Annotated in this window: 54 protein-coding genes and 1 pseudogene (2 of these 55 cut by a window edge); 31 read left to right on the top strand and 24 right to left on the bottom strand. The window is 67.3% G+C overall.

Annotation, left to right across the window (positions count from 1 at the left end):
- From rplU to proB, 4 genes are all read left to right on the top strand, one after another.
- Positions 1–190 carry the 3' portion of a 50S ribosomal protein L21 gene (gene rplU / locus ACFC4D_RS41690; protein ID WP_067568881.1) on the top strand. The gene continues 122 nt to the left of window position 1, outside the view, so the window shows 190 of its 312 coding nt (coding positions 123–312); its start codon lies beyond the left edge, outside the window; the stop codon is at positions 188–190.
- A gap of 40 nt (positions 191–230) precedes the next feature.
- Positions 231–497 (top strand): 50S ribosomal protein L27, encoded by a 267-nt coding sequence (gene rpmA / locus ACFC4D_RS41685; RefSeq protein WP_364629570.1) that lies wholly within the window; start codon positions 231–233, stop codon positions 495–497.
- Positions 498–654: 157 nt separating this feature from the next.
- Positions 655–2106 (top strand): GTPase ObgE, encoded by a 1452-nt coding sequence (gene obgE / locus ACFC4D_RS41680; protein WP_375955261.1) that lies wholly within the window; start codon positions 655–657, stop codon positions 2104–2106.
- Positions 2107–2236: 130 nt separating this feature from the next.
- Positions 2237–3337, top strand: coding sequence for a glutamate 5-kinase (gene proB, locus ACFC4D_RS41675; protein ID WP_376071896.1), 1101 nt, complete (start codon positions 2237–2239; stop codon positions 3335–3337).
- 4 nt (positions 3338–3341) lie between these two features.
- On the opposite strand, the gene ACFC4D_RS41670 is transcribed toward proB, so the two are convergent.
- Positions 3342–5483 carry a DUF6585 family protein gene (locus tag ACFC4D_RS41670; RefSeq protein ID WP_376071879.1) on the bottom strand — a complete coding sequence of 714 codons (2142 nt, stop codon included), beginning with the start codon at positions 5481–5483 and terminating at the stop codon, positions 3342–3344.
- Positions 5484–5861: 378 nt separating this feature from the next.
- Between ACFC4D_RS41670 and ACFC4D_RS41665 the strand changes: the two genes are divergently transcribed.
- Positions 5862–6386: a DUF4254 domain-containing protein gene (locus ACFC4D_RS41665; protein ID WP_376071877.1), complete on the top strand. Its 525-nt coding sequence runs from the start codon at positions 5862–5864 to the stop codon at positions 6384–6386.
- A gap of 196 nt (positions 6387–6582) precedes the next feature.
- Here the strand turns inward: ACFC4D_RS41665 and ACFC4D_RS41660 are convergent, their stop codons facing one another.
- From ACFC4D_RS41660 to ACFC4D_RS41640, 5 genes are read right to left on the bottom strand one after another with little or no spacing between them, the layout of a single operon-like run.
- Positions 6583–7680, bottom strand: a complete 1098-nt coding sequence (locus ACFC4D_RS41660) for a methyltransferase (RefSeq protein ID WP_376071874.1) — start codon at positions 7678–7680, stop codon at positions 6583–6585.
- A gap of 40 nt (positions 7681–7720) precedes the next feature.
- On the bottom strand, positions 7721–8137 hold the full coding sequence (locus tag ACFC4D_RS41655; RefSeq protein ID WP_375955255.1) for a MarR family winged helix-turn-helix transcriptional regulator: 417 nt from the start codon (positions 8135–8137) through the stop codon (positions 7721–7723).
- Positions 8138–8143: 6 nt separating this feature from the next.
- Positions 8144–8572 (bottom strand): hypothetical protein, encoded by a 429-nt coding sequence (locus ACFC4D_RS41650; RefSeq protein WP_376071871.1) that lies wholly within the window; start codon positions 8570–8572, stop codon positions 8144–8146.
- Entirely contained in the window at positions 8494–9609 is a 1116-nt protein-coding gene (locus ACFC4D_RS41645) for an MFS transporter (RefSeq protein ID WP_376071868.1), read from the bottom strand. The genes ACFC4D_RS41650 and ACFC4D_RS41645 overlap by 79 nt, the downstream gene beginning before the upstream one ends.
- Positions 9610–9653: 44 nt before the next feature.
- Positions 9654–10496: an NAD(P)H-binding protein gene (locus ACFC4D_RS41640; protein WP_376071865.1), complete on the bottom strand. Its 843-nt coding sequence runs from the start codon at positions 10494–10496 to the stop codon at positions 9654–9656.
- A 111-nt stretch (positions 10497–10607) separates the two neighbouring features.
- On the opposite strand from ACFC4D_RS41640, the gene ACFC4D_RS41635 reads away from it, so the two are divergent.
- A complete protein-coding gene (locus ACFC4D_RS41635) occupies positions 10608–11096 on the top strand; it encodes a MarR family winged helix-turn-helix transcriptional regulator (protein ID WP_364629591.1) in 489 nt (162 codons plus the stop codon).
- Between the two features lie 24 nt (positions 11097–11120).
- Here ACFC4D_RS41635 and ACFC4D_RS41630 read toward each other — a convergent pair whose 3' ends face one another.
- Complete coding sequence (locus ACFC4D_RS41630) at positions 11121–13238, bottom strand: RecQ family ATP-dependent DNA helicase (RefSeq protein ID WP_376071862.1); 2118 nt, start codon at positions 13236–13238, stop codon at positions 11121–11123.
- A gap of 197 nt (positions 13239–13435) precedes the next feature.
- Positions 13436–14038 (bottom strand): TetR/AcrR family transcriptional regulator, encoded by a 603-nt coding sequence (locus tag ACFC4D_RS41625; RefSeq protein ID WP_376071859.1) that lies wholly within the window; start codon positions 14036–14038, stop codon positions 13436–13438.
- A 71-nt stretch (positions 14039–14109) separates the two neighbouring features.
- Here ACFC4D_RS41625 and ACFC4D_RS41620 point away from each other — a divergent pair, with 71 nt between their 5' ends.
- Both ACFC4D_RS41620 and ACFC4D_RS41615 read left to right on the top strand, forming a co-directional pair.
- Positions 14110–14856 carry an MBL fold metallo-hydrolase gene (locus ACFC4D_RS41620; protein WP_376071856.1) on the top strand — a complete coding sequence of 249 codons (747 nt, stop codon included), beginning with the start codon at positions 14110–14112 and terminating at the stop codon, positions 14854–14856.
- A 101-nt stretch (positions 14857–14957) separates the two neighbouring features.
- Entirely contained in the window at positions 14958–15440 is a 483-nt protein-coding gene (locus tag ACFC4D_RS41615; protein ID WP_364629602.1) for a hypothetical protein, read from the top strand.
- 54 nt (positions 15441–15494) lie between these two features.
- Here the strand turns inward: ACFC4D_RS41615 and ACFC4D_RS41610 are convergent, their stop codons facing one another.
- Positions 15495–16715 carry an RtcB family protein gene (locus ACFC4D_RS41610; protein WP_376071853.1) on the bottom strand — a complete coding sequence of 407 codons (1221 nt, stop codon included), beginning with the start codon at positions 16713–16715 and terminating at the stop codon, positions 15495–15497.
- Positions 16716–16881: 166 nt separating this feature from the next.
- Entirely contained in the window at positions 16882–17436 is a 555-nt protein-coding gene (locus ACFC4D_RS41605) for a helix-turn-helix domain-containing protein (RefSeq protein WP_376071850.1), read from the bottom strand.
- 103 nt (positions 17437–17539) lie between these two features.
- Here ACFC4D_RS41605 and ACFC4D_RS41600 point away from each other — a divergent pair, with 103 nt between their 5' ends.
- The 3 genes from ACFC4D_RS41600 to ACFC4D_RS41590 all read left to right on the top strand — a co-directional run bounded on the left by ACFC4D_RS41600 (position 17540) and on the right by ACFC4D_RS41590 (position 18898).
- The gene (locus tag ACFC4D_RS41600) at positions 17540–17974 is read left to right on the top strand and encodes a nuclear transport factor 2 family protein (RefSeq protein ID WP_376071847.1); all 435 of its coding nucleotides are present in this window, start codon (positions 17540–17542) and stop codon (positions 17972–17974) included.
- Positions 17975–18065: 91 nt separating this feature from the next.
- On the top strand, positions 18066–18530 hold the full coding sequence (locus ACFC4D_RS41595) for a MarR family winged helix-turn-helix transcriptional regulator (protein ID WP_376071893.1): 465 nt from the start codon (positions 18066–18068) through the stop codon (positions 18528–18530).
- A complete protein-coding gene (locus ACFC4D_RS41590; RefSeq protein ID WP_364629613.1) occupies positions 18530–18898 on the top strand; it encodes a DUF5313 family protein in 369 nt (122 codons plus the stop codon). The genes ACFC4D_RS41595 and ACFC4D_RS41590 overlap by 1 nt, the downstream gene beginning before the upstream one ends.
- A gap of 46 nt (positions 18899–18944) precedes the next feature.
- Here ACFC4D_RS41590 and ACFC4D_RS41585 read toward each other — a convergent pair whose 3' ends face one another.
- From ACFC4D_RS41585 to ACFC4D_RS41565, 5 genes are all read right to left on the bottom strand, one after another.
- On the bottom strand, positions 18945–19358 hold the full coding sequence (locus tag ACFC4D_RS41585; protein WP_376071844.1) for a DUF4189 domain-containing protein: 414 nt from the start codon (positions 19356–19358) through the stop codon (positions 18945–18947).
- An 88-nt stretch (positions 19359–19446) separates the two neighbouring features.
- Positions 19447–19908: a pyridoxamine 5'-phosphate oxidase family protein gene (locus ACFC4D_RS41580; RefSeq protein WP_376071842.1), complete on the bottom strand. Its 462-nt coding sequence runs from the start codon at positions 19906–19908 to the stop codon at positions 19447–19449.
- Positions 19909–19970: 62 nt separating this feature from the next.
- A complete protein-coding gene (locus ACFC4D_RS41575) occupies positions 19971–20912 on the bottom strand; it encodes an alpha/beta hydrolase (RefSeq protein ID WP_376071840.1) in 942 nt (313 codons plus the stop codon).
- Between the two features lie 99 nt (positions 20913–21011).
- Complete coding sequence (locus ACFC4D_RS41570; RefSeq protein WP_376071837.1) at positions 21012–21764, bottom strand: SDR family NAD(P)-dependent oxidoreductase; 753 nt, start codon at positions 21762–21764, stop codon at positions 21012–21014.
- A gap of 29 nt (positions 21765–21793) precedes the next feature.
- Positions 21794–22915 (bottom strand): LLM class flavin-dependent oxidoreductase, encoded by a 1122-nt coding sequence (locus tag ACFC4D_RS41565; protein ID WP_376071834.1) that lies wholly within the window; start codon positions 22913–22915, stop codon positions 21794–21796.
- A 162-nt stretch (positions 22916–23077) separates the two neighbouring features.
- Here ACFC4D_RS41565 and ACFC4D_RS41560 point away from each other — a divergent pair, with 162 nt between their 5' ends.
- The 7 genes from ACFC4D_RS41560 to ACFC4D_RS41530 all read left to right on the top strand — a co-directional run bounded on the left by ACFC4D_RS41560 (position 23078) and on the right by ACFC4D_RS41530 (position 29001).
- Positions 23078–23833 (top strand): glucose 1-dehydrogenase, encoded by a 756-nt coding sequence (locus tag ACFC4D_RS41560; protein WP_376071831.1) that lies wholly within the window; start codon positions 23078–23080, stop codon positions 23831–23833.
- A 13-nt stretch (positions 23834–23846) separates the two neighbouring features.
- A complete protein-coding gene (gene kstD / locus ACFC4D_RS41555; protein ID WP_376071829.1) occupies positions 23847–25514 on the top strand; it encodes a 3-oxosteroid 1-dehydrogenase in 1668 nt (555 codons plus the stop codon).
- Between the two features lies 1 nt (position 25515).
- Entirely contained in the window at positions 25516–26247 is a 732-nt protein-coding gene (locus ACFC4D_RS41550) for a glucose 1-dehydrogenase (protein WP_376071826.1), read from the top strand.
- An 11-nt stretch (positions 26248–26258) separates the two neighbouring features.
- Positions 26259–27074, top strand: coding sequence for an SDR family NAD(P)-dependent oxidoreductase (locus ACFC4D_RS41545; RefSeq protein ID WP_376071823.1), 816 nt, complete (start codon positions 26259–26261; stop codon positions 27072–27074).
- Between the two features lie 111 nt (positions 27075–27185).
- Complete coding sequence (locus ACFC4D_RS41540) at positions 27186–28088, top strand: LLM class F420-dependent oxidoreductase (RefSeq protein ID WP_376071820.1); 903 nt, start codon at positions 27186–27188, stop codon at positions 28086–28088.
- Positions 28085–28411, top strand: coding sequence for a hypothetical protein (locus ACFC4D_RS41535; protein ID WP_376071817.1), 327 nt, complete (start codon positions 28085–28087; stop codon positions 28409–28411). Before ACFC4D_RS41540 ends, ACFC4D_RS41535 begins: the two co-directional genes overlap by 4 nt.
- Entirely contained in the window at positions 28408–29001 is a 594-nt protein-coding gene (locus tag ACFC4D_RS41530) for a Dabb family protein (protein ID WP_376071814.1), read from the top strand. Before ACFC4D_RS41535 ends, ACFC4D_RS41530 begins: the two co-directional genes overlap by 4 nt.
- Before the next feature lie 30 nt (positions 29002–29031).
- On the opposite strand, the gene ACFC4D_RS41525 is transcribed toward ACFC4D_RS41530, so the two are convergent.
- A complete protein-coding gene (locus ACFC4D_RS41525; RefSeq protein WP_376071811.1) occupies positions 29032–30651 on the bottom strand; it encodes a FadD3 family acyl-CoA ligase in 1620 nt (539 codons plus the stop codon).
- Positions 30652–30905: 254 nt separating this feature from the next.
- On the opposite strand from ACFC4D_RS41525, the gene ACFC4D_RS41520 reads away from it, so the two are divergent.
- Positions 30906–33071 carry a pyruvate, phosphate dikinase gene (locus ACFC4D_RS41520; protein WP_376071808.1) on the top strand — a complete coding sequence of 722 codons (2166 nt, stop codon included), beginning with the start codon at positions 30906–30908 and terminating at the stop codon, positions 33069–33071.
- Positions 33061–33840 (top strand): tyrosine-protein phosphatase, encoded by a 780-nt coding sequence (locus tag ACFC4D_RS41515; RefSeq protein WP_376071805.1) that lies wholly within the window; start codon positions 33061–33063, stop codon positions 33838–33840. Before ACFC4D_RS41520 ends, ACFC4D_RS41515 begins: the two co-directional genes overlap by 11 nt.
- 6 nt (positions 33841–33846) lie before the next feature.
- Here ACFC4D_RS41515 and ACFC4D_RS41510 read toward each other — a convergent pair whose 3' ends face one another.
- A complete protein-coding gene (locus ACFC4D_RS41510) occupies positions 33847–34935 on the bottom strand; it encodes a winged helix DNA-binding domain-containing protein (protein WP_376071802.1) in 1089 nt (362 codons plus the stop codon).
- Between the two features lie 163 nt (positions 34936–35098).
- Here ACFC4D_RS41510 and ACFC4D_RS41505 point away from each other — a divergent pair, with 163 nt between their 5' ends.
- The 4 genes from ACFC4D_RS41505 to ACFC4D_RS41490 all read left to right on the top strand — a co-directional run bounded on the left by ACFC4D_RS41505 (position 35099) and on the right by ACFC4D_RS41490 (position 40087).
- Positions 35099–36241: a DUF6236 family protein gene (locus ACFC4D_RS41505; protein WP_376071799.1), complete on the top strand. Its 1143-nt coding sequence runs from the start codon at positions 35099–35101 to the stop codon at positions 36239–36241.
- An 18-nt stretch (positions 36242–36259) separates the two neighbouring features.
- Positions 36260–37126, top strand: a complete 867-nt coding sequence (locus ACFC4D_RS41500) for a glycosyl hydrolase family 32 (RefSeq protein WP_376071796.1) — start codon at positions 36260–36262, stop codon at positions 37124–37126.
- A 63-nt stretch (positions 37127–37189) separates the two neighbouring features.
- The gene (locus ACFC4D_RS41495) at positions 37190–38608 is read left to right on the top strand and encodes an L-fucose/L-arabinose isomerase family protein (protein ID WP_376071793.1); all 1419 of its coding nucleotides are present in this window, start codon (positions 37190–37192) and stop codon (positions 38606–38608) included.
- 3 nt (positions 38609–38611) lie between these two features.
- Positions 38612–40087, top strand: coding sequence for an FGGY-family carbohydrate kinase (locus tag ACFC4D_RS41490; RefSeq protein WP_376071790.1), 1476 nt, complete (start codon positions 38612–38614; stop codon positions 40085–40087).
- A 53-nt stretch (positions 40088–40140) separates the two neighbouring features.
- On the opposite strand, the gene ACFC4D_RS41485 is transcribed toward ACFC4D_RS41490, so the two are convergent.
- Positions 40141–41004 carry an alpha/beta fold hydrolase gene (locus tag ACFC4D_RS41485; protein ID WP_376071788.1) on the bottom strand — a complete coding sequence of 288 codons (864 nt, stop codon included), beginning with the start codon at positions 41002–41004 and terminating at the stop codon, positions 40141–40143.
- Positions 41005–41194: 190 nt separating this feature from the next.
- On the opposite strand from ACFC4D_RS41485, the gene ACFC4D_RS41480 reads away from it, so the two are divergent.
- Complete coding sequence (locus ACFC4D_RS41480) at positions 41195–41365, top strand: CopG family transcriptional regulator (protein WP_364629662.1); 171 nt, start codon at positions 41195–41197, stop codon at positions 41363–41365.
- Between the two features lie 70 nt (positions 41366–41435).
- On the opposite strand, the gene ACFC4D_RS41475 is transcribed toward ACFC4D_RS41480, so the two are convergent.
- The 5 genes from ACFC4D_RS41475 to ACFC4D_RS41455 all read right to left on the bottom strand — a co-directional run bounded on the left by ACFC4D_RS41475 (position 41436) and on the right by ACFC4D_RS41455 (position 48646).
- Positions 41436–42824 (bottom strand): xylulokinase, encoded by a 1389-nt coding sequence (locus ACFC4D_RS41475; RefSeq protein WP_376071785.1) that lies wholly within the window; start codon positions 42822–42824, stop codon positions 41436–41438.
- 16 nt (positions 42825–42840) lie between these two features.
- Positions 42841–43848: a zinc-dependent alcohol dehydrogenase family protein gene (locus ACFC4D_RS41470; RefSeq protein WP_375955194.1), complete on the bottom strand. Its 1008-nt coding sequence runs from the start codon at positions 43846–43848 to the stop codon at positions 42841–42843.
- Positions 43849–43959: 111 nt separating this feature from the next.
- Complete coding sequence (locus tag ACFC4D_RS41465) at positions 43960–44964, bottom strand: glycoside hydrolase family 172 protein (RefSeq protein ID WP_376071782.1); 1005 nt, start codon at positions 44962–44964, stop codon at positions 43960–43962.
- Positions 44965–45086: 122 nt separating this feature from the next.
- Positions 45087–46031 carry a tyrosine-protein phosphatase gene (locus ACFC4D_RS41460; protein ID WP_376071779.1) on the bottom strand — a complete coding sequence of 315 codons (945 nt, stop codon included), beginning with the start codon at positions 46029–46031 and terminating at the stop codon, positions 45087–45089.
- A gap of 221 nt (positions 46032–46252) precedes the next feature.
- Positions 46253–48646 carry a PEP-utilizing enzyme gene (locus ACFC4D_RS41455; protein WP_376071777.1) on the bottom strand — a complete coding sequence of 798 codons (2394 nt, stop codon included), beginning with the start codon at positions 48644–48646 and terminating at the stop codon, positions 46253–46255.
- A 168-nt stretch (positions 48647–48814) separates the two neighbouring features.
- Here ACFC4D_RS41455 and ACFC4D_RS41450 point away from each other — a divergent pair, with 168 nt between their 5' ends.
- The 3 genes and pseudogenes from ACFC4D_RS41450 to ACFC4D_RS41440 all read left to right on the top strand — a co-directional run bounded on the left by ACFC4D_RS41450 (position 48815) and on the right by ACFC4D_RS41440 (position 51165).
- Complete coding sequence (locus ACFC4D_RS41450) at positions 48815–50323, top strand: FAD-dependent oxidoreductase (protein WP_376071774.1); 1509 nt, start codon at positions 48815–48817, stop codon at positions 50321–50323.
- Positions 50324–50393: 70 nt separating this feature from the next.
- Positions 50394–50672: pseudogene (locus ACFC4D_RS41445) on the top strand (acyl-CoA dehydrogenase family protein); the annotation flags it as partial.
- Between the two features lie 127 nt (positions 50673–50799).
- Positions 50800–51165, top strand: coding sequence for an acyl-CoA dehydrogenase family protein (locus tag ACFC4D_RS41440; protein ID WP_376071771.1), 366 nt, complete (start codon positions 50800–50802; stop codon positions 51163–51165).
- On the opposite strand, the gene ACFC4D_RS41435 is transcribed toward ACFC4D_RS41440, so the two are convergent.
- A complete protein-coding gene (locus ACFC4D_RS41435) occupies positions 51166–52191 on the bottom strand; it encodes an ATP-grasp domain-containing protein (RefSeq protein WP_375955184.1) in 1026 nt (341 codons plus the stop codon).
- A 402-nt stretch (positions 52192–52593) separates the two neighbouring features.
- Between ACFC4D_RS41435 and ACFC4D_RS41430 the strand changes: the two genes are divergently transcribed.
- The 3 genes from ACFC4D_RS41430 to ACFC4D_RS41420 form a co-directional block, all read left to right on the top strand.
- On the top strand, positions 52594–54351 hold the full coding sequence (locus ACFC4D_RS41430; protein ID WP_376071768.1) for an alpha/beta hydrolase: 1758 nt from the start codon (positions 52594–52596) through the stop codon (positions 54349–54351).
- 121 nt (positions 54352–54472) lie between these two features.
- On the top strand, positions 54473–55633 hold the full coding sequence (hsaA, locus tag ACFC4D_RS41425) for a 3-hydroxy-9,10-secoandrosta-1,3,5(10)-triene-9,17-dione monooxygenase oxygenase subunit (RefSeq protein WP_376071765.1): 1161 nt from the start codon (positions 54473–54475) through the stop codon (positions 55631–55633).
- Positions 55634–56426: the 5' portion of an alpha/beta fold hydrolase gene (locus ACFC4D_RS41420; RefSeq protein WP_376071762.1), read on the top strand. The gene runs 62 nt beyond the window's last position; only the first 793 of its 855 coding nucleotides appear in the window; its start codon is at positions 55634–55636; its stop codon lies off the right edge, out of view.

The following is a 56426-nucleotide window of genomic DNA, read 5'->3' as shown; positions in this document are numbered from 1 at the left end:
GCTGGTTGATGGCGCCGAGCTGACCACCGATGCTGACAAGCTGGCGAAGGTCTCCGTGTCCGCCGAGGTCGTCGAACAGACCAAGGGCCCGAAGATCCGCATCCACAAGTTCAAGAACAAGACCGGCTACCACAAGCGTCAGGGCCACCGTCAGAAGCTGACGGTCCTGAAGGTCACCGGCATCAAGTAATCCGACTTGGGGTTCGTCACCCCGGCACGAGGAGTTTGAAATGGCACATAAGAAGGGTGCATCCAGCTCGCGCAATGGTCGCGATTCGAATGCCCAGCGGCTCGGCGTCAAGCGTTTCGGCGGCCAGGTCGTCAAGTCCGGTGAGATCCTGGTTCGCCAGCGCGGCACGCACTTCCACCCCGGTGTGAATGTCGGCCGTGGCGGCGACGACACCCTGTTCGCCCTGGCGGCGGGCGCGGTGCAGTTCGGCACCAAGCGTGGTCGCAAGACCATCAACATCGTGGTTCCGGAGCCGGTGTCGGCCTGACGCCGTCACGGAGCTAATCCACACGCACTTCGCGACGCGGGTCAGGGTTGAAATAGCCCTGGCCCGTTTTGCTGTTTTTACATAGTTCGCTCATGACACGTGCCGATCCGGCCGTGCGATCGCAAGACGACTGTCCTGAAGGAGGATGATCACCGATATGTCCAAATTCATCGACCGTGTCGTACTGCACGTGCGTGCGGGCAAGGGTGGGCACGGCTGTTCCTCGGTGCGCCGGGAGAAGTTCATGCCGTTGGGTGGACCCGATGGCGGTAACGGCGGCAATGGCGGGGATGTGATCCTCGAGGTCGACGGCAATGTGCACACCCTGCTGGACTTCCACTTCCACCCGCATGCCAAGGGCGGCAACGGCAAACCGGGCGAGGGCAATGACCGCAGCGGTAAGCGCGGCGACGGTCTGCTGCTGAAGGTGCCGGACGGCACCGTCGTGATGAGCACGGACGGTGAGATCCTGGCCGATATGGTCGGCGTCGGCACCCAGTTCATCGCCGCTCGCGGTGGCCGCGGCGGGCTCGGCAATGCCGCGCTGGTGTCCAAGGCGCGCAAGGCTCCCGGTTTCGCGCTGCTCGGCGAGGAGGGCCAGGAGCGCGAGCTGATCCTGGAGCTCAAGTCGGTGGCGGATGTGGGCCTGGTGGGCTTCCCGTCGGCCGGTAAGTCCTCGCTGGTGTCGGTGCTGTCGGCGGCCAAGCCGAAGATCGCCGATTACCCGTTCACCACGCTGGTGCCGAATCTCGGTGTGGTGCTGTCGGGTGAGACGAGTTTCACGGTCGCCGATGTGCCGGGTCTGATTCCGGGCGCGAGTGAGGGCCGCGGTCTGGGCCTGGACTTCCTGCGGCATCTGGAGCGCTGCGCCGTGCTGGCGCATGTGGTCGACTGCGCGACCCTGGATCCGGGTCGCGATCCGATCTCCGATATCGACGCGCTCGAGGCCGAGCTCGCCGCGTACCAGCCCGCGCTCAAGGGCGATGAGGGACTGGGCGATCTGGCGGACCGGCCGCGCGTCGTCATTCTCAACAAGGCCGATGTCCCCGATGCCGCCGAGCTGGCGGAGATGGTGACCCCGGAGCTGAAGAAGCGCGGCTGGCCGGTGTTCACCATCTCGGCGGTGAGCCGGGAAGGCTTGCGGCCGTTGACCTTCGCGCTCGCGGACCTGATCAAGGAATACCGCGACGCGCATCCCAAGGCCGAGGCCAAGCGCGCGATCATTCGCCCGGTTGTCAAGGGCGACAGCGGTTTCAAGGTTATCCGCGATCCCGAGGTCGAGGGCGGTTTCATCGTCAGCGGTGAGCGGCCGGAGCGCTGGGTGGCGCAGACCCAGTTCGACAACGAGGAGGCCGTGGGTTACCTGGCCGACCGCCTGGCGCGCCTCGGTGTCGAAGAGGAGCTGGTCAAGCTGGGCGCCGAACCGGGCGCACCGGTGACCATCGGCGATTTCTACTTCGACTGGGAGCCGCAGATCTCCGCCGGCGTGGAGACCATGATGACCCGTCGTGGCGCCGACCCGCGCCTGGATCAGACCGAGCGCATCGGCGCGGCCGAGCGCAAGCACGCCTCGCGGGCGCGCCGCGGCCTGATCGACGACGAGGGCTAGCAGTAACCGCCCGCACCGGATTCGCGCGAATACCGGTGCGGGTGATAGGGATTCGAAGCGGCGGTACCGTACCGCGGGCGAATTGAGGTGTGGTGCAGTGAGTTCGAGTATCACGCGGGCCGAGTCCGAGCTGAGTGAAGCGCGGCGGGCGATCGCGACGGCGCGCAGCGTGGTCGTCAAGATCGGCTCCTCGGCGCTGACCAGTCTCGCGGGCGGTCTGGAGACCGAGCGGCTGGACCGGCTGGCCGATGCCGTCGAGGCGCGGATGCGGGCCGGTTCCGATGTGGTCGTGGTGTCCTCCGGGGCCATCGGCGCGGGTATCGCGCCGCTCGGATTGTCCAAGCGGCCCAAGGATCTGGCCACCAAGCAGGCCGCCGCGAGTGTGGGCCAGCTGGCCCTGGCGCACGCCTGGGGCACCTCGTTCGCGCGCTATGACCGCGTGGTCGGCCAGGTGCTGCTCAGCGCGGGCGATTTCGGCCGCCGCGAACACCATCGCAATGCCCAGCGCACCCTGGATCGGCTGCGCTCCCTGCACGCCATCGCCGTGGTGAACGAAAACGACACCGTCGCAACGGAAGAGATCCGTTTCGGTGATAACGACAGGCTCGCCGCGCTGGTGGCGCACCTGGTCGGCGCGGACGCCCTCATCCTGCTATCGGATGTGGACGGTCTCTACGACGGCGACCCTCGCAAGGGTTCCGCCAATTTCATTCCCGAGGTTCGCAGCAGTGCCGATCTGGATGGCGTAATCGCCGGTAGCGGAGGCGCTTTGGGCACCGGCGGCATGGCCTCGAAGCTGGAAGCCGCGCGCTTGGCCGCCGATGCCGGGGTGCCGGTGTTGCTGGCCGCCGCATCCGATGCCGCCGCCGCGCTGTCCGGCGCGACCGTGGGCACCGCCTTCGCCGCCCGCCCGGTCCGCCTCTCGGCTCGTAAATTCTGGGTCCGCCACGCCGCCGACAGCCGGGGCGCGGTGCATATCGACGCGGGTGCGGTACAGGCCGTCGCCGAACGCCGCCGCTCCCTGCTCGCCGCCGGAATCACCAAGGTGGCCGGGCGTTTTCACGGCGGCGATGTGATCGACCTGATCTCCCCGGACGGCGCGATCGTGGCGCGTGGTGTGGCCGCCTACGACAGCGACGAACTCGAATCCATGAAGGGCCGCTCCACCGGCGACCTCCCCGAGAACTCACAGCGCCCCGTCGTGCACGCCGACGACCTGGTCAAGGTCTGACCGTTCAGCGTGCCCGGGTGCGCAGGCGCTCGGCGAGTTCGAGGAAGACGAAGACGTTCGGGATGGCGTTCGCCGCGACCTTGGTGAGCGAGAGCCATTCCCCGGCGACGCGAATCGCTATGTAGCCCTTGTCGATTCGGATCTCTTGCACCTCACCCCAGGGTACCGAGCGGTTGTGCGCGCGAATCGCGCCGTGGCTCAGGGTTATCGAGCCGAACTCCAGGGATTTCCCGGTTTCGGCGGCGGCGAGGGCGAGCGGCAATTGCGCGGCCGTCACCCGCTGCCGGATCTCCGGTCCCCAGTGCTCGGCTCCGACGAATCGGTCCGTGACGAGGTAGTCGGCCCCGGACGGATCGGTCAGCTGACAGCGGTAGGTCCAGGACACGCCGGTCTCGGAGCCGTACGTGCGGTGCGAGACGCGGGTGATGTCCTCGATCACCGACACCGTCTCCCAACGGAATACGTGCGTCCGCCCGCCGCTCTGCACCACCGCGCCGTGCTCGAACAGACTCAGTTGCGCATCCCGGAATTGTGATCCGGTGCTCTGACTGCCCGCGTACTTCACCCGTGCCGCGGTGTGTTTGGGCGAACTGATGAACTGCCGCAGCCACACCAGCCCCGCGACGCCGAGGAACAGTACCGCGACCGCGAGCGCGCTGCCCGCGCCGTCGGTGATGAAGCTGGCGATGACGATCACCCCGAGAATAGCGAGCGGAATACCGTAGATCCACGCGCGCGAACCCCCGAACCAGCGGTGTGGATGGGTCGAGACATGTTGCCCGAGGCCATGTTTCGCAGCGGCATCGATTATGAGCGGAGAAGGTTCGTCGCGCTGCCGCCCAGCCGATCCCGCGGCCCCGGACCGCTGCCGCGCCTCGGTCGACGCGTGCGCTGCCTGTGACCCGTCATCGTGCGGGGCGGACGCCTGTCGTTGGTCGTCGCGTGGGGTGGATGTCCGTGGTGCCTCGGCCTGCGGGGTGGATGCAGGTGTGTCGTCGGCCGGGGTCAACGTGCTTGTGCCGGTCGGGGTTCCGATACCGCTCGGTGGGACGTCCAGGAGACGTTGGTCGCCGATGGCACCGGTGAGTACCCCGGTCAGCAGCGCCGCGCCGATGGCCGCGGACTCGTCCGGATGCATGCCCCGGTAGGGTTCGCCGCCGAGTTCTGTCATCAGCGCGGTGAAGGCGGGCATGCGGCTGGCTCCACCGACCGGTATCACCCGGTTCACCTCGCGCATCGAGAGTCCGGCGTCGGCAAGCGCTTTCGCGATTATCGCCCGGCAGCGGTCGAGCAGGTCCGTGGTGAGTTCGATGAAGTCCGCGCGGGTGATGTTCTCGGAGAGGAACATCGGATCTCCGCCGCCGTCGGTGGCGATATGGGGCAGGTTCACGGTGCTGGTCGCGGCGCTGGAAAGCTCGATCTTGGTCTGCTCCGCGGCTACTCGAATGCGCTGTAGCGCAAGTGGATTCACACTCAGATCGACGCCGGTACGGGCGTGGAACCGCCGCGTGATCGAGTCCGCCAGGCGCTGATCCCAGTCATTGCCGCCGAGCGTGTTGTCCCCGCCAGTCGACCGCACCGAGGTAACGCCATCGCCGATCTCGCACAGCGCGACGCTGAACGTACCCGCGCCGAGGTCCACCACGAGTGCGATCTCCCTGTCGGGCCGGGTGTGCGCCGCGTAGGCGAGGGCGGTCAGGCTGGTTTCGCCGACCAGCCGCAGCGCTCGCAACCCCGCGAGTTCGCAGGCTTCGAGGGTGGCGCGGCGTTCGGCCTCGCCGAGGTGGGCGGGTACGGCCAGCACCACATCGGTGAATTCCTCACCCAGCGCGGTCTGGGCGTCGCGTTTGAGTTTGCGCAGTACGCAGGCCGCGATTTGGGGTGCGGTGTAGGTCTTTCCGTGATCGGTGAAGGTCCAGTCGGTGCCGAGGCGGCGTCGCACCCCGGCGGCGGTCTGCCCCGGATGCTGAATGGACCGGTCGACGGCTTTCTGCCCGACGATGACCGAGCCGTCGTCATTGAATCCGACGACCGCCGGGGTGTATTGCGCGCCCTGGGCATTGGCGAGGATGCGGGGCCGCCCGTTCTCCAGTACGCAGACAACCGATTTCGAGGTCCCCAGATCGATCCCCACCACGCGCGTCATCGCTACCCCCTGTGCGGCGGGAGGTTCCGCGGCTCCCGCCGATGATCATGTGCGAAAGCGACTGTGCCACAGATCCGGAATCGTCGACAATGGGGCAGGTAGCGGTGATTTTCACCGACCGGTCGGTCCCATATACCGCATTTCTGTGCGTGTCGGCGCGGCGCGGCGAGCGAGGGGCATCGGAAGGCCATGGAAAGGGCAGTGGGCGGGCGAGCTTTTCCGCGCATCCTGGAAGTTGCACCCGGTGCCGCATCGTAGATGTGCCCTTCGCCGATAGCGGTTGCCTGGATCCGGCGCGGTCCGCCCTTGCCGCGCCGGGCTCGCGGTCCGGCGACCGCCCGCGGCGCCGGGTGCGCCCGCACCGCCGTGGAGGTAGGTATGTACATACCGCAACCGGACGACACGCAGTTGTCGTGGGCGAGTGGCCGTGACAATGTCCTCGCTCGCCGTGACGACGGCTTCGCGCATCGTCCCCTACTGCCCGACTGGCATGAGCTGCTGGCCGCCTTCTGCGGCCATATCGGTGACCAGTCCGATGATCATCCGGTCACGCGCTGGGCCCGTGGCCTGGCCGAACTGCATTTGGAACGCAATGCCGAACGCGGCGATCCGGGTGCGTCGGATCCGAGCGGCATCGACGAACGCCGTGCGCAGACGGTCACTTTCATCGATGAGTGGGTGACCAGGCGGGCGCGCCGCCGGGAAACGCGCGGCGAATCCCTCGGATCCCTCATCGACGCGATGGCGGCCGCGCATGTGCGCGCGGTGCATCTGCTCAAGACGGTGGACCGGGTATCGGACCAGCAGGTGCACGCGGCCTGGTACGACCTGGCGGAGATGGCCGCCGGGTGGACGGACCGGGCGGCGAATGTGCTGGGCGCGCAGGAACGAAGATCGGCGTAGCGCGCTTGATTGAGCCGCGTGATGCGGGGTAGTGCGTGGAAGACTCCCGGTGGCAATTGGGTGCGCCGGGGTTGGGATGCGAAGTCGCGGTGTTGGAATGCTCTGGTGCGGCGGTTGTCCGAGCAATCCGGTGCTATGACGCGCAGCCCTGCCAGCGGTGATCGGCGCAAGGGGGCCGATCACCGCCGGGGGAGGATCAGCGTGCGGGGCGCGCTTCCAGGACGCAGTCCGGGGCGGCGGTGTGCACGGTGCGGGTGAGGATGAAACCGCTGCGGGCCAGTAGATTCCGGAATTCGGCTTCGGTGCGCTCCCGGCCGGTCGCGTTGACCAGCATCTCCAGGTCGATGAATTTTCCGGCGTGCGGCCGCTGATGTTCGGGCAGCACGATCTCGATGACGAGCAGGCACGCGTCGGGTTCCATGGCGGCGCGCACGGTGCGCAGAATGCGTTCGGCCTCGTCATCGGACCAGTCGTGGATGATGTGTTTGAGAATGTAGGCGTCCCCGCCCTTGGGCACCGCTTCGAAGAACGAACCCTGTTCGACCGAAAGTCGTTCCGCCAGTCCGAGTTTCGCCACCTGCGCGGGCAGTTCCGCGACCACCTCGGGCAGATCGAAGATGATGCCGCGCGCGGCGTCGGTGCGGCGCAGGATATCGGTGAGCAGACTGCCCTGTCCCGCGCCGATATCGACGAGCGTTCCGAATCGCCCGAAATCGTATGCGGCGAACAGTGGTTCGGCGGACAGCGTGCTGATGCTGGTCATGGCCCGGTCGAACATATCCCCGATATCGCGGTGCGCGGCGGCGTATTCGAAGAACGGCATCCCGTCCAGCGCGGGTCCGACCGACTGTCCGGTGCGGACCGCGTCCGCCAGATGCGTCCAGTGATTGCGGTGGAAATCCGATCCGAAGAACAGGATCACATCGCGCAGCGTGACATCGGCGTCACTGCGCAGCGCCTGTGACATCCCATTGAGCGCGTAGGAACCATTGCGCCGCTGGCTGAAGATATCGAAGCTGATCAGCAGCCGCATGAGCCGCCGCAGCCCGTCCTCGGACACCCCGAGTGCGCGGGCCAGTTCATCCGGTTGCCTGGGTCCGTCGGCGAGCGCGTCGGCGACCCCGAGCGCGGCGGCCGCGTGGATGCCCTGGGTGAGGAATCCGGTCATCTGCAGTTCGAGTAGTGCGATATGCCCGGGAACCAGCCGCCGGTGCAACGCGGCCAGCCCATCGCGAAACCAGCCGAGTGCGCGTACCAGGGGGAGCGGCGGAACTGATGCGGAACTGGATGTCATGGTGGACTCCAACCGATTTCAGGCAGCGGATGCGTCGAGCCTACCGCCGGGCTTCGAGATTCTCGGTCATGCGTTCGAGCACGGAGACCGCGGTGCGATATTCGTCGTCGGTGACGCCCGCGAGGGAGACCTCGCGGAAGGTGTCGATACTCGCGCCGACCTTGACCAGTCGTTCCCGGCCGTCATCGGTGAGCGCGAGCCGCTCGGCGGCCGGGCGGGCGACCCAGCCGTCGGTGAGCAGCAGGGTGACGGCGGTGTCCAGATCGGCGGCTTCGGCATTGGCGACCAGGATGGTGTGCACCTCGTCGTCCGCCACGTCCTTGCCGTCGCGGACGACATTGAGGACCTGCCAGGCGAGCCGGGTGAGGCCGAATTCGGCCAGGGTGCCGTTCATGTAGTGGGTGATGGCGCGATCGGTGCGATTGAGCCAGTAGCCGATGGGCTTCATGACGATCATTGTCCTTCAGTGTGATTCGGCGGCGGCGTGTTCGGGCAGCAGCCGGTAGGCGAGACAGCAGGTCAGGGCTAGCGCAGCGACGACCAGCAGGCTGGCGGACGCGCCACCGGTGGTGTGGAAGTAGACGGTGGTGACAGCGGCCGCGCCGATGCTGTTGGCGAGTTGCTGCACGGCGGTGAGCGCGCCGCTGGCACTGCCGGATTCGACGGGATCGATATCGCCCAGGGTTACCCGGAAGATGGTGCCGAAACACGCGCCGAGGCCGAGGCCGGTCAGCAGCACGGGAGCGATGAGCGCCCAGCCCGATAGCGTCGAACCGTAGTGGTGGATGAGCGCGTACAGCATCAGGCTGCCGGTCAAGGTGAGCAGCAGGCCGATGAGTACGAGGGTGCGGCCCAGGCGTGCGAGCAGCTGGTGGGTGGCGATGGAGGCCACGATGATGCCGATCGAGAGGGGACGAGCGCGAGCGCGGCCTGTGTGGGAGTGCGGCGCAGCACATCCTGGAGATACAGCGAAAGCACATACAGCAGGCCCGAGGTGGCGGCGAAGTAGATCAGGCCCAGGAGCAGGCCCGAGGTGAATCCGCGATTGCGCAGCAGTGAGGGTTCGATGAGCGGTGCGGCGGCATGCCGCTGGCGCAGGCAGAACCCGCCGAAGAACAACAGTCCGGCGGTGAGCGCAAGGATCGGGCGTGCGGTCCAGCCGTGCGCCGGGCCGTCGATGAGGCCGTAGAGCACACCGAGCATGGCGGCGGCGAGCAGTGCCGAGCCGAGCCCGTCGACGACGACGGCGCGGTCACCGGAATCGCGGGGGAGCAGCCGGATCGCGAGCACCGTCGCGAGAGTGCCGAGCAGGATATTGATCAGGAAGATGGCGCGCCAGCCGAGCCCGAGCAGGTTCGCGTCAATGAGGAATCCGGCCAGGATCGGGCCGCAGATGGCGGACAGGCCCAGCGCGGGTGCGAAGACGCCGAACGCCTTGCCGACCTCGTCGCGGGGGAAGACCGCTCCGAGAATGCCGAAGCCCTGCGGGATGAGCAGTGCGCCGAAAGCGCCCTGAAGCAATCGGAAGCCGATGATCGCGGCGGGGCCGAGGGCCAGCCCGCAGGCCACCGAGGCGAGGGTGAAGCCGATGATGCCGATCAGGAACAGACGGCGGCGGCCGAACTTGTCACCGAGTCTGCCGCCGACCACCAGCAGCACGCCCATGGCGAGTGCGTAAGCCGCGCCGAGCCATTGGATCAGGGCCGTGCCGCCGCCGAGATCGGCGGCGATGGTGGGGGCGGCGATATTGGTGATGGTGGAGTCGAGCAGGTCGAGTATCGAGGCGAACAGGATGACCGCGAGCACGGCCCAGCGGGCGCGGCTTGTCATGGGGGACGGGTCCGCCGGTGGGACGGGTGACGCATCCGGTTGCACGGTGGGCGGTGTGGACGGGGTGTTGGCGGGCCGGGCGTGTGGCGGAGTTGCCATTGGAATGCCTTGGGGGAGTGGGTCTCACCGTGGTGAGGCCGGAATCAATTGGGGGAGAACGCGTCCGCGTGCTCGTGCGCCCACTGGGCGAAGCTGCGAGCGGGCGTGCCGAGCAGAGATCGCGTGGTGTCGGCGATGGGCTCGGGGCGTTCGGAGGTCGAAGCCCAGTACGCGAGCAGCGAATCGGCCATGGCGGCGGGCATGTGCTGGGCGAGCTGAGCGCGGGCGGCGTCCGGGGTGATCTCGACGATCGGGATATCGCGGCCGAGCACCTCGGATATCGCGGCGAGCTGAGCTCGGAAGGTGAGCGACTGTTCGCCGGTGACATGGTATGTGCCACCGCGCAATTCGTGTCCGGTGAGCGCGGCGTAGGCGATATCGGCGATGTCATCGGTGTGGATGGGCACGATCGCGGCGTCGGCGTAGGCGTGCTCGATGGGCAGGCCGTTGCTGATGAAGTACGCCCAGCCGAGGGCATTGCTGGCGAACGCGCCGGGGCGCAGCACGGTGGTGGCGATATCGGAGGCGGCGAGCGCGTTCTCGACATTCAGGTGGTGCGCGGCGAGCGAGTCTTCGGTGGCGGTCGGGCTCAGCACCGCGGAGGAGGACACCAGCACGATGTGCTCGACTCCGGCGGCCCGCGCGGCGGTGATGAAGGCGTCGATACCGGCGGGCTCGGCGTAGAGCAGCACCTGGGTGATGCCGGCGAGCGCGGCGTCGAAGGTTTCGGGGGCGTTGAGCCGGAGTTCGGTGACGTCCACTCCGGCGGGGACGGTCAGGGCGCTCGGATCGGCGCTGGCGGCGCGGACGGGCAGTCCGGCGGTGCGCAGTTTGGCGATGAGCGACTGGCCGATCTTGCCGCGAGCGCCGGTGACGAGGGTGGTCATGGGATTCTCCATCGGGTTGATGTTCTGTGCTTGTGTACATATGCATGTTGTCATGCACACAATTGTAAGTCAACACATGTCTTCGATCTGGCATGGATATACGATGTGCATATGACCGCCAAGGACACCCGCACCCCCGATGACCTGCTCAATGCCGTGGGACCGGCCTTCGGCAAACTGCGCCGCACCTCACTGCTGGAGGTCGAGAACCCCATCTCCGCAAAGGATTTGAGCCGCACGCTGGTGCTGAATCTCATCCAGGAGCACAACGCTCAGCCGGGGGCGGAGGTGACCGTCGGCAAGGTCGCCGAACTACTCGGCACCGATCCGTCGGTGGCCAGTCGCATGGTCAGCGAGAACATCAAGGCGGGGTATCTGATTCGCGCCGCCTCGCAGCAGGACGGCCGGCGCACCGTGCTGGAGTTGAGCCCGCAGGGCGAGGAACTCATGACCCGGTTCCGCAAGCATCAGCGCGATGCCTACGACTACATCACCGCCGACTGGCCCGAATCGGACCGCCTGGATTTCGCCCGGCTCATGCTCCGATACGTCGATTCCCTCGAAGCGCTGAAGGATCGAGGGCTCGCCAAAGACGCCTAGCCGCCGACCCCGAGGCTGCCCGGCTCAGGAGGGTGTCGCCAGGGCGAAGGGTAGGACGGCGTCCGCACCGGCGGCGCGCAGGGCGCGGGTGGCCATGGTGAAGGTCCAGCCGGTGTCGGTCAGGGCGTCGACCAGCAGGATGGGGCCGTCCACCTCGGTGAGATCGGGTGTCTCCCAGGCATTGTCGAGCGCGGCGACGCGGTGCGCGGAGTTGACCGCGGAGACCGGCGGGAGATCGGGGCGCAGATAGAGGGTGCCCAGATCGCGCAGGCGGCCGATCTCCGCCAGGCGCGCGGCGAGCGAGGTGGTGAGCAGGCGGCGACCGGGGGAGTCCAGGGCCAGCACCGCGGTGGGGCGTTCGGCCCAATCCCATTCGCGCAGCACGATGGTGCAGGCTTTGAAGACCTCATCAGGAACGGGTGCGTCGGGTGCGTCCAGCAGTGCGCGCAGGCGCTGACCCCAGCCGAGATCGCTGAGTCGGCCGAGCACCCGGCCGGTCTCCGCGCCGTGAGTGATCTTGCCGGACAGCGAGATTCCGAGTTTCGACATGCCGGTGGGCCACTGCTTGCGCGGCGCGAGATCGATGCCGGGGCGGTCCAGGCGGGTGCGGATGGCCGCCAGATCGGCGGCGTCGACCGTGGTGTCCTGACTGGTTCCGGTGCAGTTGTCGCAGCGGCCGCAGCCGGGGGAGTCGGCGCGCAGATCCGGATCGTCGAGTTGGCGGCGCAGGAAGTTCATCCGGCATTCGGTGGTGGACTGATAGTCGATCATGGCCTGCTGCTCGGCATTTCGGGCGATGCTCAGGCGCTCATAGCGTTCGGTGTCGTACTCCCAGGGCTGTCCGGTATCGATCCAGCCGCCGCGCACCCGCTGCACCGCGCCGTCCACATCGAGCACCTTGAGCACCATTTCCAGGCGGGAGCGGTTCAGCTCCACCAGGGGTTCGAGGGCGGCGGTGGACAGTGCGCGATCGGGATTCAGCGCGGCCAGCACCGAGCGCACGATGTGCTCGCGCGGGAAGGCCACCGAGGCGAAGTAGCTCCAGATCTGGCGGTCCTCCGGCCCGGGCAGCAGCACCACCTCGGCGCGTTCGGTACCGCGCCCCGCACGCCCGACCTGCTGGTAGTAGGAGATGGGCGAGGACGGCGCGCCCACGTGCACCACGAAACCGAGATCGGGCTTGTCGAAACCCATACCCAGCGCGGAGGTGGCGATGAGCGCCTTGACCTCGTTGTTCAACAGCGCGGCCTCGAGCGCCTCGCGTTCGGTGGGGTCGGTCTGACCGGTGTACGCCGCCACATGGTGACCGTGTGAGTTCAGTACATCGGCGAGATCGTGCGCCGCCGCCACGGTAAGCGCGTAAACGATGCCGCTGCCGGGCAATTCGTGCAGTTTGCGGCTGAGCCAGGCGGTGCGTTCCACCGCGTCCGGAATGCGCACCACGGACAGGTGCAGCGATTCGCGGTCCAGGCCGCCGCGCAAAACCAGTGTGTCGGTGCCGATCTGCGTCGCCACATCGGTGACCACGCGGTCATTGGCGGTCGCGGTGGTGGCCAGTACCGGCACATCGGAGCCGAGATCGGCGATGAGCGTGCGGATTCGGCGATAGTCGGGCCGGAAGTCATGCCCCCAGTCCGAGACGCAGTGCGCTTCGTCGATCACGACGAGACCGGCGTCGGCGGCCAGTTTGGGCAGTACCGCATCGCGGAAGTCGGGGTTGTTGAGCCGCTCGGGACTCACCAGCAGCACATCCACCTCGCCCGCCGCGACCTGGGCGTGGATCTCGTCCCATTCGGTGACATTGCCCGAATTAATGGTCGCCGCAACGACTCCCGCGCGTTCGGCGGAGGAGACCTGATTGCGCATGAGTGCCAGCAGCGGTGACACGATCACCGTCGGACCGCGCCCCGCCGCGCGCAGCAACTTGGCGGAGATGAAGTACACCGCCGACTTACCCCAGCCGGTGCGCTGCACCACCAGGGCCCGCCGCCGCTGCACCACCAGCGCCTCGATGGCCACCCACTGGTCCTCGCGCAACCGCGCGTTCGGCCCGGCCAGCTCACGCAACAGCCGTTCGGCATCGGGTCGCAGCTCGCTGGAGGTACCGGTTCGGGTCGCGTCGGTCGAGGTCACGCGCTCCATCGTGCCTCACCGCACCGACACGACCCAGCTCCAACCCGACTTCGCACCCCGCCACGCCGCAAACTCGTCCTTTGTCCTGCGGCGGTAGGCCGTCATCCCGGCATGCTTTTGGCCGGGATCCACACAACGCTGTGCCCACGCTGACGGTGTGGATCCCGGCCAAAAACGCGCCGGGATGACGAGGGGGACCCGCGTGCTCAGACGGCTGCCGCGAGGTGTGCGTCGACCATGGTGCGGATCAAGGTGTCGAGCGGCGGCCAGGGGAAGCTGGGGCGATCCTGGCGGAGCGTGATCATGCCGTGCATGGCGGCCCAGAGGCATAGGGCCGTGGCGTCCGGGTCGGTGCTGCCGCAGTCGGCGGCCGCGTCGATGAGCAGTCGCATGGTCGGCAGCCCGGGGAGCTGCCCCTCGGTGGGTTCCCATCCGGGTGTGCCCGCGGTGCCGAACAGGACGCGGTAGTGACCGGGATTCCGGGTGCCGTAGTCGACGTAGGCGTGGCAGATGGATGAAAGCCGTTCGGCGGCATTGCCTTTCGGAACCGCATCGCGCGCGGTCTCCAGCGTCTCGCGCAATTCGGCGAACCGGACCTGGTACACCGCCGTCAACAGCTCACGCCGATCGGCGAAATGCAGGTACACGCTCTGCGGTGCGATCCCGGCGGCGCGGGCCACAGCGCGCAGTGACAGCGCCTCCTGCCCGTCCAGATCTTCCAGCAGCGTGCTGGCCGCCGTCACCAGTTCTGCGCGCAGCAGTGCGCCCTCGCCGCGGCGATTACGGCTGCGAATGGGTTTGTCCGACACCTTGACAGCGTACCAAGACGGCCGTCTACTTACACCAGTAAGCAGACGGCTGTCTTGTTAAGGAAGAACCCATGCTCACAGTCACCCGCGTCGTCCACGCCAGCGTCCTGCTCGATTTCGGTGGCGCGCGCATCCTCACCGATCCGTGGCTCTCCGAACGCCGCTTCTACTACCAGGGCGAACCGCGCAGTATCGCCACCGCCGCCGACCTGCCCGAGCTCGCGGGCATCGTCATCAGTCATGAGCACTACGACCACTGCGATCTGGCTGCCCTGATCGAATATCCGGACAGGACAGTGCCTTTCGCGGTGGTGCCCGGTCTGGCCGCCAAGGTGCGCGCGGCCGGTTTCGCCAATGTGACCGAACTCGCGCCCTGGCAGACCACTCACCTCGGCCCTGTGGAGGTGACTGCCGCACCCGCGAAACACGGTGTCCCCGAAGTGACTTTCGTGCTGCGCGCGGATGGCCACACCGTCTATTTCGGCGCGGACACCCTGCGCATCGCCGAACTGGATGAGGTCGCCCGCCGCTTTCCGGATATCGATCTGGCCCTGCTCCCCATCAATGGCCTGCGGATCCGCCCGCTGCTGAACCATCAGGTCGTCATGGACGCCGCCGAGGCCGCCGATCTCACCCGCGCCCTGCGTCCCCGCCTGTCGGTGCCCATCCACTACGCCTTCACCAGCGGCCCGATAGGGGATCGCGTCATGACCAAATCCGATCGCAATCGCCCGGATCTCTACCTCGATGCCGCCGCCGATCTGGCCCCGGATACCAAGGTGCACATCCTGGATCCGGGCATATCGCTCACCGTGTGACCAGCTTCGTTGCGGCTCGGTCAAGATCGCGCACAATCCCCGGTGGTGGCGGACAATGAGGTGCCGGAACCGCGCGGTCTTCCGGTGACAGGGAGACGGTCATGCCGGAGAAGTTTCCGTCGCCCGCCGGGTGGACGCCACCGGGGGCGCAATTTCGCAGTAGCGGAGGGGTTTCGAGAGCTCTCACCGGCGCGCTCGTCTGCCTGATCCTCACGCCCATCGGCATTGTCTTCGCCGCCCGGGGCGCGGCGGATATGCGCCAGTGGGGAATCCTGGGTGACTTCGCCGACCGTCTCGGCTCCACCCTGCAAATCCTGTTCGGCGCGGCCCTGTTCCTACTGGTCGCAGCCCTGGCCGCCTACTCTCCGGCGGGAACCATTGTGGCGGGCCTGATCTGGGGCGTGCTTCCCGGCCTGCTGCACCTGATCTTCCCCGACGACACCTTCCGCATCATCGGCGATCTACCCCGCATCAGCGATGACCTGCACGTGGCCCTCTACCAATGGCTGCAATCCGGCTTCCCGCTGATAGTGGGCATCCTCCTGATCGGCGCGGGCGTGGCCACCACCCTGCGCCGCCGCTGACCGGTCACCGAACCCGTTCCGGCGCAACCGAATCCGATTGCGCCGGAACACCCCTCACCCCTTCACGCACAGCACCTGTCGCAGCGTATGCACCACATCCACCAGATTCCCCTGCGCCGCGATCACCTGATCGATGTCCTTGTACGCACCCGGAATCTCATCCACCACCCCCGCATCCTTCCGAGACTCCACCCCCTCGGTCTGCTTGATGAGATCCGCAACAGTGAACTGCCGCTTGGCCGCATTCCGACTCATCCGCCGCCCCGCCCCATGCGAAGCCGAGTAGAACGAATCCGGATTCCCCTTCCCCCGAACCACATACGACCGCGTCCCCATCGACCCCGGAATCAACGCCAAATCCCCCTTCCCCGCCCGCACCGCACCCTTACGAGTGACGAGCATGGGAACCCCGTCGATAATCTCCTCCGCCACATAGTTGTGATGGCAGGAAATAGGCTTGTCGAAAACAACTTCGCGTTCGGAGAATTCCTCGCGCACCGCCCTGCACACCAGCGCCAGCATTACCGCTCGATTGCGGGCGGCGTATTCCTGCGCCCACGTCAGATCGCGGCGGTACGAAGCCATTTCCGGTGTACCGGAGACGAATACGGCGAGGTCCTTGTCCGGCAGGTCCTGGTTATGCGGGAGCACGCGCGCGACGGCCATATGTCGCTCGGCCAGTTCCTTACCGATATTCCGGCTTCCGGAATGCAGCAGAATCCATACCTGCTGCTCCGAATCCAGACAAACCTCGCAGAAGTGATTCCCTCCGCCCAGCGTGCCCATCTGCTTGTGCGCCTTGGACTCTCGCGACTGCACCGCCGGATCCAGTGCCGCGAAGCCCTTCCAGAACCGATCCCATCCGGCGCGCTGCGAATTGCTGACCTGGTGCCCGGAGACCTCAGCGTTCAGCCGATTCACATTCACCGAATCATCGTGTGCCGCAAAGCCGACCGGCACCGCCGCTTCGATCCGGGTGCGCAACGCGTGCAGGCTGTCGGGCAGATCGCTCGCCTTCAGTGAGGTCCGCACGGCTTCCATTCCGCACCCGATATCGACGCCGACGGCCGCGGGCGAGACCGCGTCCCGCATCGCGATGACGGACCCGACCGTCGCCCCCTTGCCGAGGTGCACATCCGGCATGACCCGTACCCCGTGCACCCATTCCAGCGCGGCGATATTGCGCAGCTGTTGCAGGGCGGCGGGCTCGACCTCGTGCTCGTGGGCCCACATGAGCGTCTGCGCTCGAGTTCCGCGCAGCTCTACGGGAAACATTGGACATTCCTTCCTTCGGATTGCCCTTCACCGTAGGTGCCCTTCCGCCGGGGCGCACCGCATTTTCGGCGGGCATACGCCCCGGAACAGCTCAGGGTTCGACGAAATCGGCTGCTGGGGAACGGGGACCACCATGCGAATGGTCAGCGATTCGCGATTGAATAGTTCAGCGGGGGCGCAGGCCGTCGAGGATGACGGCGAATCCTCGTTCGCGTTGTGCGGCATCCATGGCGTCCAGATGTACGGCGATGAAGAAACCCTTGAGGACCGACATGAGGTCGCCGAGTTCGATATCGCCGCGCACCGCCCCGGCTCGCTGTGCGCGAGTGAGCAATTCGCCGATGGTGGACTGCAGCTCTCGTGTCGGGCCCGCGTAGGTGTGCGCGCCCTGTGGTCCGAGCGCATCGGCGAGATCGCGTTTGACGCCGCCGCCGGAATCCATCTGCCGCAGGAAGGCGAAGAAGGCCGCGCCCGCGTCGTCGGCGGTGAGCGCATCGCGGGCGCGGCCGGTCATGCGGTCGACGCGATCGACGATGGCGGCCTCGAAAAGTGCTTCCTTGGTGGGGAAGTGGCGGTACACGGTGCCCGCGCCGACGCCCGCGCGCCGCGCGATCTCGTCCAGGGGTACCGAAATGCCCTCCGCGGCAAAGGCTTCCTGCGCGGCGGCGAGCACCCGCTCGCGATTGCGGCGGGCGTCGGCGCGGAGCGGGCGTTCGGTCATCACCGGCAGCCTACCCATTGACAACCGGGGCGAGCGCCCCGAATACTAATCGGGGCGTACGTTCCGTTTAATTTCGAATACTTCCCAATCCCGTGGAGACCTCATGTCCACTGCCGTGGAAACCCCTCGTGAACTGGTAGAACGACTCTTCAACGGCCTGCCGGACCGTGATCCGGACGCCTTCGCCGCACTGATGGCCCCCGATGCCGTCTTCGAAATCCCCTTCACGATTCCGGGAATGCAGACCCGCTTCGAAGGCCGCGAAGAGATTCGCGAGCATCTGGCCCGCTGGTGGTCGGGCAGCGTCACCGAGGTGCAGGTGCACGCCATCGTCGCGGCCATCTACGAAACCACCGATCCCGGACTGTTTTTCGTGGAGAACGATGTCGAGCTCACCCGCAAGGGCGAACCGCGCGTCCGGGTGCGCACCTCGGTCAATGTGGTCCGGGTGCGCGACGGTCAGGTCGTGCTCTTCCGTGACTACATGGACACCGCGCGCCTGCTCGCGCTGTCCGGAAGGCTGCGCGAACAGGTGTGACCCGGATGACCCACTCGATCGCGTGCCAACAGTTAGTGCATTAACTATTATGGCCCTAACGGATTGGATCGAGGAGGGCTGAGCTGTGGAGTTGGATGTCGAGGATCCGCTGCGGTTGGACCGGCAGGTGTGTTTCGCGCTGGCCGTTGCCAATCGCGCGGTGCTGGCCGTCTACCGGCCGCTGCTCGAACCGATGGGTCTCACGCACCCGCAGTATCTGGTGATGCTGGCGCTGTGGGGAGAGGCCCCGATGTCGGTGAAGGATATCGGCGAGGCCATCCAACTCGATTCGCCGACGCTGTCGCCGCTGCTCAAGCGGCTCGAAGCCGCCGGGCTCATCACCCGGCGGCGGGACGCGCACGATGAGCGCAATCTCGTCATCGATCTGACCGCGGCCGGGCGCGAACTGCGTGCGCAGGCCGAGAGGATTCCACCGGCGGTGGTGGAACGGCTCGGCGTCAGCCTGGCCGATCTGGAGGATCTGCGCGAGGTGCTCAATCGCGTGAATCAGGCGGCGCGCCGATCGGTGCTGTCGGACACGAAGGGAACCCGGTGATGAAGCATCCCAATCCGGCGCAGTGGATCGGCTATTCGTGCGGTATGCGACTCCCGGATGAGCTCCAGGAGTGGGTCCGCAATGATCTGACCGGAAAGTTCGCGGTGCCACGGCATTTGGTGCGCGGCATGTTCCCGCTGCTGCCGATCTTCGCGGCGTTCCTGCTGTTCCCGGGCGAATTGTGGTTGCGCGCCAGCATGATTCTGCTCGCCGTGCTGCTGGCGGGGTTCTACATCATCGCGTACATGCCGATGAACCGCGCGCATCGACTGGAAAAGCACGGCCTCCCAGCAGATTTGGAGAACCCGACGCGAGCTTCACAACGCGCGGCAGAACGCGCGGCGTACGAGGCCCGCTACGGGCGATAGCCGAAAATGGCAGCGGCCGAACCTATTCGGTCGCTGCCGTTGGCGTCTACTGTGCGTTCTTGGTGCAGGCCGAGGCGATGACCTTGGCCGCGCGCGGGCTGGCGCTGCCGAGGTCGGGGAACGGCGGGTTGCTCTCGCCGAGCCCGGCGACCGCCGCACCTTCGGCTTCTTCGCGGGAACCCGCTGCGGCCCAGCCGAATGCGCCGTCCGCGCCCTGGGCGAGCGCGCCGCACCCGTCGGTGAAGCGGAAGACGATTTCGCAGTCGTAGTTGGCGCAATCGCGGATGGCGGCGGCGTCCGCGGTCACCTTGGTGTTCTCGGCGGTGACGACGCCGCCGTTCTTGAGCTTGGAGACCGCGATCGCGCCGTAGTACTGCGGTGCGGCGTGCGCGGTGGCGGCGGCCAGGGCGCAGGGCATGGTCACGGCCGCGGTGAGTGCGGTGATTCGAGCAACCGACAAGAGAATTCCTGACGTTTCAGAAACTGGGCGAACGAGGCCGATAGTAGACGATCGACCTTGCTCGCCTGGTCGGCTTGGGTGAACCGAATCAGTCGCGCACGGCACGCGCGGGTAGCAGCCCGAACGGGTCCGGATGGATCTGCCGCGCGAAGTCCATCACCTCCACCGCGTGCGGGCGCAGCCGCAGCAGTACGAAGTCGTCACCGTCCGGTCCGGCGGGGAAGAATTTCTCGAAGCCGTTGATCCAGCGCTCTTTTCGCGTGGCGAGGTCATCGACGATCTCGGCGGTGGCGTGCACGCTCACATAGGCCGGGGTGTCCCGGTCCTGTACCGCGTAGGTGACCTTCGGATGCGCGGCGATATCGGCGGCCTTGCGGGATTTCGGGCTGGTGCCGATCCAGATGGTCCCGTCGTCGTCGAGGCCGACGTGCTGCACCAGCCGGGCATTGGGGATCTCATCGCCGATGGTGATGAGGAAGCCGTAGGTGTTGGCGCGCAGCAATGCCGCGGCGATCTCGAATAGTTCGGCGGTGTGCGGACCCTCGGACATCGCGTTCTCCTGTCACTCCATATAGATCGATTGCTCTATATGGAGTGATCGTACTACTTCGCTCAGGAGAGCGCTTTGCGCAGGGCCGTGAAGGCGGAGCCATTGGCCTGCCGGGTCTCCGGAAGATGCCAGGCCATCGTCATGAACCCGTGGATGGTCCCATTCCAGCGGTGGATCTCGGTCGGCACCCCGGCATCGCGCAGCAGTCGGCCGTAGTGCTCATCCTCATCGCGCAGCGGATCGAACTCGGCACTGGCGATATAGGCCGGTGGCAGTCCCGTCAGATCGGCGAGCAGCGGATTGGCGTACGGGTCCGACGCGTCATCGCCCGAATTCAGGTATTGCTCCCAGTACCAGCGTATTTGGGCCGAGGTGGTGAAGTAGCCGGTGGCATTCTCGGTATGCGAGACCGAATCGCAGGCCGGATCCAGCATGGGATAGAGCAGCAGCTGGAACGCGATATCCGGACCGCCGTTATCGCGGGCCTGGATGGCGGCGACGGTGGCGAGGGTGCCGCCCGCGCTGTCACCGGCCACTGCCAGCCGTGCCGGATCACCGCCCAGGGCTTCGGCATGGTCGGCGACCCAGCGCAGCACGGCGTAGGCGTCATCCGAGGCGGCCGGGAAACGGGCATCCGGTGCGCGGCGGTAGTCGCCCGAAATGACAATGACCCCGGCCTCATTCGCCATGACACGGCAGAATTTATCGTGACTCTCGAGATTGCAGAGCACGAAACCGCCGCCGTGATAGAACACCACGACTCCCGGCGTCCGTTCGGTGAGCGCGGGCCGATAGATCCGCACCGGCACCTCGGGTGCGCCCTCGGGCCCCGGCACCAGCCAATCCTCGACCCCGCCAACGGGAATCGGCTCGACGGCGGGCGGCGCGGGTCGCGCGGCCAGGAATGCCCGCGCCTCGGCGGCATCGACCACCTTGGTGCCGAGCTCGGGGAAAGCGGCGGTGGCCGCATCGGTGAAGGCTTGCCATTCCGGCGACAGGGGCATCGCGGACTCCTGGGATGGGCTGGGGAACTGTGGGTTTCGGGTAAGTGGAGCGCCGCCCGCTTCGCAGGCGCGGGCGGCGCTCCCGCCATGAGGTCTGAACTACATACCGCGCGGAATGAACTTGCCCGCCGCCAAGCCGCCGTCGATGGAGACCTCCGCGCCGGTGATGTATCCGGCGGCATCGGAGGCCAGGAAGGCGACGAGTTCGGCGACTTCCTCGGGCAGCCCGCTGCGCTCCAGCGGCAGATTGGGGAAGCTGCCCGGACCGGTGGTCAGGTACGGAACCATCGGGGTGGCGATGGGTCCGGGGTAGATGGAGTTGACGCGAATCTGGTTCAGCCCCAACTCGAGTGCGGCGACCTTGCTCAGTCCGCGCAGACCCCATTTGGACGAGCCGTAGGCGGCGTGGTTCATCAGACCTTCGAGCCCGGACTGCGAGGAGATATTGACGATGGACCCGCCGCCCGCCGCGATCATGGCCGGAACCGCGGCCTTGATGCCGTTGAACGCGCCGACCAGGTTCACCTTCAGAATGCGTTCCAGCTCAGCGGATTCGGTCTCCATGAGCGGCTTCATAATGTAGATCGCCGCATTGTTGACCAGCACGTCCAGCTTGCCGAACGTCGAGACGGCCACGGCCACGGCCGCATCCCAGCTCTCCACGTCCGAGACATCGTGCTTGACGAAACGCGCTGCCTCGCCGAGGGATTCGGCGAGTTCCTTACCCTCGGTCTCCAGGACGTCGGTGATGACGACCTGCGCGCCGCGTTCGACGAACAGTCGCGCCTCGGCCGCGCCCTGTCCGCGCGCCGCGCCGGTGATCAGGGCGACTTTGCCGGTGAGATCAGCCATGTGGGGGCTCCTTCTACTAGATCTGCTTGCTACTGAAAGTGGGGAATGACCTTCTCGCCCCACTGGCGAATGGTTTCCATGCAGGCGTCCTGCGGCACCGTGCCCATCTGGATGAGGCACAGGATCTCGTCCGCGCCCGCGGCCCGCAGCCGCTCGACGTACGCGATGGCGTCGTCGGCGGTGCCGTAGGCGTGATCGGTATTGAAGATGGCGGTGGATCCGGATTTCACCGGAATCTTGGCTTCGTGCAGGTAGGCGACGTGTTCCTCGGCGGCCGCGCGCATATTCGCGATCTCGTCGGCGTCCGGGTCCACGGCCTCGTCCGGTACCGGTCCCGCACCGTAATAATGCTTGATGGCCTGTGCGAAGAACCGCTGCCCGCGCGCGCCGATCTGCCGCGCGCGTTCGCGATCATCGAGCACGATGGTCGGGCACAGCGCCGCGAAGTGATCGTTCACGACGGTGGAGACGAACCGCTCCCCGGTGCGCTCGGCAATGGCGGTGTCATAGATGCGGCGCAGTTCGGCGATCTCCTCGATACCGCCGAAACCCAGTACCAGCGCACCGATTCCGTAGTCGGCGGCGAGTTTCAGGGTGTCCTTGCGGGTGCACGCCATGAACAGCGGGGGATGCGGGCGCTGTACCGGACGCGGCAGCAGATGATGCGGCTCGATATCCAAAAGCTCACCGTGATAGGAGAATTCGCTCTCCGGATGCTGCCAGGCGGCCGCGATCATCCGCAGCGATTCCTCCACCTCCTGATGCGTGCGATCGGGATCGACTCCGCACATGGAGGTTTCGACGGCGGTGGATCCGCGTCCCGCGCCCAGGTTCAGCCGCCCGCCGGACAGCACATCGAGCATGGCCGCGCGTTCGGCCGCCCGCACCGGATGATTGAAGTTGAACGGCATGCACACCACGCCGTGCCCGATGCGTATCCGCTCGGTCTTGGCGGCTACCCAGGTCAGGAAGATCTCCGGTGCGCTCATATGCGCGTACCACTTGAGCCCGTGGTGTTCGACCGCCCATACGGTGTCGAAGCCGACCTGATCGGCGAGCACCGCCTGTGCCACGGAGTCGTGCAGCACCCGCGCCTCATGGGCCGCCGTCGGGTCGGCCATCTGCGCCTCGAAGATCATCGAGAACTTCATCCGGGTGCTCCCTACCGCCTATCCGGCCGCTATGCCTAACCGGAATAGTTCAGGACTCAAACCCTCAGGTCATTCGGATGTCTCAGTGGCCGGGACCACACCGTGCCGCACCCCGGCCCCGGTCTTAGCGTCGGTTCAAACGCTGAGGAAGGACGGGATTCGGTGGGACAGCTGGACGGGAAGGTCGCGCTAGTCACCGGCGGTGCGCGAGGCATGGGAGCCGAGCATGTGCGCCGCTTCGTGGCCGAGGGCGCGCGGGTGGTGTTCGGCGATGTGCTCGATGAGGAGGGTAAGGCCCTCGAAGCCGAGCTCGGCGACGCCGTGCTTTTCGTGCATCAGGATGTCACGAGCGAAAGCGATTGGCAGGCAGCGGCTTCCGCGACGATCGCCCAGTTCGGCCGCCTGGACGTGCTGGTCAACAACGCGGGCATCCTGCGGTTCAAGAAGCTGCTCGAGATGACCCTCGACGAGTGGAACCTCATGCAGTCCATCAATGTGACCGGGTCTTTCCTCGGTATCAGGACCGCCGCGCCCGCCATGATCGAATCCGGTGGCGGGTCCATTGTCAACGTGTCCTCCGTCGAGGGGTTCGTGGGCGCGGCCGGCCTGTCCGCCTACAGCGCGAGCAAGTTCGCACTGCGCGGGCTCACCAAATCCGCCGCGCGGGAGCTGGGGCATTCGGGTATCCGGGTGAACTCCATCCATCCGGGCGGCATTGCCACCCCCATGACCGCCTCGGTCGCCGGTGCGACCGGTCTGGACGGCAATTCCTTCTTCTCCGATCTGCCCATTCCGCGCTGGGGTCAGCCGGTCGAGGTGTCCGAAGTGGCACTCTTCCTGGCCTCGGACGCCTCGAGCTACTGCACCGGCGGCGAATTCGTCGTCGACGGCGGCATGCTCACCAGCTGCGGCTATTAAGGACTGATACTCAATGGAATTCGAATTCGACGTCGTCGTCGTAGGTTCCGGCGCGGCCGGTATGACCGCCGCGCTGACCGCCGCCTATCGCGGGCTGTCGGTGACCCTGATCGAGAAGAGCCGGTTGTTCGGCGGCTCCACCGCGCGCTCCGGCGGCGGCATCTGGGTGCCCAATAACCCGGTACTGCAGGCCGCGGGTGTGCCCGACAGCCCGACCATGGCCCGCACCTACCTGAAAGCCGTTGTCGGCGATCGGGTTCCGGAAGCCAAGCAGCGGGCGTTCCTGGACAAGGGCCCGGAGATGTTCTCCTACATCGGCGCTCGCTCGCAGCATTGGGAATTCGTCTACGACCGCGGCTATTCCGACTACCACCCGGAGTTCCCGGGCGGTCTGGCGCAGGGCCGCAGCATCGAACCCAAGGTGATCGACGGGCGGCTGCTCGGCGGCGACCTGCACAAGATCAACCAGCCGACCATGTCCGCGCCCAAGGGCATCGCCATCACGGTCAGCGATTTCCACGATCTGAATATGATCGCCCGCACCTGGGCCGGTAAGAAGACCGCGGTCAAGGTCGGCGCGCGCACCGCGCTGGCGCTGGCCAAGGGCGCGCTGCCGTTGAGCCTGGGCAAGGCCCTCGCCGCCCGGCTGTGGCTGTCGCTGCGCGATGCCGGGGTGCCGGTATGGCTGAATACCCCGCTGACGGAACTGATTTCCGAGGGCGGCGCGGTCGTCGGCGTGGTCGCCGAGCATGAGGGCAAGCAGGTCACCATCAAGGCGCGCCGCGGTGTGGTGCTGGCCGCGGGCGGTTTCGAGCACAACCTGGAAATGCGCAAGCAGTACATTCCCGGACCGCAGTCCACCGAATGGACCGTGGGCGCGACCGAGAACGTCGGCGAGGGCATTGTGGCGGGCCAAAAAGCCGGTGGCGCTGTCGATCTCATGGATGACGCCTGGTGGGGTCCGTCGGTGCGCAGCCCCGAGGGCCGTCCGCCGTTCTTCTGCCTGGCCGAGCGTTCGCAGCCGGGCGCGATCATGGTCAATGACAATGGTGAGCGCTTCGTCAACGAATCCGCGCCGTACGTGAACGTGGTGCACAAGATGTACGAGCAGGAGGCCGCCGGGGTCGGCAGCATTCCCGCGCACTTCATCTTCGACCAGAACTTCCGCGATCGGTACCTGTTCCTGGGCAACTTCCCCAAACGTCCACTGCCGCAGGCGTATTTCGACAAGGGCATCATCAAGCAGGCCGATACCCTGGCCGAACTGGCGGGCAAGCTGGGCATTCCGGCGGATAAATTGCAGGCCACCGTCGAACGCTTCAACGGTTTCGCCGAGAACGGCCGCGATGAGGACTTCCTGCGCGGTGATTCGGCCTACGACCGCTACTACGGCGATCCGACCGTCAAGCCGAACCCGACCCTCGCACCGCTCACCCGCGGCCCGTTCTACGCGGTGGAAATGGTGCCCGGCGATCTCGGCACCAAGGGCGGTCTGGTCACCGACGAGCACTCCCGCGTGCTGGACGACAACGGCGCGGTGATCACCGGTCTCTATGCGGCGGGCAATAATTCGGCCGCCGTCATGGGCAATGACTACGCCGGTGCGGGCGCGACCATCGGACCCGCGATGGTCTTCGGATACATCGCCGCCAACCATCTCGCCGATCTGGAAGAGCACTGATATGGGACGCGTCGGCACCAAGAATGTGATCGTCACCGGCGGTGCGCGCGGTATGGGCGCGGCGTTCGCGCGCAAGCTCGCCGCCGAGGGATCCAAGGTCGTCATCACCGATGTGCTCATCGAGGAGGGCGCGGCGCTGGCCGCCGAACTCGGCGAGAACGCGCTGTTCCTGCCCCTGGACGTGACCGACGAGGCGGCTTGGAACGATGTGGTCGCCACCGCCGAGGAGCGGTTCGGGCCGGTATCCGGGCTGGTCAACAATGCGGGCATCGTGCACGTGGACTCGATCGAGAAGCTGTCCGAGGCGGACTACCGCAAGGTCATCGACGTGAATCAGGTCGGTGTCTTCCTGGGTATGAAGGCCGTCGTCGGCTCCATGCGCCGCGCGGGCGTCGGCTCGATCGTGAATATCTCCTCGACCGGCGGGCTGATCGGCTACTCCAACATCCTGGGGTACGTCGCCTCGAAGTGGGCGGTGCGCGGTATGTCCAAGACCGCCGCGCAGGAATTCGCGGCCGACAATATCCGCGTCAATTCCGTGCACCCGGGCATTGTCGCCACCGAGATGGTCGCGACTTCCGAACGCTCCCAGTCGATTGCGGCCAAACAGCCGATCGCGCGACCGGGCACCCCGGAGGAACTGGCCAATCTGGTCCTGTTCCTGATTTCCGACGAGTCCTCCTACAGCACCGGGTCGGAATTCATCGCCGACGGCGGCTTCACCACTCAGTAAAAGGAAACGCTATGAAGGACTTCCACGGCAAAGTCGCCGTCATCACCGGCGCCGGTGCCGGTATCGGCCGCGCCCTGGCCCTCGAACTCGCCCGGGGCGGAGCGCAATTGGCGCTCTCGGGCCGCAATATCGAGAGTGTCGCCGAGACCGCGGCGCTGTGCGAGCAGGCCGGTGCGAAAGCCCGCGCCTACAAGCTGGACGTCACCGATCGCGCCGCGGTGTACGCGCACGCCGATGATGTGATCGCCGATTTCGGCAAGGTGAATATCGTCGTCAACAATGCGGGCGTCTCGCTGACCGCCAATGTCGAGGATGTCTCCTGGGACGACTTCGAGTGGATCTTCAATATCAATTTCTGGGGAACGGCCAACGGCACCAAGGCTTTCCTGCCGCACGTCATCGCCTCCGGTGACGGGCATATCGCCAATGTGTCCTCCATGTTCGGCCTGGTGGCCTGCCCGAGCCAGAGCGGTTACAGCTCCTCGAAGTACGCCATGCACGCCTTCACCGACGCGCTGCGCCAGGAAATGATCATCGCGGGCCACAATGTCGGCGTCTCGTCGGTGCACCCGGGCATGATCAAGACCGAAATCGCCTGGAAGGCACGGGCTTCGGCCAACCGCGACCGCGATGCCCTGGCGTCGAACTTCGACAGCCTGGCCAAGACCTCGCCCGAACAGTGCGCGCAGATCATCGCCAACGGCATGAAGAAGAACAAGCCGCTCATTCTGATCGGCACCGACGCCAAGGCCATGAACTGGATGCGCCGCCTGCTCGGCTCGGCATACATGAAGCCGCTGACCGCGCAGATGCGCAAGGAGATCTGACACCGGCCAGCAGCCCGGGCCGGTTTCCCGCAGCCCCGCACCCCGCCCGGGTGCGGGGCTATCGGGGCAAGGCCCGTAGCGGGCCGGTACTCGGATAACTGGAGGCAGTCGATGCGCATCGGCATGCTCATGCCCTATTTCGATGGTTTGGTCACCTCGGGTCAGTTCCTGCGCGAATTCGCGGCCGCCGCGGAGGAATGCGGGCTCGAATCGGTGTGGACCGTGGAACACGTTGTGGTGGCACAGGATTACGAACCGCTGTATCCGTATTCGCCCGATGGGAAGATGCCCGGCGGCGATCTCGGCGTACCGATGACCGATCCGCTGGAAACGCTGGCCTTCCTGGCCGCCGCCTCCAGCACCCTGAAGCTCGGCACCGCCATGGTGGTGGCCCCGCTGCACAGTCCGGTGGTACTGGCCAAACGGGCCGCGACGCTGGACCGGCACTCCGATGGACGCCTGCTGCTCGGGCTCGGAATCGGCTGGCAGAAAGAGGAATACGCGGCCATCGGGGTGCCGTTCGAGGAGCGCGGCGCGCGGCTGGACGATTGCATCGGTGCCATGCGATCGCTGTGGACGCAAGCGCCGGCGAGCTACTCCGGCACCCATATCGGCTTCGAGAAGCAGTTCTGCCTGCCGCAACCCGAGCGCTCCATCCCGATTGTGCTGGGCGGCAACAGCGCTCCCGCCGTGCGCCGGGCCGGGCGGGTCGGTGACGGCTGGTTCCCGTACACCATCACGCCGGAGGATTTCGCCCGTGGGGCGGACCGGATCCGGGAAACCGCGCTCGCCGCGGGGCGTTCCGAGGATGCGGTGGAAATGACGGCCTGGCCGGGTTCCTGCGATTTCGCCCGCGAATTCGATATCGACTTCGTACGCCCGTATGTGACGGCGGGCGTGAGCCGGATCGTGCTCACCCCACCGCTGTTCGGTCCGCAATCGCTGGTGAACGGCGTCGAACACCTCGCCGGTTATGTGGATCGGTACCGCAATGAGATCGAGGCGAAGCTGTGAGCGCGGAAAACGCCGTGCGCGTACTGGATCGCGTGATCCTGCCCGCCGACCAGGTCGAGGATTGGCTGGCCCGCTGGCGGACGGACTACCTGCCCGGGGCCACCGCTCGCGGTCTGCTCGGGCCGCAGCTGCTGCGCGAACACGCGGGCACCGATGCCGTTGCCCTGCAAATCATCTGGGAACTTCCCGGAATCTACGACTTCTACGGTATGCGCGCCGCCGCCGCGGCCGATCCGGCGGTGACCGAATTCTGGGCCGCCACCGATGCGCTCGCCCTCGGCCGGGAACGGCACGTCATGGCGGTACAGGAGGAACAGCTATGAAGCGCTGGGTGATGCTGAGCGAACTCCCCGCCGGGGACCATCCCGAGACGAGCTTGGCGAAATTGGCCGCACTCGCGAGCGGGGTGCATCGGTGCTCGGTGGGCGCGGAGCTGCCGGGCAGCACCGGCGGACTCGGCGCGGTCTGGGATGTGACCGCCGAAACCGTGCCCGCGCAGTTGATTTCGGAACTGCCGGGGACCGTGGATGTGGTGCCGCTGATCCCGGTGGCCGAACAGATCGTGCCGCTGGATCAGCCGCGGCGGGTGAAGCGCACGCTACTGCTCACCGTGCGCACCGGAACCACCGCTGACGCCGTGGCGGAGTTCGAACAGGATCTGATGGGGATGCCGTACCACATCGGATCCATCAAATCCTGGGCCCTGAGCCGGGTCGGCGGTGACAGTCGCTGGACCCATTGCTGGGAGCAGGAGTTCACCGATCCCGATGGGCTGAACGGGGAATACCTCGCGCATCCGTATCACTGGACGAGTGTGGACCGCTGGTTCGATCCGGAGATGCCGGGCGCGATCGTGGAACCGGACATCGCGCACCTGTACCGGTGGGCGTCGGGGCCGGTGCTCGGGGTCTGATCCGCCGCCGAACGCCGCGAAGACGTTCGGTCAGGCCGGATTTCGCAGTTCACCCTTGACGACCTTGCCGCCGGAATTGCGCGGCAGGCGTTCGGTGAAGACCACCTCGCGGGGGACCTTGTACCCCGCGAGGCGGGTGCGCGACCATTCGATGATGTCGGCCGGATCCGGATCGGCGTCATCGTTCGGTACGACCACCGCACGGCCCACCTCGCCGAGACGGGGGTCGGGGACGCCGATCACCGCGACGTCGTGAACGGCGGGGTGCTGCAACAGGACTCGTTCGATTTCGGCGGGGTAGGCGTTGAAGCCGCCGACGATGAACATGTCCTTGAGGCGATCGGTGATGCGCAGGTAGCCGTCCGGGGCGAGGGTGCCGACATCGCCGGTGTGCAGGTAGCCGCCGGGGTCGATGACGGCAGCGGTGGCTTGCGGATCGTCGAGGTAGCCGCGCATGACATTGGGGCCCTTGACGATGATCTCGCCTGGTTCGCCCGGTGCGGTATCCGCGCCGCTCTGGTCGACAATGCGGATCTCGGTGCCGGGCAGGGCTTTTCCGGCCGTATCGGAGAGCAGTTCGGCGGGGGCGTCGGGCGGGCAGATGGTGACGACGCCGATCGATTCGGTGAGGCCGTACGCGGTGAACACGTAGGGCACACCGAGATCGGTGCGGATTCGTTCCACCAGTTCGGCCGGTATGGGCGCACCGCCGGTGCCCGCCAGCCGCAGCGAACCCAGCAGGAAGTCGCTGTGGTCGGCGCGCAGCAGATCGGTGAAGAGCGTTGGCGGACCGGCCAATACGGTGATCCGCTCATGTTCGATGAGCCGCAGCACGGCTTCGGCGTCGAAGCGTTCGATCGGGATCATGGTGGCGGTGCGCAACAGACAGGCGATGATGCCCGCCTTGTATCCGAAGGTGTGCGAGAACGGATTGACCAGCAGATATTTATCGCGCGGCCGCAGTGTCACCGCATCGGCCCAGAGCGCGAAAACCTCCAAAGTCTGCCGGTGCGTGGCCAATACGCCCTTCGGCGCGCCCGTGGTGCCGGAGGTGAACAGGATGTCGGAGATGGATTCCGGATCGATCTCCGCCCGGCGCTCGGTGATCGCGTCCGGCGGCACCACCGTGCCCGGCGCGAGAAAACCCGCCCAGGAACTGATATCCCAGTGCTCGGCCGCCGCACCCAGGGCGTCGTCGAGCAGGATCAGATGTTCCAATGCCGGTAGCGGATAACCGGATTCGGCCAGCATCGCCGGATAGTCCCGGTCCAGGAATTCCTGCACCGTGCACACCGCCTTGGCCCCGCTGCGGGTGAGCACTTCGGCGGCCTCGGGTCCGCGCAACCGGGTGCTGATCGGCACCAGCGTCGCCCCCGCGCCCAGCATGCCCAGTGCGGTCACGATCCACCGCAGGCCATTGGGCGCCCACATGCCCACCCGGTCCCCGGTCTCGATGCCCGAGGCGATCGCCGCCCGGGTCACCGCATCGACCTCCGCGGCCAGTTCGCCGAAGGTGAGCCGCCCCACGGGCCCCGCCACCGCCACCGCATCGGGATAGCGCCGCGCACGATCCGCGACCAGGGCGGGGATGGTCGAGACCGGGGCGTTCGCGGAGCCGCCGCCGATGGAGTCCGCATACCGCCGATCCATCCGCCCATCCTGCCCCAACCCCCGGTCCCCGATGCCCGTTTTCACAGTGCCATCCCGCTGACCGGCCGTGCCATCGATTCGTGTCGCCGTAGGGGTTCCGGTGATCGGGATGCGGGTTGGGGGTGAGGGGGGTCACGCGGCACGCTCGATGGCAGAGAGATTGCCGCAGCTGTTGGCGTGCGGTGTGGCCCGGCAGGCCGCCGGTGAGCGGCGAGCGCGGAGTGCTGATGAATTCAGAACATCGAAGGAGTGACATGACCGCCGGAGCGGAGCTTGCGCAGCGACCCGATGTGGCGGCCGACGCCGTGACCGTCGTCGAACTCGACGGCGCGGTCGAGCTGTCGCGGCAGCGGATCGGCGGCAAGGCGTGGAGCATCAATCACATGCGGGCCCTCGGGCTGCCGGTGCCGCCCGCCTTCGTGATCACCACGGCGGGCTGGGCCGATTACACCGAGCGCGGTGCGATCGCGGCGGAGATCTGGGAGCAGGTGCGAGCGGGCATCGCCGGGATCGAGCGCGGCACCGGCCGGCGGTTCGGATCCGCCGAGCGGCCGCTGCTGGTGTCGGTGCGCTCGGGCGCGGCCATCTCCATGCCCGGCATGATGGATACGGTGCTGAACCTCGGTATGACCGATGCCGTGCAGCGCGCCCTCGCCGAGGAGACCGGCAACCCCGGCTATGCCGATGACACGCGTGCGCGCTTCGTGCACCAGTACCGCGAAACCGTGCTCGGCGATGCGAACGGCACCGTGCCGGTCGATCCGTGGGAGCAGTTGCGCGGTGCCATCGAGGCGGTGTTCCGATCGTGGGATTCCGCGCGCGCCAAGACCTATCGCCGTAATCGCGGCGTGCCGGACACCCTCGGCACCGCGGTCACCGTGCAGGCCATGGTGTTCGGCAATCTCGATGCCGAATCGGGCACCGGCGTGCTGTTCAGCCGCAACCCCAATACCGGCGACGGACCGGTCTACGGCGAATGGCTGGTCGGCGGCCAGGGCGAGGATGTGGTCTCCGGCCGCCTCACCCCGCGCCCGCTCGATGAGCTCGCCGCCACCCAGCCCGCCGTGCATGCGCGCCTGATCGCCGCCACCGAACTGCTCGAGCGCGACGGCCGCGATATGCAGGACATCGAATTCACCGTGGAATCCGGAAACCTCTGGATGTTGCAGTCCCGCGCCGCCAAGCGGTCCGCGCGGGCCGCGGTGCGCACCGCGGTCGCCATGGTGGCCGAGGGTCTGATCAGCGCCGATGAGGCCCTGGATCGCATCACCGCCGATCAGGTGCGCGAGGTGCTGCGCCCGGCCTCCGGTGACACCACCGGTCGCGAACCCCTCGCCCGCGGCGAATCCGCCTGTCCCGGACTGGCTTCCGGTGTGGTCGTGACCGATCCCGATGAGGCCGAGACCCGCGCCGAAGCCGGTGAGGACGTCATCCTGGTGCGCCCCACCACCAGTCCGGACGATCTGCACGGCATGATCGCCGCCCGCGCCATCGTCACCGAATTGGGCGGCACCACATCGCATGCCGCGCTGGTGAGCCGCGAACTCGGCCGCCCCTGCGTGGTCGGCTGCGGTCCGGGCGTGGTGGCGGCACTGGTCGGCCGCACGGTCACCGTCGACGGCGGGGCCGGGCTCGTACTGGACGGCGAGATCGTCGCCAAGCCGGTCGAACAGGTCATTCTCGCCGATGTCGCCCAGCTGGCACAGTGGGCGGGCGTGCCGGACGATCAGCTCGCCCAGCGCCTCGAAGCGCGTGCCACCGGATCGGAACCCACCGAGCAGGAACAGGTTTCGACCGCGCACGCCCCCATCACCGAACTGGCGCTGCTGCGCCTGGTCGGCATCAAGGGCCGGGTGAACGCCGACAACCTCGCGCTCAGCCTGTTCGCCGACGCGGCCGAAATCGCCACGCACTGCGCCGGTCTCGTGGACGCGGGCCTGTGCGCGAACACCCCCGCGGGTTTCCGCCTCACCCCCGAGGGCCGCCCCCGCCTGGAACAGCTCCTCACCGAGGAGCGCGGCACCGTCGACGCCGCCGCCCTCACCGTCGCCTACGACGAATTCTGCGTCTACAACGCCGATCTCAAGGTCATCATCACCGACTGGCAGATGAAGGATCCGGCCACGGTCAACGACCACGCCGATACCGATTACGACGCGGCGGTGCTCGCCCGCCTGGCCGACACCCACCGCGCCCTGCGCCCCCTGGTGCAGCGCCTGGGCACCCTCGCCCCGCGCCTGTCCCGCTACGCCGATCGCCTGGACCGCGCCGTCGAGCGCATCGCCGAAGGAGATCACACCTACGTGGCCCGCCCCATCATGGACAGCTACCACACCGTGTGGTTCGAACTGCACGAAGATCTGATCGGCCTGTGCGGTCTCACCCGCGCCGAGGAAGCGGCGGCCGGTCGTGCCCACTGATCCCGCGGCCGCCATGGCCGTCTCGCGCTGGATCGACTTCGCCGAGATCGACAATGTCCGCGATCTCGGCGGGCTTCCGGTAACCGGGGGCGGCACCACCCGTTACGGCGTCGTATTCCGTTCCAGCACCTTGCAGCAGGCCACCCCCGCGGACCTGGGTCAGCTCCTCGAACCCCTGGGCCTGCGCACCATCATCGATCTGCGCCTGCCCGACGAGGTGGAGCGGGAGGGTTACGGCCTGTTCGCCGACGCCGCGGTGCACATCGCCAACCTTCCCATTCGCAAGTCACCCCAGTCCTCGCTGGCCGCAAGGGATCTCGTCCCGGATAAGACCCGGGTCGACCTCACCGACCTCTACGGTCAGTTGCTGGCGGGCAGCGGTGAACACATCGTCGCCGCCGTCCGGCTGATCATCGATCCGGAGCGCCGCTCGCTGCTGTTCCATTGCGCCGCGGGCAAAGACCGCACCGGCGTCCTGGCGGCGATCCTGCTCGACGTGGCGGGCGTGCCCGCCGAGGTGATCGCCGCCGATTACGCTCTAACCAATGAGCGTATGCAGCGTGTCCGGGACCGCCTGGACGCCCTGCCCTCGTATGCGGGTCTGCCGCAGGCGAATACCGGCATCCTGGCCATCACCCCGCAGGTGATGCTCGGTTTCCTGGAGAACCTGTACGCCGATCACGGCGGTGCGGCGAAATGGCTGCTCGCGAACGGGCTTTCGGAGGATGAGCTGGAATCCTTCCGCGCGGCCATGGTCGAACCCGCCTGACGCGCCCTATGCGGGGGTGATGCGGATTTCACCGTTTCCGCCCGGGAGCACGACCGGCAACAGTTCTTCGGCGGCCGCGTACACGGCCGCTTCCTCGGCCGGGGTGAGGGGATGCCACGGCGTCACCCGCAGGGTGTCGCCGTCGAGATCCCAACGGCCGTGCACGAATCCGTCGACCAGGTACATCGGCACACCGCCCGAGGCGATCTTGGCGATGCGGGCGCGGTCGGCATCGCTGATCACCCGGCTGCGGTCCTTGTGACCGAGCAGGGCATTGTCGAACGCGGGCAGGAAGCGGACGGGAACGGGCAGGTCCGCATCGGCCAGCGGGGCATCGGGCAGGTCGAAGAGTTCGCGGCCGGACTCATCGCGGAGTACGCGCAGGCGAGGCCGTAGCCGCTCTATCACCTCCGTCAGCTTGGTTGTGCCGGACCAGGATTGGACGTCCGCGACGGTGGCCGGGCCGAAGGCGGCCAGATAGCGCAGGATCATGGTGTCGGGCGCCGGGGCGTCCAGGGGTGCGCCCAGCCATTCCTCGGCGAGACTGATCGAGACGCGGCGGTTGCGCCACGCACCCCACGCGCCCGCCTCCGGGTTGTGCACGACGGGGGTGAGCAGGCCGAGCGCCGCGGGCAGGCGTTCCGGGTACGGGGTGGGGAAGCGTTCGGCCAGGGTGCGGCTGATCTCGGTGCGGGTCAGGGTGCGGCCGGTCAGGAGATTCCTTCCGGCGGTGCGCAACTCGGTGTGGTCGAGGTGTTCGACCGCCTCGCGGTAGTAGGCGAGCCGCAATTGGGATTCCACCGCGGGGCGGACGGTGGGGTAGAGCCAGCGGTAGTCCGCCGCCGTGGCCAGGTGCACCGTGCGGCGAATCATGGTGGCGCGCACGATGGTCCGATCCCGGAGCAGTGCATCCAGTTCGGCGGTGCGGAAATCGGTGAGCCGGGTCCACAGGCCGATGAACGGCCAGTTCGCCTCCTGGCCCTGTACTGCCACCAGATGCCGGATGAGCTCGGCGGCGGGCATGGTGACCCGTTCGGTCAGCAGCTGGCGCGTCAGCAGGGTCCGGTTCAGGCGGCGCGGCGAGATCTCCGTCATGAATCCATTGTCGAACCTAATTAGGTCAGCTTGTGTCCTAGCTCGACGGAAGTTTGCGGCCCGCATGCCGGCTGTGCATCTGCGAGTTCGAATGTGCTGGCGCGCAACGAGAGTCGCAAAGAATCTTGATCCGGCGAGTTCGATGAGCTGTCATGCTGGGTCGGTGTCGACGATTGCGCTGTACTACCCCCGGATGCGTTTTCAAAGCGAGGACTGGCTCAAGCTGGCCATGCTGACCTGGGACCAGGTGGGGCGGATACGGCCTCGACTGGCCATGGACGCCGACTCCGACCTGGTGCGGGAGCTGGCGGCGGAATCGGATTTCCTGTTCGATCTGGAGCCGAGTGAGCGGGAACTGGACACGGTGGGCCGGGTGTTCGGTGAGATCGTCGAGCTGGGCGGTGCGAGCCTGCGCGAGCGCTTCTCGGTGGCGAGCGCCCCGCAAGCGCCCCCGCAACCGCACTCGGCGGGCCTGCGCGCCAGATATCCCGGGCTGACGTGGGTCTACGCGGGCGGCGCGGGCCGCAAGATGACGCATCACCTGCTGCTCTCGCTGGTCGACGCGGAATTGGCGATCGTCCAGGAGCAGGACGGTGCCACCCACGTCGGACTGCATCCGGCCTTCGCGCGCATCTATCTGACCGCCCTCGCGGACGCGGTGACCGAGAACGCCCTGCTCTCGCCGGTCACCGACGAACTGGATGTGCACAGCGCCGTCGGCACCCTGGACCGGCTCTATGAATTGCTGCTGGTGAAGGGCACGACCCGCCCCGCCATCGGCGATGTCGATCACGCCTACATCCACATCGCGGTCGAAGCGGTATTGCGGCCGGTGAATATCGCCGAGGTGCCCGTCCGCCGACTGATCGACTTCCGCGAACGCCATGCCGCCGAACTGGCGGCCTTCCGAAAACACGTGGGCTCGCTCGCGGAAGAACTGGCGCGCATCGGCGCGATCGAGAATCCGGTGGCCGCACACGCGCATCTGCACAGCGTCTACCGCACCACCACCAAACCGCAGCTCGATGAACTACGCCGCGCCCTACACGGATTCGGGCTCGAATCCGGTACCGGCATGCTCGGTCTCAAGGTAGATCTCACGGGCGCGTCCGGCACCGTGGTCGGCGGCTTCGCCGCAGCGGCCGGACAACCGGTGGTGGCCGCGGCCGGACTGACCCTCACCATCGCCCCGTACGTGGCGGGCCGCCTCAAGGCCAGGCGCACACTGCGCGAACAATCCTCGGTGGCCTACCTACTCGCCGTGGATCGCGATCTCGCGAGCAGATCCCTCTTCAAGCGCTGCTGAATCCCGCACACTGAAACCATGACCCGGGGGATTACGGCAGGACGGTTCCGGCGGATCTTCGAACCCGAGCGCGCGGGCGGGCACTGGTACATCAACGACCACACCGTGATCCGGGATACGGCCGGGCTGTGGCATCTGTTCGGAATCACCCATCGCGAACCCGCCAACCCTTTCGATGAAACGGTTTTCGCGCACGCCACCGCCAAGCGCCTGAGTGGCCCATGGGCACAGCGGATTCCGGCGCTGGCCGTCGATCGCGATCGCGGTGAGACCCATTTGTGGGCACCGTTCGTGGTACGCCACGACGATCGCTACTTCATGTTCTACGACGGCGGCGGCCCGGATCGCACCGCCACGGCTATGCGCCTGGCGACCTCGACCGATCTGTTCGCGTGGACGCGCCACCCCGAACCGCTGTTCCGTGACGGCTATGACGCCCGCGACCCCATGGTGCTGCGCATCGGCGGCGAATGGGTGATGTACTACTGCGCCACCGCTTCTCCCGAGGGCGGCAATCACGTGGTGGCCTACCGCACCAGCACCGATCTGCTGCACTGGGGTGAGCGCCGCATCGCCTACACCGATCCGGCCTCCGGCACCGAGGCGGGGAACACCGAATCACCCTTCGTACTGCGCGACGGCGATGACTGGTACCTGTTCATCGGCCCGCGCCCGGACTACACCGGCACCGAGATCTTTCACGGTGACAGTCCTTTTCACTTCCGGCCCGCCGACCGAGTCGCGCACGTTCCCGCCCATGCCGCCGAGGTGGTGCACGACGGCGGACAGTACTGGATCACCCATGCGGGCTGGGGTCAGCGCGGAGTCTGGCTCGCGCCCTTGCGGTTCCCGCGCACAGTCGATCTTCCGGATTCGGGCGTATGAGTCCCGGGGAACTGGGATTCTGAAGGGGAGTCGAGTGTCCACCCAGTGTGGGGAGGCAAGGCAATGGCCAGGATCGGCGTTATCAGCATTTCCGATGGTCGTGACTATGTGCACGGGGGCATCGTCGGATTCATTCGTACGACCGAAGATCGGCTGGTAGCCGAACTCACCGCGGCCGGTCACACGGTGGTGCGGGGGCGCGAACCGGTGGGCGGCAATCGGCAGGCGGTCGCGGTGGCCCGGCAGGTGCAGGCGGCCGGGGTCGATCTCACCGTGCTGCACTACGCGGTCTGGGCGTTCCCGCATTTCACCATGCTCGCGGCCGGACAGCTCACGAGTCCGCTGCTGCTGCTGTCGAATATCGATCCGGTGCAACCGGGCATGGTCGGCATGCTGGCCGCCGGCGGCGCACTGGATCAGATCGGGCGGGCGCACACTCGACTGTGGGGTGATCCGGGCGATGCCGAACTCATCGCCGCGATCGGTATGCGCGCCGCGGCCGCCGCCGCGGTGGAAAGCCTGCGCGGCACCACCTTCGGGCGCATCGGCGGGCGGCCCATGGGTATGAACACCGCCGTCGCCAATACCGATCAGTGGCAACGGATTTTCGGCGTCGACGTGGAGGAGATCGATCAGTGGGAGATCGTGCGCCGCGCCGATCTCGCCGACGCCGGTGAGGCCAAGGGTGCGCGAGAATGGTTGGAGCGCACTACCGCCGGGGTGCACTACGACGGGGTCAAACTCACCCCGGAACTGCTGGAGCGGCAGATTCGCTCGTACCTGGGCATGCGCGATCTGATCGCCGAGTGGAATCTGGACTTCTCCGGAATCAAGGGGCAGCCCGAGCTCACCCAGTACTTCGCCACCATGGATGTCACCGAGGCGTTCCTGAACGATCCGTACGACTGGAACGGGCCGAAACAGACCCATGTCTGCGCCACCGAGGCCGATATGGACGGTGCGCTCACCATGCAGCTGCTCAAGCAGATCAGCGGCACCCCGGTGCTTTTCGCCGATGTGCGGCACTATCACGCCGATCGCGATATCTGGGATCTGTGCAATTCCGGACAGCACGCCACCTGGTTCGCGGCCCGCAGCGCCGATCCGGCGGAGAACCTCGCGCGCGTGCACCTGTACCCGGAGGTGTTCTTCTTCCCGGCGGGCGGTGCGTCGGTGCATCATCTGGCCGCGCCCGGGCAGATGACCCTGGCCCGCCTCACCCGCAAGGACGGGCGGTACCGAATGCAGTTGATGCTCGGCGATTTCGAGACCTACGACGAGGCCACCAATGAGGAGCTGATGAAACAGTCCACCCGGGAATGGCCGCACGCCTTCGCCCGGTTGGACACGCCCGCCGGGGATTTCCTGTCCCGCTTCGGGGCCAATCACATTCACGCGGTGCCGGGCGATCATCGGGGGACGGTGCGGGCGGTGTGCGAGCTGCTCGACATCACCCTCGACGAATTCAGCAGGGCGGGCTGACCCATGCTGCTCGGCATCGATATCGGGACCTCGGGATCCAAGGGCGTGCTCGTCGACCATGACGGCATGGTGACGTTGCGAGCCGAACGGCCGCACGGTGTTTCGACGCCCCGGCCCGGCTGGGTGGAACATGACGCGGAGACGGTGTGGTGGGCGGATTTCCTGGCCATCGCGCGCGAGCTGGTGGCGGCGTCCGGCGGGGCGCGGATCGACGGTATCGCGGTGAGCGGTATCGGGCCCTGCCTGCTGCCCGCCGACCGCGACGGGCGGCCGTTGCGCCCGGCCATCCTCTACGGCGTCGACACCCGCGCGGGCATCGAAATCGAGGAACTGACAGCGGAATTGGGTGCGGATACGGTGCTGGAGCGCTGCGGTTCACCACTCACCAGTCAGGCCGTGGGACCGAAACTGCGCTGGCTGGCCCGGCATGAGCCGCAGGTGTGGAAGCAGACCCGAATGCTGTTGATGGCCAGTTCATTCCTGGTGCATCGACTAACCGGGCGCTATGTGCTCGACCATCAATCGGCCAGTCAATGCGTGCCCATGTACGACCTGATGGCCCGCACCTGGGCCATCGACTGGGCCGATTCGGTCGCCCCGGGCCTGCCGCTGCCCGAATTGGCCTGGCCCACCGAGATAGTCGGCCGCGTGACCCCGGAAGCCGCCGCGGTGACCGGACTTCCGGCCGGTCTGCCGGTCACCACCGGCACCATCGACGCCTGGGCCGAAGCCGCGGGCGTCGGCGTTCGCGCGCCCGGCGACGTCATGATCATGTACGGCACCACGCTGTTCCTCACCCAGGTGCTCACCGAGCCCAGCCCGCATCCGGGCCTGTGGACCACCTGCGGAACCTGGCCCGGTACATACACATCCGCCGCGGGCATGGCGACTTCGGGCGCGGTGACCGACTGGTTCCGCACCCTGTCCGGCGGCGAATTCACCGATCTGGTCGATGAGGCGGCGAACGTTCCGCCCGGCAGCCGGGGTCTGCTGGTGCTGCCCTACTTCGCGGGCGAGCGCACCCCGCTCTTCGATCCCGATGCCCGCGGCATCATCGCGGGCTTGACCCTGACCCATGAGCGCGCCGATATCTACCGCGCGATCCTGGAGGGCATCGGCTACGGCGTCCGGCACAATCTCGAAGCCATGACCGTCGCGGGCGGTACGCCGACCTGTTTGGTCGCGGTCGGCGGCGGCACCAAGGGCGGGCTGTGGACCCGGATCATCTCCGATATCACCGGTCTCGCACAGCAACTCCCCGCCGACACCATCGGCGCGTCCCTCGGTGATGCCCTATTGGCGGCGGAGGCGGTCGGTTTGGATACCTCCGGCTGGAACCCGATCACCACCACCATCGAGCCGGATCCGGGCAATACGGCTCGATACGCGCCCTATTACCGCCACTACCGCAGCCTCTACGAATCCACCCGGGCCACCACGCATTTCCTCGCGGCGGAACAGCACCGCGCCGCCGGATGAATCGCTCGCGTCCGGCGTTGTGCCACAGGGAGATCCGGCGGGTTCGACGGGAATCAGGCGGTGTGCGAGAGGATCTCGGGTACGACGGCATCCCACGTGTGCGAGGGGAGGGTTTCGTGGCCGGTCCGCTCCAGCGGTACGAAGCGCGCGCCGGGAATCTCGGCTGCCAGGGCACGGCCGTGCTCGATCGGGAAGAGCGGATCCTCATCGCCGTGTAGCACCAGGGTGGGGATCGCGATGTGGCCGAGGCGATCTCGCCAGGGCCGCCCGGCATCGATGAGATACGGATTGGTGAGCTGGGCGGCGATATTCGCCGCGCGGTCCACCACGAGCTCGGCCTGTGCGCGCTGTGCGGTGGTGTCGAACGGCCGGGAGTGCGCCGCGAACGGGCGCATACCCTCGACCAGATAGTCGACCACCGCATCGCGGTCGGCCCAGTCCGGAGCCGGTTCCTCGGCGGCGAAATACTTCTCCAGCTCCGGCGAGATACCGGGCAGATCCGATTGGGTATGGCCCGGACCGCCCGGTGTACCGGAGGCGATGGTGAGGCTCGCGACGAGTTCGGGATGATCCAGCGTGAGCAGTTGCGCGACGGCCGAGCCCTGTGACATGCCGACCAGATGCGCCCGGCCGATCCCGAGTTCCCGGATGAGCGCGGCGGTATCGGCCACCAGATCGTCGAGCCCGTAACCGGGTTCGCCCACCGGGAAGGTGGTCGAGCGCCCGGCATCGCGGCTGTCCACCCGTACGACGTAGCGTCCGCCCGTCACCAGTCGCTCGACGAATACCGGTTCCCACGCCAGTAGCGATTCCCCCGCACCGTGCAGCAGCACGACGGCCGGATCGCCCGGATCCCCGGCGCTCGCCACGCACAGGTCGACGTCGTTCACCCGGATGATCCGTTCGAGAGAACCCATGACCACTCCTCGATCTCGTTGCAGGTATGGGGGACAGTAGCTTTCACCACCGACAGGTTCGAGCCTTCCGGCGTGCCGGCCCCGCTGCGCCGCCGCCCCGGTTCCGATAGTTCAATCGCCGGTTACCCGCCGGTTGCGCCCGCGCTCGGATCGGCAGACAGGGCGCTCCGGAAGTGGTACAACTTGCGCCGTGGCATGGACGTTGCGGCTCAATGAGCAAGAAGAGGCTGCGCTACATGCGCAAGCGGCACTGGAGGGTAGATCCAAGCAGGAGATCACCCGGGACGCACTGCGCACCTATCTGGAGCGCCAGCGCACCTGGGAGGAATTCCTCTCCGACGATCCGGTGGTGTTCGGATAGGCATCGGTGTGGATCCCGGCCGAAAGCGTGCCGGGATGACGGATGGTCACACCCCGATGCGGTTGGTGGCTCAGTTGTAATAGGCGTCTCGAATAGTTGCGTAGCGTGCTCTGATCGCCGCGCCGGTCGCCGGTGTGGCGGTGTGGAATTCGGTGGCCTGCGGAATCGGCCAGCGCGGCGGGAGCGGTCCGCCGCGCAGCGCCCAGGCGGCCTGGCGGGCCGCGCCGATGGCCACGTATTCGCCCGGATGCGGCACCGCGACGGTGCGGCCGAAAATGGTGGCCGCCGCGTGCGCGATGAGGCGCGAGCGGGCGGCCCCGCCGATGAGCAGAATGCGCCGCGGGGTGGTGGGCAGCCGATCGAAGGCATCGGCGATATTGCAGAGCATGCCCTCGATGGCGGCCCGCGCCAGATGATGCGGGCGCATGGTCGCCGGGCGCAGGCCGTGCAGGCTGCCGGTGGCGTCCGGCAGATTCGGCGTGCGCTCACCGGTGAGATAGGGGAGCAGGGTCAGTCCGTCCGCACCCGCCGGGGATTGCGCGGCAAGCACTTCCAGCCCGGAGATATCGGTGCCCAGCAGGGTCGCGGTGGCATCCAGGACGCGTGCGGCATTGAGCGTGCACACCAGCGGCAGGAACGCTCCGGTGGCGTCGGCGAAACCGTTCACGGCTCCGGTGGCATCGGCACTCGGCCGCATGGACCGGGTGAAGATGGTGCCGCTGGTTCCCAGTGACACCACCACATCACCGTCGGCGATGCCCAATCCCAGTGCGGCGGCGGCATTGTCACCGGTTCCGGCCGCGACCAGCCGCCCGCCCGGCGTATGCCCGGCCACCTCGGCCGGATCGAGCACCCGGGGCAGTCCGGGCGTGCGACCGCGTAAAGCCATGGCCAGCAGGTCGGTCCGATAGTGCCCGGTGGCGGGGGACCAGTACCCGGTCCCGGACGCCTCACCGCGATCGGTGGTCGGCTCCTCTTCGGGATGCCCGCCGCGCAACTGCCAGGTCAGATAGTCGTGCGGCAGCAGCACCCGCACGGTGCGATCCGCGAGTTCGGGTTCGTGATCGGCGAACCAGCGCAGTTTGGCCACGGTGTGCGCGGCCAGCGGCACACTGCCGACCGCATCGGCCCACGCCTGCGGCCCGCCCAGCTCCGATACCAACTGCGATGCCGCCTCGGCCGAGCGAGTGTCGTTCCACAGCAGCGCGTCCCGCACCGGCACGCCCGCCACGTCCACCGCGACCAGTCCGTGCTGCTGCCCCGCGACCGCGATCGCCTCCACATCCCGCATCATTCGATCGCAGGCCGAACGCAGCGCGTCCCACCACAGCGCGGGCGCTACTTCCGTTCCCTCCGGGAACGGTATCTGCCGCTGTCGCAACACCGTTCCGGTGTCGGCGTCGCACACCACAAGTTTGCAGGATTGCGTCGAAGAGTCCACTCCGGCAACGACCGTCATTGGCCCCTACCCGTCCCTATCGTGCCGCCCGTCCGGGATGCAGCTGGATTTTGCGGCCGGTGCCCGCGCGGAAAGTCCGCAGGGCATCACCGAATTCGTCGAGCGCGAAATCGTGGGTGATCATGGTTTCGGCGTCGATGACGCCTTCGCCGAGCAGATCCACGGCTCGCCCGAAACTGTGCAGGACCGCCATCGAACCGACAATGGTGATCTCGTCGTTGTACACGCGGAACGGGGAGATGACCGCGCGCGCGTCGGCCGCCGCCACCCCGAATTGCTGATAGGTGCCGCCGCGCCGCACCCGCGATAGGCCGTCCTCGATCGCGGCAATCGTTCCGCTGCAATCGATGACGATCTCCCAGCCCTCCGGCCGATCCATATCGTCGGCGGAGACGGCGGCCGCGTCCGCGCCGAGCGTGCGCGCGACCGCGAGCCGATCGGCATTGGTATCGGCCATCGATACCGACGCCGCCCCGGCCGCGATCGCCAATTGCAGCATGAGCAGACCCATGGTGCCCGCACCGTAGATCAGATAGTGCGAGCCGAGTTGCCGTGGCAGCACATCGAATCCGTGCACCGCGCAGGAGAGCGGTTCCACCAGTGCGCCGTGCGCCGCGGACAGATGCCCGGGCAGCCGATAACAGTTGGCGGTGGGCACTTTCACGTACTCGGCCATCGCGCCGTCGACGGTATCGCCGATGGCGCCCCAGTTCTCGCAGAGATTGCCGCGCCCGATCGCGCAGTAATGACAGCGTCCGCAGAACAGGGAGGGATCGACGGCCACCCGATCACCCACGCGCACTCCGGCGGCGCCGGACCCGAGAGCCACGATCTCCCCGGCGAATTCGTGTCCCGGGATGATCGGATAGGGCGTCGGCGGGAATTCCCCCTCGACGATATGGATATCCGTACCACAAATCCCGACCGCATCGACTCGGACCACCGCTTCCCCCGCCCCCGGCGTGGGATCCGGCACAGTTTCGACCGAGAACTTCGCGGGCTTCTCGACCACTAACGCGCGCATACAAATACCATGCACCCGATCACCGCCCGGTCGGCGCGTTTTACCCAATAGCAATCACATCGTCGATCTCATTTCGTCCTGATTGCGGGCGGAATTAGGGGGATCGGGGGATCAACGAACCGATTGGTACCACAGTGCGGTGGTCGAAACATGGGCGTGTTCGAGCGGAAGATAGTGCCCGTCCTCGCGCCAGCCCAGCGCCTGCACGGTGGCGCGCAGACCGTGTTCGAAACAGATCGGATCGGGAATGTGCCAGCGGTACATGCCGAATCGCTGCTGCGGCTCGTAGATGCGATCGCGCGGCTGCACCTGCACCAGACCCAGATACGGTGTCGAGTACGGCAGTTGCGCGCCGTTGAGATCGAAATTCCAAGCGCCGCCGAAATAATCCTCGGTACCGGTGCCGCAGATGGTCGGGAATTCTTCGTCGTCATCGAGATAGAACTTGAGCTCGCCCTCACCCCACCAGCCGGGCACGCGCGGTTCGATCGCCAAATAGGTGCCCACATAGCGGCCCGCCGCGCCCGCGACTTCCACGAGCGGATGCACCGCGGGGGAACCGAGCGGATCACTACAGCGCCAGCGCGCGTGCAGATATCCGGCGCTATCGGGTACGTCTTCTTCCAGATAGGTGATCTGGTAGTACACCGGCACGGTGCGTTCCGCGCCATTGTGCAGTGTGATGAGCGCGTGCGCGCCGAACGGCATGGGCCAGTAGCTGTTCAGGCCGCCCGCCGGGGCCACCACGATCATCTGCGAATTGACCAGTGCCAGTTGCTCCCAGCCGTTGCAGAAGAAATCGCCCAGCGGCACCGCGATCGCGGCCTCGGGTGAGCCGTCCCAGTACACCTGAAGGGTGAAGTCCCGCAGCAGGGTGCGATCGGTGGTGAGCCAGATATGCCGGATCACACCGGGTCCGGTGATATCGGCGAGGGTGACGGTTTGTCCGGGTTCGATATCGACCGAGGGCGAGACCTTCCAGCCGCGGCCCAGTCCGGCGGCCGCGTACGCCCCGGTTCCGGAGATGGCACGCCCGCCCGCACCGGGCTCGCCGGTGGGGTTCTCCGCGCTGATCGAGCGGGTGCGCCGCCCGTCGAGCTGCCAGATCTCCTGCACCGTGCGAATTTTCGCACGTACCGGGGGCGCGTGTCCCGGACATGCGGTCTTCGGAGTGTCCCCGTCACACGCGAATGCCGGCGCCATCCCACACGTGGCGCCGGCATTCGGTGGTTCGGCGACTAGCTACCGAAGGACCCGGTGGAGATGCCACCCTTCTCGATCAGCTTGTCCTGCAGCAGCTTCACGGTCTGGGCATCGACGCCCAGGCCCTTGGCGATGAAATCGTTCATCGAACCGTAGGAGGCCACGGCCTGGGTCAGCGCCGCGTCCAGGTAGTCCTGCTGCACACCCAGCACGGGCTCGAACAGGGTGCGGTCCTTGACCAGGCCCTGGGCGACCAGTGCGTCCAGGGTGGCCTTGTTGCTGCCCGCCAGGCGATCGTTGGACAGCAGGAAATTGCTGTTGATCTGCGCCTGCGGGGTGCCCAGGATATTCATCAGGAACGCGGTCATCAGACCGGTGCGGTCCTTACCGGCGGTGCAGTGGTACAGCACGCCGCCGGAGGTGGTGGCGATCTCCTTCAGCGCCTGTCCGAACTGACCGCGCGAGGTGGCGTCGGTGATCATCCACTTGTAGTAGTCACGCATGTACTGCGCGCCCTTGCCATCGCCGAGCGCGGCCTGCTGCGCGTCCGGACCGCCCTGGACGAGCTTGCCGAAGAACACGTAGAAATCGTTGGCCGGATCGTAGACGGGCAGCTTCAGGCTGGTGATCCCGGCGGGCAGCGGCTTATCCGGGTTGGCGCCGCTCTCGGTCGGGCTGCGGAAGTCGATCACCTTGGTGATGCCCGCGGCGGTCAGGGTCGACAGATCGGCGTCGGTGAGCCGGTTCAGCGCGTCGGCGCGGAACACCAGGCCCGCCTTGATCTTGCCGTTCTGTGCGGTCACGCCGCCGATGTCACGGGCATTGGGTGCGGCCTGGAGTTTGAAGTCCACACCGATCGGGGCCTGATGCGCGATCGCGATCGGGGCCGCCGTCGCGGGGGTCATCGCGATCGGGAAGACGGTGATCAGCGCGGCGGCCACACCTGTCAGGGTGCCGCGTACTGCGCGCGAAATCGTCACTATCGATTTTTCCTTTCCATCACGAGCCGGATAGTGGGTATCCGGCCCGGGTTCATGGGCCCGCTCGTGGCTTGCCCGGAGCCTGCTCGCCCGGATGCCGGGCCAGAGCAGGTTCATAGGCATCGTCGACGGGATCGTGTACGGCCGATGAGATCCCGGCGAACTGCTCGGTGGCCGGGCATCGGGTCCCGGTGAGCGGGAATCGAATTGCGACGGCGCGGTTATTCGGCGTCGGTGAGCAGGGTGATGGTGCCCGCGGCACCGTCGACCCGCACCCGCTGTCCGTCCTTCAGGCTGGTGCTGGCGGTCTTGGTGTCGACCACGCAGGGCACGCCGAATTCGCGGGCCACGATCGCGGCATGCGATGCGGCGCCGCCGATATCGGTGACCACCGCGCCCGCGTAGCCGAACATGGCGGTGTGGCCGGTATCGGTGACGGCGGCGACCAGGATGTCGCCGGGCTCGATATCGTCGTCCAGCGACAGCACCTTCTTGACCACGCCCTCCACCACGCCGGGGCTCACACCGAGACCGGTGAGGGTCTCACCGACCGGCAGTGCGCCGGAGATCTCCTCGGGCTCCCAGACGCTATTGATCACATCGGGCATGCGCAGGCCCTGGAATTTGATCCGCTCCGCGCGGCGGCGAGCCACCCGCTCCTTCAGATCAGCGGGGGCCCAAAGGATTTCATCGAGGGTGAGGAAGGCCGAATCCTCGATCTCGGTGAGCTTGCCCGCCTTGATCAGGCGCGCCGCGCGCTCCTGGGTGACCAGGCGCAGGCAATTGGTAACGCGCACAACGGCATCGCGGGCGCGCTCGCGGTAGACGGTCGCGCCGACCGCCATCTTCGCGGTGCGGCTCGTCGGGTCGGCGACCGGTTCCCGGTGCGGCGCGGGCATTTCCGCGGCGCGACCGGCGGCGGTCACCAGCAGTTCGGGGCGATCACCGAAGGTGGCGTTGATGAGTTCGCACTCACCCGGGCCGCGATGGCCGATGCGGGCCAGCTCCTGATCCAGGGCCTTGGCGAATTCCGGCGACTTCTCCCGGGCCGCGCCGACATCACCGCTCTTGGCGATGTTCTGGAGTCCGGAATCCTTGCGGCACAGGGCCGCCAGGCGTTCCACGGCCAACATGGTCTTGGCCGACTCGAGGCGCTCCAGATTGATCTTCACCTCGCCCTTGTGCGCGGCGGTGGCGGCCCCGGTCATCATGACGCCGATGGAGGCGGCCTGCCACGCCTGGTTCAGGCGGTCCCGCCACAGCAGCGCGCGGGCGTGCAGCTGCTCATCGGTGAGCTCGGAAATACGGTCGCGGTCAAGGGCTTCCGCGTGCGAGGCGGCGTTGATCAGCTCCGCGGTCTTGCGGAAACTCAGCGCGGTCGCGCCGACGCGGCCCAGCGCCTTGAAGGTGCCCAGGCGAGCCGCGAATCCGCTCGCCATGGCCGGGCGGCCCTTGGGGTGCAGTTCCACATCGCCGATGGCGCCGTACACATCGCGGCGCACGCTCTCCTCATCCCAGCCCGGCATATTCTCCGCGGAGAACACGCCGATGGAGGCGTTGATGTACATATTGTGGCCCATGACGCCGGTCACCCGGGACACCCAATGTTCCAGTGCCACACCCTCGATGGCGATCATATGGCCCATCGCCTCATTGCCCAGGCGAATCGCGCCCGCCTGCAGATCGATGGTGAGCGGGGTGAGCGGCCCGGGCAGCGCCTCGGAGGTATTGGTGGCGGTGAAGACCGGGATGCGGTCGTCCATCAGATCATCGAACTCGCCCTGAAGTCCTTCGGGGGCAGAGGTTTTCAGCTGGTAGCCGTCCGAGGTGGGCGCGTTCTGCGGCACCACGTGCGCGGGCAGCGGAATCGCGCCGCGCCGGTTCCGGATACCGGAGCCGGAGGCTTTGCGCCCGTGCAGACCGCGCACCACATCGGCGACCGTCTCGCGGGCGGTCCAGCCGTACCGGAAACCCCACTCCTCACGGGCGGCGACGGTATCGACCGGGGTGCGGTTCGCGGCCGAACGGGGCAGCCACGCGGAGTATTTGACGGCTTCGTCGGCGAGCGCCTTGCGCACGTCGTCGCCGGAGACCTCGCCGGGAGCGGCCAGGCCGACGGTGCCGGTGCGCTGGGACAGCGCGGCCAGCACCAGGAAGCGCTCCAGATCGTCATAGTGCAGCACCTGCAGCGCGGCATTGCCGCGCGCACCGGCCAGGTTCTCCAGCGCGCGCCAGCTGCCGCCGTCGATGCGGCGACCGGTGACCAGGGCGGTACGCACGATCACCGCGTCCACGCCGCTACCGGCCACGATCCGCGCGACCGACGAATCCGAGCCCGCCGCAACGGGAATCACCAGACGCGCACCGGTGGCCTGCGCGGCCGCGACGATTCCGGCGACCGCGCGGCCCGCCAGATGCACCACGGCATCCGCACCGGCGGCGGCGCGGGCGCACACCTGCGCATCGGCCAGATCGCCGACGATCACCTCGACGCGCGGGTCCACGTAGCGGTTGCGCTGCCGGTCCAGGCCGACGACCTCGTGCCCGGCGGCCAGCAGCATGCGCGCCACAGACCGTCCGCTGGGCTCGGTGACTCCGGTGACCAGAATCCGCATTGACTCTCCTCCAACTCGTGCGGCGACCCCAACCACAGTGACGCCGTTCACACACCATCCCCAGTGCGCTGCCCCGGGACCGGTCACAGTCCCGGTCAACGGGATAGCCGAGTCGGTGAGCAAGATGGGGCGCTATGTCCGACCGGTCCGAGCGGGCACCGTGCAGGCATGACAGCGCGCAATTCGGTCACGCCCCGGGCGGCCGGCGAGGTGAGCAACTACGACATCGAGACCGATGTACTGGTCATCGGCTACGGCGCGGCCGGTGCGAGCGCCGCGTTCGAAGCGGCGCGCACCGGTGCGCGGGTGCTCATCCTGGACCGCTCCGGCGGTGCGGGCGGGGCCTCGGCCATGTCGGGCGGTGAGATCTACCTCGGCGGCGGCACCCCGATCCAGGTGGCCTGCGGTTTCGACGACACCCCGGAGGCGATGGCGGCCTTCCTGAAAGCCGCCATGGGCGCGGGCGCGGACACGGCGAAGATCGACGAGTACAGCGCGGGCAGCGTCGAGCATTTCCACTGGCTGGTGGATCGCGGCGTGCCCTTCAAGCCGACCATGTGGGACGCGCCCACCTGGGTGCCGCCGACCGATGACGGGCTCATGTGGCTGGGTGAGAACAGTTGGCCCTTCACCGAACTGGCCGCACCCGCCCCGCGCGGGCACCGGCCCACCGCCGCGAACTTCGGCGGAAAACTGCTGATGGAATGTCTGTCCGGCGCGGCCGAATCCGCCGGTGCCACGGCGCTTTTCGACACCCAGGCCACCGCGCTGATTGTCGGCGACGACGGCGTGGTCGCGGGTGTGGTCGCCCGGCAGTACGGGAAGGAGATCACCATCCGCGCCCATCGCGGTGTCGTCCTGACCACCGGTGGTTTCGTCGATAACGACGCCATGCTCACCGCGCACGCCCCGGAACTGCTGGGCCACACCAAGGTCAGCGCGGGCACCGATGACGGCAGCGGTATCCGCATGGCCCAGGCGCTCGGCGCGGCCGTGCGGCATATGTCCTCCGGCCAGGTCGGTATGTCCCTGATCCCGGGGCTCGCGGCGCGCGGCATGGTCGTCAACGCGCGCGGTCAGCGCTTCATCAATGAGGACACCTATCCGGGCCGCATCGGCCAGGCCGCGCTCTACCGCAACAATATGGGCGGCGCGTGGGCGGGCGGCGATTCGGCGGTCTGGGTGATCGTCGACGAACAGGGCTTCGAGGACGTCCCCGAACCCCAGCGCTGGGGCGTACAGCCCACCCATGTCGCCGAAACTCCCGCCGAGCTCGAACAACTCACCGGCCTGCCCACCGGATCGCTGACGGCCACCATTGCCCGCTACAACGAATCCGCTTCGGCTGGAACGGATCTCGATCTGCACAAGGCGTCACGCTGGCTGCGGCCGCTCACCCCGCCACTGGCCGCGATCGATGTGAAGGCAGGTATCCGCCCGCCCGCCGAAGCGGGTGACCGGCGCGGCACCGGGGCCTCGGTCTTCACCCTCGGCGGCCTGCACACCGACCTCGACGGCCACGTCCTGGACCTGAACGGCGACCGCATCCCCGGACTGTTCGCGGCGGGCCGGGCCGCCAACGGCCTGCACGGCTTCGGGTACATCTCCGGCACCTCCCTGGGCGACGGCACCTTCTTCGGCCGCCGCGCCGGAACCGCCGCCGCCCGCACCGAATAACTCGCGGGCAGGCTGCCGTGCGATCGCGGACCAGGGGTGTTGATCGCCCGCGCCCGGGTATCGCGGATGTGTGAGCTTCGATCTGACACCGACGGCCGCGCAGCACGATCTGGCCAAGCGGACACACGTATTCGCGGAGGATGTCGTGCGGCCGGTGGCGGCGCGGTACGACCGGGAGCAGGAATTCCCCTGGGAGGTCCTGCAGGAGGCGGCGGAGCGGGGGTTCTACAGTCCGCTGTTCTATCGCGATCTGATCGGCGATCCCACCGGACTGTCGCTGCCGATGTTCATGGAGGAGCTGTGCTGGGGCTGTGCGGGCATCGGATTGGCGATTGTGATGCCCGCGCTCGCTCTCTCCGCCATCGGCCGGGCCGCCACCCCCGAGCAGATGTTGCGGTGGGCACCCGAATGTTTCGGCACACCCGGGGATTTGAAGCTCGCGGCACTGGCGATCTCCGAACCGGAGGGCGGCAGTGATGTGCGCAATCTGCGCACCAGAGCCGTTCGCGACGGCGACGACTGGATCATCGACGACCCTCGGCGGATGGGGGTACATCACCGACCATCCGGTCGAGAAGTGGTATCGAGATGCCAAGCTGTACACCATCTTCGAGGGCACCAGCGAGATTCAGCGCATGGTGATCTCGCATGCGCTGGGTGCGGCCGAGGGCAGGCCGCCGCTACACGTCGACCTGGAACCGTCGGGCGGACCGCTGAACCGTGTGTTCGGCCGCGGTACCCCGGTGCGCACCAGGGCCGCCGCGGCCGCGCTGAATATGCGCGACCGCGTTCCGGAGCCGGTCAAGCAGGCCGCTCTGAGGATCTTGCGCCCGCCGCGCTGATCACCTGATGACGACCAGCGAGGTCGGTGACGGATCCGGGACGGCGGGCTCGGGCGTGACCTCCATGACGGCTTCGGCGACGGCGAGCCGCACATTCAGTCGCGGTGGATTACGCAGACCCGAATCACCTTGCAGCAGTAGGCGAACCGCCGCCCACGGCATATTCACATCGGCGAACGCGGTCTGGAACAGTCCCGCCGACGGTCGTGGATTGGCCTCCAGCAGAACGGGTTCGCCCTTGTGGAACCGCAATTGCACATTGGTCAGATAGGCCAGTTCGAAATGTTCGACCAGTCTGCGCGCGATGGCGACCGCCTCCGGATCCTCCAGCAGCATGCGGAACCGCCCCTGTTTGGAACGCGGAATGCCAACCAGCAGTTCACCTCCCGGCGCGGACAGGCAGTCGATGCTGATCTCCGGCCCGTCCAGGAACGGCATGACGAGCAATTCCGGGACGCGCTCGCCCGTATCGGCGGCGCGTCGCATGGCATCGGCGACCGCCGCGACCGAGGCCGTCGGCATGGGCGGGGCCAGCAGATCCGCCATGCTCAACGGCCGATCCTGCAGAATGCGGAAGCCGAAGGCCGAATACTCGCCGCTGGGCTTGACGCAGAGCGACTCATCGGTGAGCGAGAGCTCCTCGACGGCCGCGAGTAAGCCCTCCGCATCGTCCACCGCCCGCCACGGCGGCACGGGAATGCCTGCCGCACCGGCGGATTCGTAGGTGGAGACCTTATTGGTCAGCACCTGCACCGCCGCCAGCGGCGAACACATAAGGCTGGTGCCGATCGCGGCGAAGTCCGCACTGCGGCCCGCGAGCGCGGTGAGCCGGCGCGGCGGGATGAGCACATCGATTCCGTGTTCGCGGCAGAAATCCAGCGCGAACTCGGCGTACTCGTCATCCCCGACATGCCGCGGTTCGACGACCGGCACATCGCAGACCGAGAGCGCGACCGCTCCCGGATCCACGTTTCCGGCGTAAATGGTGACATCGACCCCATCGGGGTTTCCTCGTAGCAAACGCATTACCTGGGCGCTGACAGCCCCGGCACTGCTCAGCCAAATCCGAAGCGTTATAGCAACGCTCCTCTCTACTTCTACTGCGGCCGAGCGGTGCGAACCTTGGCGCGATCGGGTGGTGCGCGGATCGTAGCCCGGTTCGGTGACGATCGGATTTCGACGAGAAAGACCCCCGGTTTCCCTGCCGCTCAACATCTGCCAAATGCCTGCGGGCGAAAACCAACCTCTGCGCGAGCACGCTACTACGAACGGTGCTGGTCCGCCTTCCGATCCGGCCCGGGCGGCCGTATCGAAATCGATTCGGTATCAACACATTTGGATCGAGGTCCGATCGCCCTCACGGAGCCGGTCCGAGGACCCGGCGTGTCGCGTAGCCGGAGAATTGCCGGGGGCGGGAAGACTCGGGGTATGACTACCGAGCCACGGCAGGGCGAATCGGTGCCCACGCGGATCTGGGGCTGGCTGCGAGCGGCCGAACACGCGGTCCGGCCGAACTATGCCGGGGTGGTGGTGGCCGCCATCTTCTTCGCATGGTCGGTATCGCCCTCGCTGCTGCCGCGTGAGTGGATCTTCCAGGGGCTGGTGAGCGGGATCAGCGCGGTCATCGGCTACGGGGTGGGATGCGTACTGGATTGGGCGTTCCGCAAATGGGTGTGGCCGCGGCTGCCCGCCGCGTGGCGCGAGCGGGCGGGACGCTGGCAGCCCTCGGACCGGGCACGGCAGATCATCAAACTCGTCATCGTGGTGGGCGCGGCCGTCGGGGCGGCGGCGGTGCTGGCGCGCTCGGCCCGCTGGCAGCGCGACCTCGAGGTGCTGATGGGTATGGCTCCGACCAACACCTCGAGCTATCTGCGCACCGAACTCGTGGCGGCGGCGACGGTGGCGCTGGTGATCGGTGCGTATCGCGCGGTGCGATGGCTGTTCCGGCTGCTGATCCGGGTGCTCAATATCGATTGGCGGATTCCGCGCGGTATCGCGGTGCCGGGCGCGGTGGTGGTGATCGTGGTGCTCTCGGTGCTGCTGTTCCAGGGCGTGTTGGCGAAAGCCTTTTTCTCCGTGGCGAATTCGGCGTTCAGCGTGCGCAACAGCAATACCTCGCCGTCGGCGGTGCAACCGCAGTTGCCGGAGCGGTCGGGGAGTCCGCAATCACTCGCGCCGTGGAATACCCTCGGCTCGGAGGGCCGCTGGTTCGTGTCCTATGCTCCGACCGCGCAGCGCATCGCCGAGGTGACGGGAAAGCCTGCGCGCGAACCGATTCGGGTGTACGCCGGGCTGGAATCGGCGAAGACCGAAGAGGACATCGCGAACCTGGTGGTCAAGGAACTCGATCGCACCAATGCCTGGGATCGTCAGGCATTGGTGGTGGTGACGACCACCGGCACCGGCTGGGTGGATTCCACCACCGCCGCCTCCATCGAATACATGTACGGCGGGGACAGCGCGATCGCCGCGACGCAGTACTCGTATCTGCCGAGCGTGCTGTCATTCCTGTCGGATAAGGAGAAGGCCGCCAATGCCGGTCGGCTGGTTGTGCATGCGGTGCATGAGCGCTGGGCGCAACTGCCGCCGGACCATCGGCCCAAACTGCTGATCTACGGCGAGAGTCTGGGCTCGCAGGGTTCCGAGGCCGCGTTCACCGGACTAGATGACATTCGCACCCTGGTCGACGGCGTGCTCTGGGTCGGACCGCCGAATTCGAATCGGCTGTGGACGCAGATCACCGAACGCCGTGATCCCGGCACCCCCGAAATCCTGCCCATCTACGCGGATGGCCTGGTGGTCCGCTTCGGCGCGACCGCCGCTGACCTCGAACGCCCGGACCGGCAATGGCTCTCGCCCCGCGTGGTCTACCTCCAGCACGCCTCGGACCCCATCGTCTGGTGGTCACCGGATCTGCTCTTCACGCAGCCCGATTGGCTGAAGGAACCCCGCGGTTCGGACGTCTCCAAATCCATCCGCTGGTGGCCCGTCGTCACCTTCTGGCAGATCAGCGCCGACCTGGCCCACGCCCAGAAGGTCCCGTCGGGCCACGGCCACCGCTACGGCACCACCGTCCTGGACGGCTGGGCCGTGGTAACCCAACCCGCCGACTGGACCCCCGACCGCGTGGAGCGCATCCGCCAAGCCCTCGACGAAGACATCACCTGGGAGTACGCCCACAAATAATGCGAAGCGGTGTGGCATTTACCTGCCGCCGATTCCGTTGACCGGGACTTTTCGACTCGGCATAGTGTCGCGCGCCATAGCGTCGGGTGCAGGAACCACTGCACGAGGAGGAAACACCCGCATGACTAACAAGGTGCTCGATCGGGTTCGCGATCTGCTGCCCGCTATCCGGGAACGCGCGGTGCAGGCCGAAGAGCAGCGGCGGGTGCCCGACGCCAGCATTGCCGAACTCACCGAGGCCGGGGTGTTCCGCATGTTGCAGCCCAAGCGTTTCGGCGGCGACGAGTCCTCCCCGGTGGACTTCTATCAGGTGGTGCGCGCGGTCGCGACCGCCTGCCCGTCCACCGCGTGGGTGACCTCGGTGCTCGGCGCACACCCGTGGCAGCTGGCCCTGTTCGACGATCGCGCCCAGCAGGATGTCTGGGGCGTGGATCCCGATGTGCGGGTGTCGTCCTCCTACGCGCCGACCGGCAAGCTCACCGCCGTCGAGGGCGGGTTCGAGATGTCCGGCCGCTGGAGCTTCTCCTCGGGCTGCGATCACGCGCAGTGGGTGTTCCTGGGCGCGCTGCTGCCCACCGAGAAGGGCATGGACTACTTCACGGTGCTGGTGCCGCGCACCGACTATGTCATCGACGATGTGTGGCAGGTGTCCGGCCTGTCCGGCACCGGCTCCAATGACATCGTCATCGAGAAGGCGTTCGTCCCGGCCTACCGCCTGTACTCCGCCACTGATCAGGCGAACCTGATCGGGCCCGGCCAGGAGGTGAATACCGCTCCGCTGTACAAGATCTCGTTCGGCAGCGTGTTCTCCAACACCATCACCGCACCCATCATCGGCGCGGCCGAGGGCGCGTACGAGGCGCATATCGAGCGTCAGCGTGAGCGCGTGCGGCTGTCCTACGGCGGCCAGAAGGTCTCCGACGATCCGTTCGCGCATGTGCGAATCGCCCGCGCCGCCAGCGAGATCGACGCCGCCATTCTCCAGATGGAGCGCAACACCACCGAACAGCTGCGCTATGCCGAAGCGGGCGAGGAGATTCCGTTCGAGGTGCGCCTGCGCGCCCGCCGCGATCAGGTGCGCGGCACCGAACGCGCCCTGGAGGCAATCGATCTGCTGTTCAAGAACTCCGGCGGCCACTCCATCAAGAAGCCGAATCCGATCGAGCGGCACTGGCGCGACGCGCACGCGGGCAGCGTGCACGCCATCAATGACGTGGAGCGCGCGCTGGCCATGTTCGGTAAGGGAGCGATGGGCCTCGAGGTCACGGATCGGATGCTGTAAATGACTCTGACCGTTGAGAATACCGAGCGCTGGGTCACCGTCGACGGCCACGAACTGCGGTATCACGAGGCGGGCTCCGGCGCGCCCCTGGTACTGCTGCACGGCTCCGGCGCGGGCGTCTCGGGCTGGGCCAATTTCGGCGACAATCTGCCGATCCTGGCCGAACACTTCCGCTGCCTGATCCTGGATCAGCCCGGCTTCGGCGCGAGCGGCCGCCCGGAAGTGTACGAGCGCAACTACCTTCGCATCGCCGCCGACGCGGTGATCGGACTGCTCGATGAGCTCGGTATCGAAAAGGCGCATCTGCTCGGCAATTCCATGGGCGGCGGCGTCGCGGCCATGATCGCGCTGGATCATCCGGGCCGAGTGGATCGCGTGGTGCTCATGGCCCCCGGCGGCGTCGGGGTCAATGTGCTCGGACCCGAACCGTCCGAAGGCATTCGGCGGTTGATGGAGTTCAACGCCAACCCCACCGATGAGCGCGCCATGGGCTTCCTGCGCGCCATGGTCTTCAACGAGGCCACGCTCACCGAGGAACTGATCGCCACCCGGCTGCGGGCGGCGGCCGATCCGAAGGGCCAGGCCGCCCTGCGCGATGCCTACGCCACCTTCTACAACCCGAAAATGGCTGAGCCGCTGCCATTGTGGGCGCGACTGAAGTCCCTCCAGCACGAGGTGCTCATGCTGTGGGGCCGCGATGACCGCGTCACCCCCGTCGAGGGTTCGCTCTTCCCCGCCCGCCAGCTCCCCAATGCCGATCTGCGCATCTTCTCGCGCTGCGGTCACTGGGTGC

It is taken from the genome of Nocardia sp. NPDC056000, assembly GCF_042269265.1.
In the GTDB taxonomy this organism is placed as follows: domain Bacteria; phylum Actinomycetota; class Actinomycetes; order Mycobacteriales; family Mycobacteriaceae; genus Nocardia.
The sequence above is the reverse complement of the archived record's forward strand: the minus strand, read 5'-3'. Positions and strand labels throughout refer to the sequence as shown.

Coding starts and splice junctions, on each gene's coding strand:
- ACFC4D_RS41605 (WP_376071850.1), bottom strand. CDS start 17,436: ATGACCGAACGCCCGCTCCGCGCCGACGCCCGCCGCAATCGCGAGCGG.
- ACFC4D_RS41620 (WP_376071856.1), top strand. CDS start 14,110: ATGCTCACAGTCACCCGCGTCGTCCACGCCAGCGTCCTGCTCGATTTC.
- ACFC4D_RS41440 (WP_376071771.1), top strand. CDS start 50,800: ATGTGCGCAATCTGCGCACCAGAGCCGTTCGCGACGGCGACGACTGGA.
- ACFC4D_RS41600 (WP_376071847.1), top strand. CDS start 17,540: ATGTCCACTGCCGTGGAAACCCCTCGTGAACTGGTAGAACGACTCTTC.
- ACFC4D_RS41495 (WP_376071793.1), top strand. CDS start 37,190: ATGGCCAGGATCGGCGTTATCAGCATTTCCGATGGTCGTGACTATGTG.
- ACFC4D_RS41435 (WP_375955184.1), bottom strand. CDS start 52,191: ATGCGTTTGCTACGAGGAAACCCCGATGGGGTCGATGTCACCATTTAC.
- ACFC4D_RS41580 (WP_376071842.1), bottom strand. CDS start 19,908: ATGTCCGAGGGTCCGCACACCGCCGAACTATTCGAGATCGCCGCGGCA.
- ACFC4D_RS41655 (WP_375955255.1), bottom strand. CDS start 8,137: ATGATCGTCATGAAGCCCATCGGCTACTGGCTCAATCGCACCGATCGC.
- ACFC4D_RS41470 (WP_375955194.1), bottom strand. CDS start 43,848: ATGCGCGCGTTAGTGGTCGAGAAGCCCGCGAAGTTCTCGGTCGAAACT.
- ACFC4D_RS41570 (WP_376071837.1), bottom strand. CDS start 21,764: ATGGCTGATCTCACCGGCAAAGTCGCCCTGATCACCGGCGCGGCGCGC.
- ACFC4D_RS41610 (WP_376071853.1), bottom strand. CDS start 16,715: ATGTTTCCCGTAGAGCTGCGCGGAACTCGAGCGCAGACGCTCATGTGG.
- ACFC4D_RS41520 (WP_376071808.1), top strand. CDS start 30,906: ATGACCGCCGGAGCGGAGCTTGCGCAGCGACCCGATGTGGCGGCCGAC.
- ACFC4D_RS41645 (WP_376071868.1), bottom strand. CDS start 9,609: ATGGCAACTCCGCCACACGCCCGGCCCGCCAACACCCCGTCCACACCG.
- ACFC4D_RS41455 (WP_376071777.1), bottom strand. CDS start 48,646: ATGCGGATTCTGGTCACCGGAGTCACCGAGCCCAGCGGACGGTCTGTG.
- ACFC4D_RS41630 (WP_376071862.1), bottom strand. CDS start 13,238: ATGGAGCGCGTGACCTCGACCGACGCGACCCGAACCGGTACCTCCAGC.
- ACFC4D_RS41665 (WP_376071877.1), top strand. CDS start 5,862: ATGTACATACCGCAACCGGACGACACGCAGTTGTCGTGGGCGAGTGGC.
- ACFC4D_RS41540 (WP_376071820.1), top strand. CDS start 27,186: ATGCGCATCGGCATGCTCATGCCCTATTTCGATGGTTTGGTCACCTCG.
- ACFC4D_RS41475 (WP_376071785.1), bottom strand. CDS start 42,824: ATGACGGTCGTTGCCGGAGTGGACTCTTCGACGCAATCCTGCAAACTT.
- ACFC4D_RS41565 (WP_376071834.1), bottom strand. CDS start 22,915: ATGAAGTTCTCGATGATCTTCGAGGCGCAGATGGCCGACCCGACGGCG.
- kstD (WP_376071829.1), top strand. CDS start 23,847: ATGGAATTCGAATTCGACGTCGTCGTCGTAGGTTCCGGCGCGGCCGGT.
- ACFC4D_RS41640 (WP_376071865.1), bottom strand. CDS start 10,496: ATGACCACCCTCGTCACCGGCGCTCGCGGCAAGATCGGCCAGTCGCTC.
- ACFC4D_RS41510 (WP_376071802.1), bottom strand. CDS start 34,935: ATGACGGAGATCTCGCCGCGCCGCCTGAACCGGACCCTGCTGACGCGC.
- ACFC4D_RS41485 (WP_376071788.1), bottom strand. CDS start 41,004: ATGGGTTCTCTCGAACGGATCATCCGGGTGAACGACGTCGACCTGTGC.
- ACFC4D_RS41525 (WP_376071811.1), bottom strand. CDS start 30,651: ATGGATCGGCGGTATGCGGACTCCATCGGCGGCGGCTCCGCGAACGCC.
- ACFC4D_RS41500 (WP_376071796.1), top strand. CDS start 36,260: ATGACCCGGGGGATTACGGCAGGACGGTTCCGGCGGATCTTCGAACCC.
- ACFC4D_RS41545 (WP_376071823.1), top strand. CDS start 26,259: ATGAAGGACTTCCACGGCAAAGTCGCCGTCATCACCGGCGCCGGTGCC.
- ACFC4D_RS41660 (WP_376071874.1), bottom strand. CDS start 7,680: ATGACATCCAGTTCCGCATCAGTTCCGCCGCTCCCCCTGGTACGCGCA.
- ACFC4D_RS41635 (WP_364629591.1), top strand. CDS start 10,608: ATGACCGCCAAGGACACCCGCACCCCCGATGACCTGCTCAATGCCGTG.
- ACFC4D_RS41615 (WP_364629602.1), top strand. CDS start 14,958: ATGCCGGAGAAGTTTCCGTCGCCCGCCGGGTGGACGCCACCGGGGGCG.
- ACFC4D_RS41490 (WP_376071790.1), top strand. CDS start 38,612: ATGCTGCTCGGCATCGATATCGGGACCTCGGGATCCAAGGGCGTGCTC.
- ACFC4D_RS41450 (WP_376071774.1), top strand. CDS start 48,815: ATGACAGCGCGCAATTCGGTCACGCCCCGGGCGGCCGGCGAGGTGAGC.
- rpmA (WP_364629570.1), top strand. CDS start 231: ATGGCACATAAGAAGGGTGCATCCAGCTCGCGCAATGGTCGCGATTCG.
- ACFC4D_RS41430 (WP_376071768.1), top strand. CDS start 52,594: ATGACTACCGAGCCACGGCAGGGCGAATCGGTGCCCACGCGGATCTGG.
- ACFC4D_RS41550 (WP_376071826.1), top strand. CDS start 25,516: ATGGGACGCGTCGGCACCAAGAATGTGATCGTCACCGGCGGTGCGCGC.
- ACFC4D_RS41530 (WP_376071814.1), top strand. CDS start 28,408: ATGAAGCGCTGGGTGATGCTGAGCGAACTCCCCGCCGGGGACCATCCC.
- obgE (WP_375955261.1), top strand. CDS start 655: ATGTCCAAATTCATCGACCGTGTCGTACTGCACGTGCGTGCGGGCAAG.
- ACFC4D_RS41670 (WP_376071879.1), bottom strand. CDS start 5,483: ATGACGCGCGTGGTGGGGATCGATCTGGGGACCTCGAAATCGGTTGTC.
- ACFC4D_RS41575 (WP_376071840.1), bottom strand. CDS start 20,912: ATGCCCCTGTCGCCGGAATGGCAAGCCTTCACCGATGCGGCCACCGCC.
- ACFC4D_RS41590 (WP_364629613.1), top strand. CDS start 18,530: ATGAAGCATCCCAATCCGGCGCAGTGGATCGGCTATTCGTGCGGTATG.
- hsaA (WP_376071765.1), top strand. CDS start 54,473: ATGACTAACAAGGTGCTCGATCGGGTTCGCGATCTGCTGCCCGCTATC.